56 protein-coding genes (1 of these 56 only partly in view) are annotated in these 57671 nt (G+C 36.0%); 35 read left to right on the top strand and 21 right to left on the bottom strand.

The features are described 5' to 3' along the window. From ftsY to pckA, 6 genes are all read left to right on the top strand, one after another. A protein-coding gene (gene ftsY / locus HMPREF9071_RS06585; protein WP_009745823.1) for a signal recognition particle-docking protein FtsY crosses the window boundary here: on the top strand, positions 1-759 show its 3' portion. 195 nt of this gene lie to the left of the window's left edge; the window shows 759 of its 954 coding nt (coding positions 196-954); the start codon falls outside the window, past its left edge; its stop codon occupies positions 757-759. A gap of 15 nt (positions 760-774) precedes the next feature. Continuing rightward, the gene (locus HMPREF9071_RS06580) at positions 775-1152 is read left to right on the top strand and encodes a hypothetical protein (RefSeq protein ID WP_040358059.1); all 378 of its coding nucleotides are present in this window, start codon (positions 775-777) and stop codon (positions 1150-1152) included. A gap of 120 nt (positions 1153-1272) precedes the next feature. Then, the gene (locus HMPREF9071_RS06575; RefSeq protein ID WP_009745821.1) at positions 1273-2184 is read left to right on the top strand and encodes a FixH family protein; all 912 of its coding nucleotides are present in this window, start codon (positions 1273-1275) and stop codon (positions 2182-2184) included. Between the two features lie 9 nt (positions 2185-2193). After that, complete coding sequence (locus HMPREF9071_RS06570; RefSeq protein WP_009745820.1) at positions 2194-4185, top strand: TonB-dependent receptor; 1992 nt, start codon at positions 2194-2196, stop codon at positions 4183-4185. Between the two features lie 66 nt (positions 4186-4251). Beyond that, positions 4252-4911, top strand: a complete 660-nt coding sequence (locus tag HMPREF9071_RS06565) for an outer membrane beta-barrel protein (RefSeq protein ID WP_040358389.1) — start codon at positions 4252-4254, stop codon at positions 4909-4911. A 192-nt stretch (positions 4912-5103) separates the two neighbouring features. After that, the gene (gene pckA / locus HMPREF9071_RS06560; RefSeq protein ID WP_009745818.1) at positions 5104-6678 is read left to right on the top strand and encodes a phosphoenolpyruvate carboxykinase (ATP); all 1575 of its coding nucleotides are present in this window, start codon (positions 5104-5106) and stop codon (positions 6676-6678) included. A 127-nt stretch (positions 6679-6805) separates the two neighbouring features. Here pckA and HMPREF9071_RS06555 read toward each other — a convergent pair whose 3' ends face one another. The 4 genes from HMPREF9071_RS06555 to HMPREF9071_RS06540 form a co-directional block, all read right to left on the bottom strand. Continuing rightward, on the bottom strand, positions 6806-7153 hold the full coding sequence (locus HMPREF9071_RS06555) for a DUF488 domain-containing protein (protein ID WP_009745817.1): 348 nt from the start codon (positions 7151-7153) through the stop codon (positions 6806-6808). A gap of 11 nt (positions 7154-7164) precedes the next feature. Continuing rightward, on the bottom strand, positions 7165-8550 hold the full coding sequence (gene glmM / locus HMPREF9071_RS06550; RefSeq protein WP_009745816.1) for a phosphoglucosamine mutase: 1386 nt from the start codon (positions 8548-8550) through the stop codon (positions 7165-7167). 13 nt (positions 8551-8563) lie between these two features. Further along, positions 8564-9700 (bottom strand): hypothetical protein, encoded by a 1137-nt coding sequence (locus HMPREF9071_RS06545; protein ID WP_040358058.1) that lies wholly within the window; start codon positions 9698-9700, stop codon positions 8564-8566. A gap of 204 nt (positions 9701-9904) precedes the next feature. After that, positions 9905-10816 (bottom strand): hypothetical protein, encoded by a 912-nt coding sequence (locus HMPREF9071_RS06540; RefSeq protein WP_253908261.1) that lies wholly within the window; start codon positions 10814-10816, stop codon positions 9905-9907. A gap of 157 nt (positions 10817-10973) precedes the next feature. On the opposite strand from HMPREF9071_RS06540, the gene HMPREF9071_RS06535 reads away from it, so the two are divergent. The 13 genes from HMPREF9071_RS06535 (at position 10974) to HMPREF9071_RS06475 (ending at position 20359) form a co-directional block, all read left to right on the top strand. Beyond that, positions 10974-11435, top strand: a complete 462-nt coding sequence (locus HMPREF9071_RS06535) for a hypothetical protein (protein ID WP_009745812.1) — start codon at positions 10974-10976, stop codon at positions 11433-11435. 11 nt (positions 11436-11446) lie between these two features. Next, positions 11447-12337: a tyrosine-type recombinase/integrase gene (locus tag HMPREF9071_RS06530; protein ID WP_009745811.1), complete on the top strand. Its 891-nt coding sequence runs from the start codon at positions 11447-11449 to the stop codon at positions 12335-12337. A gap of 17 nt (positions 12338-12354) precedes the next feature. Beyond that, positions 12355-12645 (top strand): HPF/RaiA family ribosome-associated protein, encoded by a 291-nt coding sequence (locus HMPREF9071_RS06525; protein ID WP_009745810.1) that lies wholly within the window; start codon positions 12355-12357, stop codon positions 12643-12645. A gap of 98 nt (positions 12646-12743) precedes the next feature. Beyond that, complete coding sequence (locus tag HMPREF9071_RS06520) at positions 12744-13421, top strand: SIMPL domain-containing protein (RefSeq protein ID WP_009745809.1); 678 nt, start codon at positions 12744-12746, stop codon at positions 13419-13421. A 12-nt stretch (positions 13422-13433) separates the two neighbouring features. Then, positions 13434-14030, top strand: a complete 597-nt coding sequence (gene pncA, locus HMPREF9071_RS06515) for a bifunctional nicotinamidase/pyrazinamidase (protein ID WP_009745808.1) — start codon at positions 13434-13436, stop codon at positions 14028-14030. A gap of 16 nt (positions 14031-14046) precedes the next feature. Continuing rightward, positions 14047-14895 carry a glycosyltransferase family 2 protein gene (locus HMPREF9071_RS06510; RefSeq protein ID WP_009745807.1) on the top strand — a complete coding sequence of 283 codons (849 nt, stop codon included), beginning with the start codon at positions 14047-14049 and terminating at the stop codon, positions 14893-14895. A 76-nt stretch (positions 14896-14971) separates the two neighbouring features. After that, positions 14972-15670, top strand: coding sequence for a 4-hydroxy-tetrahydrodipicolinate reductase (dapB, locus tag HMPREF9071_RS06505; protein ID WP_009745806.1), 699 nt, complete (start codon positions 14972-14974; stop codon positions 15668-15670). Positions 15671-15701: 31 nt separating this feature from the next. After that, positions 15702-15965 (top strand): hypothetical protein, encoded by a 264-nt coding sequence (locus HMPREF9071_RS06500; RefSeq protein WP_009745805.1) that lies wholly within the window; start codon positions 15702-15704, stop codon positions 15963-15965. 85 nt (positions 15966-16050) lie between these two features. Beyond that, the gene (locus tag HMPREF9071_RS06495; RefSeq protein WP_009745804.1) at positions 16051-16662 is read left to right on the top strand and encodes a hypothetical protein; all 612 of its coding nucleotides are present in this window, start codon (positions 16051-16053) and stop codon (positions 16660-16662) included. A gap of 26 nt (positions 16663-16688) precedes the next feature. Continuing rightward, the gene (locus tag HMPREF9071_RS06490) at positions 16689-17726 is read left to right on the top strand and encodes an RluA family pseudouridine synthase (RefSeq protein ID WP_009745803.1); all 1038 of its coding nucleotides are present in this window, start codon (positions 16689-16691) and stop codon (positions 17724-17726) included. A gap of 31 nt (positions 17727-17757) precedes the next feature. Further along, positions 17758-18255: a GNAT family N-acetyltransferase gene (locus HMPREF9071_RS06485; RefSeq protein WP_009745802.1), complete on the top strand. Its 498-nt coding sequence runs from the start codon at positions 17758-17760 to the stop codon at positions 18253-18255. Positions 18256-18267: 12 nt separating this feature from the next. Beyond that, on the top strand, positions 18268-19353 hold the full coding sequence (gene aroB, locus HMPREF9071_RS06480) for a 3-dehydroquinate synthase (protein ID WP_040358383.1): 1086 nt from the start codon (positions 18268-18270) through the stop codon (positions 19351-19353). A 31-nt stretch (positions 19354-19384) separates the two neighbouring features. Next, the gene (locus HMPREF9071_RS06475; RefSeq protein ID WP_009745800.1) at positions 19385-20359 is read left to right on the top strand and encodes a glycosyltransferase family 2 protein; all 975 of its coding nucleotides are present in this window, start codon (positions 19385-19387) and stop codon (positions 20357-20359) included. Between the two features lie 78 nt (positions 20360-20437). Here HMPREF9071_RS06475 and HMPREF9071_RS06470 read toward each other — a convergent pair whose 3' ends face one another. The 5 genes from HMPREF9071_RS06470 to thiL all read right to left on the bottom strand — a co-directional run bounded on the left by HMPREF9071_RS06470 (position 20438) and on the right by thiL (position 26028). Next, positions 20438-21694 carry an AMP-binding protein gene (locus HMPREF9071_RS06470; RefSeq protein ID WP_117601735.1) on the bottom strand — a complete coding sequence of 419 codons (1257 nt, stop codon included), beginning with the start codon at positions 21692-21694 and terminating at the stop codon, positions 20438-20440. Between the two features lie 57 nt (positions 21695-21751). Continuing rightward, the gene (gene yihA, locus HMPREF9071_RS06465) at positions 21752-22354 is read right to left on the bottom strand and encodes a ribosome biogenesis GTP-binding protein YihA/YsxC (RefSeq protein ID WP_009745798.1); all 603 of its coding nucleotides are present in this window, start codon (positions 22352-22354) and stop codon (positions 21752-21754) included. A 1-nt stretch (position 22355) separates the two neighbouring features. Beyond that, the gene (locus HMPREF9071_RS06460; RefSeq protein ID WP_009745797.1) at positions 22356-23120 is read right to left on the bottom strand and encodes an alpha/beta fold hydrolase; all 765 of its coding nucleotides are present in this window, start codon (positions 23118-23120) and stop codon (positions 22356-22358) included. 115 nt (positions 23121-23235) lie between these two features. After that, complete coding sequence (locus HMPREF9071_RS06455) at positions 23236-24891, bottom strand: adhesin (RefSeq protein WP_009745796.1); 1656 nt, start codon at positions 24889-24891, stop codon at positions 23236-23238. Between the two features lie 93 nt (positions 24892-24984). After that, a complete protein-coding gene (gene thiL / locus HMPREF9071_RS06450) occupies positions 24985-26028 on the bottom strand; it encodes a thiamine-phosphate kinase (protein ID WP_040358057.1) in 1044 nt (347 codons plus the stop codon). 209 nt (positions 26029-26237) lie between these two features. Between thiL and HMPREF9071_RS06445 the strand changes: the two genes are divergently transcribed. Together HMPREF9071_RS06445 and HMPREF9071_RS06440 are read left to right on the top strand one after the other, a co-directional pair. Continuing rightward, on the top strand, positions 26238-27773 hold the full coding sequence (locus HMPREF9071_RS06445; RefSeq protein ID WP_009745793.1) for a helicase HerA-like domain-containing protein: 1536 nt from the start codon (positions 26238-26240) through the stop codon (positions 27771-27773). A 13-nt stretch (positions 27774-27786) separates the two neighbouring features. Further along, positions 27787-28359 (top strand): hypothetical protein, encoded by a 573-nt coding sequence (locus HMPREF9071_RS06440; protein WP_009745792.1) that lies wholly within the window; start codon positions 27787-27789, stop codon positions 28357-28359. 71 nt (positions 28360-28430) lie between these two features. Here HMPREF9071_RS06440 and HMPREF9071_RS06435 read toward each other — a convergent pair whose 3' ends face one another. From HMPREF9071_RS06435 to HMPREF9071_RS06410, 6 genes are all read right to left on the bottom strand, one after another. Next, positions 28431-29240 (bottom strand): DUF6291 domain-containing protein, encoded by an 810-nt coding sequence (locus tag HMPREF9071_RS06435; protein WP_009745791.1) that lies wholly within the window; start codon positions 29238-29240, stop codon positions 28431-28433. Between the two features lie 505 nt (positions 29241-29745). Beyond that, entirely contained in the window at positions 29746-31923 is a 2178-nt protein-coding gene (locus HMPREF9071_RS06430) for a DNA mismatch repair protein MutS (RefSeq protein ID WP_009745790.1), read from the bottom strand. A gap of 71 nt (positions 31924-31994) precedes the next feature. Then, on the bottom strand, positions 31995-32687 hold the full coding sequence (locus tag HMPREF9071_RS06425) for a hypothetical protein (protein ID WP_009745789.1): 693 nt from the start codon (positions 32685-32687) through the stop codon (positions 31995-31997). Continuing rightward, positions 32684-33319: a hypothetical protein gene (locus HMPREF9071_RS06420; RefSeq protein WP_009745788.1), complete on the bottom strand. Its 636-nt coding sequence runs from the start codon at positions 33317-33319 to the stop codon at positions 32684-32686. The genes HMPREF9071_RS06425 and HMPREF9071_RS06420 overlap by 4 nt, the downstream gene beginning before the upstream one ends. Before the next feature lie 75 nt (positions 33320-33394). Continuing rightward, positions 33395-34879, bottom strand: a complete 1485-nt coding sequence (cysS, locus tag HMPREF9071_RS06415) for a cysteine--tRNA ligase (RefSeq protein ID WP_009745787.1) — start codon at positions 34877-34879, stop codon at positions 33395-33397. Between the two features lie 11 nt (positions 34880-34890). Next, positions 34891-36519 (bottom strand): AMP-binding protein, encoded by a 1629-nt coding sequence (locus HMPREF9071_RS06410; protein WP_009745786.1) that lies wholly within the window; start codon positions 36517-36519, stop codon positions 34891-34893. 141 nt (positions 36520-36660) lie between these two features. On the opposite strand from HMPREF9071_RS06410, the gene HMPREF9071_RS06405 reads away from it, so the two are divergent. The 6 genes from HMPREF9071_RS06405 (at position 36661) to HMPREF9071_RS06380 (ending at position 43187) form a co-directional block, all read left to right on the top strand. Continuing rightward, positions 36661-37203, top strand: a complete 543-nt coding sequence (locus HMPREF9071_RS06405; protein WP_009745785.1) for a thioredoxin family protein — start codon at positions 36661-36663, stop codon at positions 37201-37203. Between the two features lie 137 nt (positions 37204-37340). After that, on the top strand, positions 37341-37619 hold the full coding sequence (locus HMPREF9071_RS06400) for a DUF4834 family protein (protein WP_009745784.1): 279 nt from the start codon (positions 37341-37343) through the stop codon (positions 37617-37619). 4 nt (positions 37620-37623) lie between these two features. Beyond that, the gene (locus tag HMPREF9071_RS06395; protein WP_009745783.1) at positions 37624-40029 is read left to right on the top strand and encodes a membrane protein; all 2406 of its coding nucleotides are present in this window, start codon (positions 37624-37626) and stop codon (positions 40027-40029) included. Between the two features lies 1 nt (position 40030). Then, complete coding sequence (locus tag HMPREF9071_RS06390; protein WP_009745782.1) at positions 40031-41491, top strand: peptidase M14; 1461 nt, start codon at positions 40031-40033, stop codon at positions 41489-41491. A 118-nt stretch (positions 41492-41609) separates the two neighbouring features. Then, the gene (locus tag HMPREF9071_RS06385) at positions 41610-42659 is read left to right on the top strand and encodes a sugar-binding protein (protein ID WP_117601734.1); all 1050 of its coding nucleotides are present in this window, start codon (positions 41610-41612) and stop codon (positions 42657-42659) included. Positions 42660-42686: 27 nt separating this feature from the next. After that, positions 42687-43187 (top strand): YqiA/YcfP family alpha/beta fold hydrolase, encoded by a 501-nt coding sequence (locus tag HMPREF9071_RS06380; RefSeq protein WP_009745780.1) that lies wholly within the window; start codon positions 42687-42689, stop codon positions 43185-43187. A gap of 226 nt (positions 43188-43413) precedes the next feature. Here the strand turns inward: HMPREF9071_RS06380 and sucD are convergent, their stop codons facing one another. Continuing rightward, complete coding sequence (gene sucD, locus HMPREF9071_RS06375; protein WP_040358056.1) at positions 43414-44289, bottom strand: succinate--CoA ligase subunit alpha; 876 nt, start codon at positions 44287-44289, stop codon at positions 43414-43416. Between the two features lie 221 nt (positions 44290-44510). Between sucD and menD the strand changes: the two genes are divergently transcribed. Beyond that, positions 44511-46178 carry a 2-succinyl-5-enolpyruvyl-6-hydroxy-3-cyclohexene-1-carboxylic-acid synthase gene (menD, locus tag HMPREF9071_RS06370; RefSeq protein WP_009745778.1) on the top strand — a complete coding sequence of 556 codons (1668 nt, stop codon included), beginning with the start codon at positions 44511-44513 and terminating at the stop codon, positions 46176-46178. Continuing rightward, entirely contained in the window at positions 46175-46636 is a 462-nt protein-coding gene (locus HMPREF9071_RS06365; RefSeq protein WP_009745777.1) for a macro domain-containing protein, read from the top strand. The genes menD and HMPREF9071_RS06365 overlap by 4 nt, the downstream gene beginning before the upstream one ends. A gap of 31 nt (positions 46637-46667) precedes the next feature. Here HMPREF9071_RS06365 and dusB read toward each other — a convergent pair whose 3' ends face one another. Genes dusB through HMPREF9071_RS06345 form a run of 4 tightly spaced genes read right to left on the bottom strand, consistent with a single transcriptional unit; the run spans position 46668 to position 51410 of the window. Continuing rightward, positions 46668-47648, bottom strand: a complete 981-nt coding sequence (gene dusB / locus HMPREF9071_RS06360) for a tRNA dihydrouridine synthase DusB (RefSeq protein WP_009745776.1) — start codon at positions 47646-47648, stop codon at positions 46668-46670. A 6-nt stretch (positions 47649-47654) separates the two neighbouring features. Beyond that, positions 47655-48482, bottom strand: a complete 828-nt coding sequence (locus HMPREF9071_RS06355) for a Cof-type HAD-IIB family hydrolase (protein WP_009745775.1) — start codon at positions 48480-48482, stop codon at positions 47655-47657. A gap of 17 nt (positions 48483-48499) precedes the next feature. After that, complete coding sequence (locus HMPREF9071_RS06350) at positions 48500-49909, bottom strand: alkaline phosphatase (protein WP_009745774.1); 1410 nt, start codon at positions 49907-49909, stop codon at positions 48500-48502. A 43-nt stretch (positions 49910-49952) separates the two neighbouring features. Beyond that, positions 49953-51410, bottom strand: a complete 1458-nt coding sequence (locus tag HMPREF9071_RS06345) for an ATP-binding protein (protein ID WP_009745773.1) — start codon at positions 51408-51410, stop codon at positions 49953-49955. A gap of 187 nt (positions 51411-51597) precedes the next feature. On the opposite strand from HMPREF9071_RS06345, the gene HMPREF9071_RS06340 reads away from it, so the two are divergent. From HMPREF9071_RS06340 to HMPREF9071_RS06315, 6 genes are all read left to right on the top strand, one after another. Then, a complete protein-coding gene (locus HMPREF9071_RS06340; RefSeq protein WP_009745772.1) occupies positions 51598-52731 on the top strand; it encodes an N-acetyltransferase in 1134 nt (377 codons plus the stop codon). 112 nt (positions 52732-52843) lie between these two features. Beyond that, a complete protein-coding gene (locus HMPREF9071_RS06335; protein WP_009745771.1) occupies positions 52844-53473 on the top strand; it encodes a hypothetical protein in 630 nt (209 codons plus the stop codon). A 47-nt stretch (positions 53474-53520) separates the two neighbouring features. After that, the gene (gene cdaA / locus HMPREF9071_RS06330) at positions 53521-54318 is read left to right on the top strand and encodes a diadenylate cyclase CdaA (protein WP_009745770.1); all 798 of its coding nucleotides are present in this window, start codon (positions 53521-53523) and stop codon (positions 54316-54318) included. Further along, positions 54315-55592 carry a DUF2851 family protein gene (locus HMPREF9071_RS06325; protein WP_009745769.1) on the top strand — a complete coding sequence of 426 codons (1278 nt, stop codon included), beginning with the start codon at positions 54315-54317 and terminating at the stop codon, positions 55590-55592. The genes cdaA and HMPREF9071_RS06325 overlap by 4 nt, the downstream gene beginning before the upstream one ends. Before the next feature lie 3 nt (positions 55593-55595). Further along, complete coding sequence (locus HMPREF9071_RS06320; RefSeq protein WP_009745768.1) at positions 55596-55823, top strand: PspC domain-containing protein; 228 nt, start codon at positions 55596-55598, stop codon at positions 55821-55823. A gap of 116 nt (positions 55824-55939) precedes the next feature. Continuing rightward, positions 55940-56719, top strand: a complete 780-nt coding sequence (locus HMPREF9071_RS06315; RefSeq protein ID WP_009745767.1) for a Fic family protein — start codon at positions 55940-55942, stop codon at positions 56717-56719. 79 nt (positions 56720-56798) lie between these two features. Here HMPREF9071_RS06315 and HMPREF9071_RS06310 read toward each other — a convergent pair whose 3' ends face one another. Then, the gene (locus HMPREF9071_RS06310) at positions 56799-57560 is read right to left on the bottom strand and encodes an endonuclease/exonuclease/phosphatase family protein (RefSeq protein ID WP_009745766.1); all 762 of its coding nucleotides are present in this window, start codon (positions 57558-57560) and stop codon (positions 56799-56801) included. Positions 57561-57671: the final 111 nt, after the last annotated feature.

The following is a 57671-nucleotide window of genomic DNA, read 5'->3' as shown; positions in this document are numbered from 1 at the left end:
ATTATTGATCGCATAGAAAAACGTGTGTATCAGGAAAAATATTTGGGAACAAATGAGCTTAATAAAATTTTACGTGAGGAAATAGCTGCTTTGCTTTCTGAAACTCAGCGAGGAGAAGAAGTGGATTTTTCTATTCCAACCGGCAAAAAACCTTATGTAATTATGGTAGTTGGTGTTAATGGAGCCGGAAAAACTACTACTATCGGGAAATTAGCTTATCAACTAAAAAAGAAAGGATTGAATATAGTTTTGGGTGCTGCTGATACCTTCCGAGCGGCTGCTATTGACCAACTACAAGTCTGGGCAGATCGGGTAGGAGTACCTTTAGTAAAACAACAAACAGGAAGCGACCCTGCATCGGTGGCGTATGATACCCTCTCCTCAGCCCTTTCGCAGAATGCTGATGTTGTGATAATAGATACAGCAGGGCGTCTACATAATAAGGTTAACCTGATGAATGAGCTCAGCAAGGTGAAGCGTGTTATGCAGAAACTTTTACCCAATACCCCTGATGAGGTACTCTTAGTATTAGATGGTTCTACTGGACAGAATGCCTTTGAACAAGCAAAACAATTTACTTTAGCCACTGAAGTAAATGCATTGGCTATTACTAAGTTGGATGGTACAGCTAAGGGAGGCGTTGTCATTGGTATCTCTGATCAATTCCAAATCCCTGTAAAATATATTGGAGTAGGGGAGGGAATAGAGGATCTACAGGTATTCAACAAATATGAGTTTGTAGATTCATTTTTCAAATAAATATTAGACTTAATAGTGAACAGATCAGCTCGTTTTTATCTCATACTTCTTTCATGTATAGTATTACTTAGTGCTATACGGAGCGGTCTTTTTTTCTCTTATTATCTATTAAATCCAACCCATTTTATAACTCTTTTTTGCGAAAATAAAACTGATGTAAAGAAACATTGCAATGGTAAATGCTTCTTAGCAAGGATATCCTCTGAAAACACCTCTGAGCAAACGGATGTGAAATTTGATTTCACTAAGCTACAAACAGAAGTTTTCTATATGGAAGTTCCTTCTTTTGTACCTTTTTCTACAGAATTCCTTCTAAAAAATTCCCCTTTCTATTACCGATATCCTTTTTGGGAAAATGTTTCAAGAGAAGTATCACGTCCTCCTATGTTATAGTACTTTTCAAGGAATTTTATATTTTCACCTCAAAGTTGTCTATATAACTTTGAGGAGGGTATATGCTATAATAAACTTTCTTACGAATTCCTGTTAATATTATAACCAAAAAATAAAAAAATGAGATTTATAAAATATACAAGCCTTATGATGGCTGTTTTTCTTTTTTCTTGTACCGTGGAAAAAACACCTTTTGGAAATCGTCTTAATTTTGCCTCTCGTGGTTCTCTACAAGAAGTAACCTATATAAAAGAAAATGGACATAATATCTCCATAGAGGCTTCTGATGGAGAATTCCTTCGAGGATATAATGATTTGGCAATAAAAATAGTAACTGCCAATACATTAGAAAGACTTAATGTAGAGGAAGTGCAACTTTCTATTACTCATACGGATAAACAGGGAAGAGTACTCTCAGCCCCGTATAGCAAACTCCTTAACAATAGTGAGGATAACCGTATTTTTAAAGGTTTTGCTGTTTTTGATACTCCTAAAGATTATTCAGTATTGAATGCTACCCATACTGGTATTAAAACTCCTTGGAATATAGCTCTCACCTATAAAATAGATGGAGTTACTTATCAAGCTCAGAAGGAGATAGAAGTTTTGGATACTCGTAACCCTAACTTGAACATGACTGAATTTCAAGGAAAAGATGGAAAGAAATACTATATAGCTCTTATAGCTCCTGAAATTCCTAAAGTGGCTGTCAATAATCTTATAGTAGGTATATGGGTAGAGAAATCGGATAACACTTATGAAGTAGTGAATAACTATGTACTAGAGCTTGATCCACGTATGCCTGGAGAAGATATGGGGAATCACTCTTCTCCTGATAACCAAGATCTTACTCAGAAAAATGATGGGTTTTATCATGGAAAAGTGAATTATACGATGCAAGGCTATTGGACATTGAACTTTATCCTTAAGGATTCCTTTGGAAATATAGTAAAGGGGACTCAAGTATCTAAAAAGGTACAAATGGGCGTATTTGGAGAACAAAGCGATCTTCATATTGATATTTTATTCTAAAGGTTAGGTATGAAAAAGTATACATTGTATATATTGCTTTTATCCAGTATTTTTTCTTTTGGGCAAACAAAAGAAAAAGATAGCATTATTAAGCTCAAAGAAGTGGTATTTGCTGATAAATTTCGTAAACAACAGATTCAGGCAGGAGTCAAACTTTCCTGTTCTGTTGATGAATATCTGGCTACCTCTGATAATATTAGTTTCATCAAGCGAGGTGCATACGCTTGGGAGCCAATGCTTAATAATATGAATACAGAACGCTCCTCTATTACTATAGAAGGAATGCATATTTTTGGAGCCTGTACAGATAAGATGGATCCCGTAACCTCTTATGTAGAAACAAATAACCTCTCTAAGATAGACATTCATTCTGGACAAGAAGGAGGAAGGCATGGGGCAACTATAGCAGGAGCTATTGACCTGAAGCGAAAACGTGTTTCTTTCTCAGATATGCCAAATCTTGGAGGCTCTGCTCAAGTGGGGTTTCAAAGCAATAATATACACCGCTTTGGATTAGCAGACCTTTATTATTCTTCTGAAAAATTTGTAGCTGATGGGACAGCCGCTTATCGTAAAGCTGATAGTTATAAGGATGGTCATGGGAATGTTGTGAAACATTCACAGTTTGAAAAATATAATACTTCTTTAGGATTAGCTTACAAAACGAGTGGACTTTCTTCTTTAAAAGCGGATGCTATCTTTGATGTGGCTAAAGATGTAGGATATCCTGCTTTGCCTATGGATACTTGGCTTGCTCGTGCTTTGATAACATCACTATCATTCAAGCAATTTTTTGAAAATAGCATATTTAAGGTGTGGGATTCAAAGTTTTACTTCAATGCCATAGAACACTATATGGATGATACTACACGTGCTGAAAACCTTGTACACATGGATATGCCTGGTTGGAGTACTACTTATGGACTTACCTCAAAAATTCTTCTTAAAAAGGATAATTATACAGCTGATATTCAACTGAATGGATACTCTAATTACGCTTTAGCAGAAATGACTATGTATCCACGTGATAGGAGCCGAGTGAGTGGTTTTGCTTTTACCTGGCCTGGAGTAACAACTAATTATGGAGGATTTTCTGTAAATAATCAATGGGAATTAAATGATAAAGAGCAATTAATATTGGGAGGAACATTGGGCGTAAATCACAATCATATAAAATACCTAGATTTTATCCGTGTTTTTAACCAAAATACGGCTGATTCACCTCAAAATAGAACACGCTTCTTACCTAGCTTACATGCTTCTTATCAAATGAAGGTGAATCCCTTTACCTTTTCTTTAGGTACAGGATACGGTCACAGGGCACCCTCCGTATCGGAGGCTTATGGATATTATATTTATAATAGTTTTGACCGATATGATTATATAGGTACTCCTAACCTCAAGAATGAAATATCCTACGAACTGAATGGAAGTATAAGTTTTGAAAATGAATCACTGATTATTGAGGCAAAGGCTAATTACTTCTATATTGAGAATTATATTCTTGGAAAGATTCTTAATATAGCCTTCCCTATGAATGCTGCTTCTGTGGGAGTGAAAAAATATGAGGCTTTAGAATATGCTAAAATATTCAATACCTCTCTTAATCTTAGCTACTATTTCTTAGAAAAATTTCATTGGAAGGGAACTATAAATTACGCAAGAGGAATAGATTTTAAAGAAGAAAACCTGCCATTTATTCGTCCTGTAAGTTATCAAACTAGTATAAAATATAGCAAAGACCGTTTTGCCTGCATTTTTTCCTTTAATGGAGATTTTACACAGACGGCTTATTCTCCACAATATGGTGAAGACCGTACACCAGCGTATATAGTGTATAATCTTTCTGCTAATTATCGTTTCCCTATAGGAGATAACAATCTACAAATAGAGTTAGGAATAGAAAATATAACTAATAATTACTATAGTACTTATGCTGATTGGGGAAATATTCCCCGCATGGGTCGTAATATTTTCACTAGTATAGGTTTTTCTTTTTAAAAAAGAAATTTTATGGTGGTTTAGTAAAGTTTTTGTATATTTGCCTCATATTAAAAAAATATGAAAATGAAGAATTTTTTTCTTTCTTTAATGCTATTACTCTTAGTTCCTGTTGTTTATGGGCAAAGAAAGGCTCATTTTGGTTTGAGAGCAGGACTTACCTTTGCTGATTTAATCATAGATGGACGAGGATTCGATACGGGCAATAGATTTTCTAGTAATACAAGAACGGATTATTCGACAGACGTTCTTGTTACAGGACATATTGATGGTTTTGTAGAAATAGCTTTACCACATAAGTTCTATTTGGAGCCAGGAATAAGTTTTACTGTATTGGGCACTGAGTATAACTATGTGAAGATATACAATAAAAGACATTCAAGTGTTAATAGGGACTATAGCTATGAGGGAGACAAAGTATTAATCTCTCAGCTTAATTTTCCTATTTGGTTAAAATACAACGTAATAGCCGGATTACGTCCTAAAATAGGAACTTATATAGGTTATATAGCTACTATTAAGGAGAAGAGAGATGGATACACTTATACAATGAAAGATAAGTACCGTAACTCTGATATTGATTTTGGAGTAGGGGCAGGAGTAGAGTATCACTTGCCTTTTGGGCTTTTCTTTGATGTGAATTGTAATGTGGGAATTATAAATCTTTCTACACGAGGAGAAGTAAATAACATTTTTCTACAAACAGGAGTTGGATACAAATTCTAATTGAATTTTGGTTATCATACATTTATACTAACTTTGTCAGAGGAATTTCTGACAAAGTTTTTTTATGAATTAAAGAAAAATTTTAGGGAAAAAAATTTGGTGTAACAGAAAAAAATTGTACCTTTGTGCAACACAAAATCCATCAAATGGATTACTTTTTAACTAATTTATTCATAAATAAAATTTTTTTCTATGAGTACAAAAACCCTTTCCGTAGAAAAATACGGAATTAAAAACGCTAATGTGCGTTATCAGCTTTCAGCAGATGAGTTACATGCTGAAACTCTTTCCAAAGGCTTAGGTAGAGAAGCATCCTCTGGTGCTCTTGCTGTTAATACAGGAAAGTTTACAGGACGTTCTCCTCAAGACCGTTTTATTGTAAAAGATGACATCACCCAAGACCGTGTATGGTGGGGAAAAATCAATATTCCTTTCTCTCCTGAAAAGTTTGATGCTCTTTATAATAAAGTAGTGGCTTATCTTGCAGGTAAGGAAATCTATGTGCACGATGGTTATGTATGTGCAGATCCTAAATATCGTACAAATATACGTACTATCACAGAACTTCCTTGGAGTAACCTCTTTGCCAACAATATGTTTCTTCGTATAGAAGACAGCGAACTGGCTAGTTTCAAAGAAGATTGGTTGGTGATTAATGCTCCTAGCTTCCTTGCTGATCCTACTGTAGATGGCACTCGTCAAGGGAACTTCGCTATCCTAAACTTCACCCGTAAGATTGTTCTTATTGGAGGTACAGGATACACAGGGGAAATCAAAAAAGGTATCTTCTCTGCAATGAACTTTGTGCTTCCTGTATTTAGAAATACAATGCCTATGCACTGCTCCGCCAATGTAGGAAAAGATGGAGATACAGCTATTTTCTTTGGACTTTCAGGGACAGGTAAAACTACTCTTTCAGCAGATCCAAATCGTCACTTAATTGGAGATGATGAACATGGTTGGACTCCTGAAAATACAGTATTTAACTTTGAAGGGGGATGTTATGCAAAAGTAATTGACCTTACTGCAGAGAAAGAACCTGAAATCTTCGGTGCTATCAAAAAAGGTGCTATCCTTGAAAACGTAATTATGGATGATAAGGGGGTAGTGGATTTCTCTCGTACCGATATTACTGAAAATACTCGTGTTTCTTACCCTATTTATCATATTGCTAATATTCAACCGGGTTCTATAGGACACAATCCAAAGAACATTTTCTTCTTAACTTTTGATGCTTATGGAGTACTTCCTCCTATTTCTAAGCTAACTCCTAACCAAGCTGCTTATCAGTTTATATCTGGATATACCTCCAAAGTGGCAGGTACAGAGGTAGGTATTACTACTCCACAAAAGACATTCTCTGCTTGTTTTGGTGCTGCTTTTATGCCTTTGCACCCAGCAGAATATGGAAAGATGTTAGCAGGAAAAATTAAAGAATCAGGAGTAAATGTATGGCTTGTTAATACAGGATATAACGGAAAAATGAAACGTTGTAGCTTGAAAGATACACGCGCTCTTATTACTGCTGCTCTTACAGGAGAACTCAATAAAGTAGAATTCAAAGAATTACCTATCTTTGGTTTTCAAGTACCTCAAAGTTGTGCAACTGTATCAGACCAGAGCATTCTTAATCCTGAGAACACATGGGAAGATAAAGTTCAGTTTGCTGCTAAATCTAAAGAATTGGCAGAGGCTTTCGTAGAAAACTTTAAGAAATTTGAAGCAGGTGCCGATGCAGAAGTACTTAAAGGAGCTCCTAAATTGTAAAATTTTGTTGCCTAATTTATAAGTATTTAATTGGCTTTATTGATTTTTAAGAGGTTAGCTTCCACGAGCTAACCTCTTTTGTTTCTTTTTTAATAGAGCAAAGAAGGAGTAAAAGAAAGCTAGAAAGTTATAAATTCTTCTCTATAAACTCCTTTAGGATAGGTAACTGACAGTGATTAACATCCTTGCTTGCTGTAAGAAGAGTGATTTTAGGTTCTTTCCTTATTAGTTGTAGAAACTCTGGTATTTTTTTATTTAAAGCGAGCTCCTTCAAATAGCTTTCTTTAAAAGTTTCAAAATCACCAGTAGTATGAAAACTCTTACGTAGTGTAGAGGAGGGAGCTATTTCTTTGTCCCATAAGTCCACCTGTAGATCTTCTTTTTTAATACCTCGCGGGTAAATCCTATCCACTAAAATACGAAAACCATCTGATTCTTCTTGAGCCTGATAAATACGTTTTAGTTGAATTTCCATAATCTCTTTTTTTAGTTTATAATATTCTTTATTTCCTTAATAAAATGCTGAGCTAATTGGTCAGCTTCTTCTTGAGTCTTAGCCTCAGTATAGATACGGATAATAGGTTCTGTATTGGACTTTCTCAGGTGTACCCAGCTTTCAGGAAAATCAATTTTCAATCCGTCAATAGTGGTTATTTGTTCTCCAATGTATTTCTGTTCCATTTCCTTGAGGATAAGATCAGGATTGATGTGCTCGGTGAGTTGTATTTTATTTTTACTCATAAAGTAAGCAGGATAGCTTTCCCTAAGATCCTTTACGCTGTTATCTCTCTCGGCTAAGAGGGAAAGGAATAAAGCAACCCCTACTAAAGCATCGCGTCCGTAGTGCAATTCAGGATAGATAATGCCTCCATTGCCTTCTCCGCCAATGATAGCACCAATGCGTTTCATTTCAGTAACTACATTTACTTCTCCTACAGCAGCAGCAGAGTAAGTTACCCCATATTTTTGAGCAATATCACGTAAAGCACGTGAGGAGGAGAGGTTAGAGACTACATTACCTTTAGTTTTACTTAGCACATAATCGGCACAGGCTACCAAGGTATATTCTTCACCAAACATTTCTCCTTGCTCAGTGATAAAAGCAAGTCTATCCACATCAGGATCTACCACAATACCAAAATCTGCTTTTTCTTCTACCACTTTTTTGCAGATGTCGCCTAAATGTTCCTTTAAGGGCTCAGGGTTGTGCGGGAAGTGTCCGTTAGGCTCACAATAGAGCTTTATAACCTCTACGTCCAATCGCTCCAAGAGTCTTGGAATGGCAATCCCACCGGTGGAGTTAACTGCATCCACTACCACACGGAATTTCTTTTTCTGTATAGCTTCGGGAGTAACCAATGGTAAGGCAAGCACCTTTTCTATATGAAGGTCAATATACCGATCATCATTGGAGAGTTTACCTAAATGATCTACTGATGCAAAGGAAAAATCATTTTCTTGAGTGATTCTAAGAATTGCTTTACCATCTTTGTCAGAGACAAATTCTCCTTTGTTATTGAGTAATTTTAAGGCATTCCACTCCTTTGGGTTATGGCTGGCAGTGAGGATAATTCCTCCATCAGCTTGTTCTAAAGGGACAGCAATTTCCACAGTAGGGGTGGTACTCAGTCCTATATTGACCACGTCTATTCCCAAGCCTATAAGGGTGTATTGTACTAAGTGCAGGATCATCTCGCCAGAGATACGTGCATCTCGTCCAATGACGACTTTGACCTGTTCCTTGCCTGCTTGTCCCTTGAGCCAAGAGCCATAAGCGGCAGCAAATTTTACAGTATCAATAGGAGTAAGGTTGTCTTCTACCTTGCCACCTATGGTACCACGAATACCTGAAATAGATTTGATTAATGACATATCCCTTTAAAATTTATTTTGTTATTTTAGGTTGATATTTTTTGGCTAAGCTATCTATATATTTTTCTTGTTGTTCGTATACCTTAGCTTCTCTATCTTTGGTTATCAGATAAGTTTTTCCCTTGCTCCACTTTCCATTGGTTAGTAGGAAAGTTTCTTCATAATAAGGGTAAGTAGGATTATAGGAGCTATCTAAGTAGGGAGTATAATCCAAATAGTATGGGTTAGTTAGAAAAACAACAGCACAAAAATGCTTTTTGATTTCTTTAATGGATAAGGTAGCAATTTTTTCCTCTAAGGAATCAATAAATCCTTCTTTTTCCTGATTTTTTTGCCAGGCAAGATGGGTATCAAAGACAGATGTCTGGGGGATTAGGATAACATTTGCAATACCTAATTTCTGGACTTGACTCCAACAGCCATAATCAGGAATTTGATAATATCCTTCTCTCCAAGAGAAATGACTGCATTTTAGGAGTTGGTACAAATCCGCCTCTACCTCTGGAGTAAGTGTTGTTAGAGGAAGGGTATTTTCTGCTTCATCTAAGACATTTATATATCGGTATCGGTAGGTGTCTTCATTCCAGTATATTAGGAAACCTGATTTCTCAGGGAGTATTAGATTGATGATATCTTTTCCATTTCTTTTCCTTGTTTCTATATAGCACTCAATCCCTTCGGGTTGCTCATAGATGACAGAGTGATTATGATCTTTGTAACTATCTAATTGATAGATGATAATAGGTTTTTCTACCTTGGTCTCATAGCTGTGGAAGATTGCTAAAAAGGGGGTGTTGTCAGGGTATGTTCTGTCTCCTACTCCCTTGTAATCAATCATAAGAGCGGCATCTTGCTGACCGTCAGTATTGAAATCTCCATAACAAATAACAGGACACCCTTTACCTTGGTGGGTTCGGTAGTATTCCCAAAATTTTTTAGAAAAGCGTTTTTCTACATCAATAATGGTAAAAACATCTTTATTTGCATCTACATAAGCTATAATGTTTTTGGAAATCTCACACAGAGGATGGAAGGAATCCTGTATTGTAGTATTAGGGAGAGCAGTCTCGTCAGAGGACAAGAGGGGAGCTTGTTTTTTAGGACAAGCAGCCAAAAGGAATAGAAAGGGGAGGAGTAAAAGTTTTTTCATAGCTTTATTTTCATTGGCAAAATTACTAAAAATCCTTTGATTTCCTAAAGTGATAGCAAATAAAAGTGAATATCCCATAGAAAATAAGAAAAATAGGATAGGTAAGCACTATTAAGAAAACATATCCTTGTAAAGATTTTTTTCCTAAGACCCAATCAATAAAAGGATAAGCACCTAAGAAACCTACATAAAAAAGCAGTGGTGTTAGGAATACTCCGAGCCATAAGCCCCATTTTTTTTCTTCTTTATACAATAGAGATGTAGCCCTACAGCTCCTAAAAAGAGAATAATTCCAAATCCTAAAGGACCTATAGCAAGGACTACACTGCCTAACCAAGAAGGTTTAGGGGAAAACCTCCAATAATGCTCAGGGGTAGAGTGAAAATCTTTAATCTTCCCCTGAAAGAGGTGGTCACTCACGGTATATTCTTCCGCTTCCATAGATGATTGCTCGAATTTTAATTCCTTTGGAAAATGAATCTCAATATCTATTTCGGGAAAAGTTTTCCAAAACTTAGAGGGATATATGCTATATTCAAAGGTATAAGGAGGTAGAAAGCCATATCTACGAGTAGAGGGGAAAGCACCATAACTGACCTCTATCATATTTTCACCTGCCTTAAGAGGAGCTGTAAAGTAAATGAGATTGGAGGGTTCTACCTCTTGTTTTTCTTTTCCATCATAAGAAATGTAATACTTGGTATAGGCATGGTATCTGGTAGGTGCATTCGTATATTGCAGGGTGTCGGTGATCTCCTCTTTTATCAGAAAAGGATAGTCTTGTTCCTTATCAATAGGGCTTGAGGGGATAGCTTGTCCGTTAACATAGATTTGCTGGTCATTTAGGTAGTTGGATGCCATAAAGAGCAGCGGCATCTCCTGCTTAGTAGGGGAAGTGATATGGTATGTTACTTTTAGGCGAATGATATATTCATAGTAAAAATCCTTGTCAGAATTCTTAATGATATCAGCCCTGATTTTCTCTTGAGTTACAGTACATTTTTGAGGGAAGATAAGAGAAGAATGGAAAGTCCCATATATATTAGGACTCGCCATATTGGCAGTACTAGTCCAAGAGTAAGCAAGTAACAGCAAGAAAAGTAAGTATCTGTTCATAGTCTGAGATATTTCCTTATCAGAAGGCAAATATACAAAAAAGAATAAATACTTAGTGTATCATTCAAGAGAAATTTTTGAATAAAAGTTTCGCTTATCCTAATTTATTTCGTATTTTTGCTCGTTTATTAAGAGTAAATAGGCAATAATTTATATTATGGACAAACATCATATTCTACTTATTATTCATCTTATCAGTGCAACTGTTTGGGTAGGAGGACATTTGGTTTTGCTTTTAGGTTTTTTGCCAAAAGCATTTAAGCATAAGAATTTTGACTTTATCTCTCGTTTTGAGAAGACTTACGAGCCTATAGGGATGCCCTCCTTACTCCTTTTAGTCATTACAGGTGTTTGGATGGCATACGACCTGAATGTTCCCTTGCCTTCGTGGTTTTCCTTTACCTCAGGGGTGGAGACTGTAGTTTCTTTAAAAATCATAGGGCTACTGACCACCATCTGTTTTGCAATCAGTGCGCAAACAAGAGTTTTGCCTAAGCTTGCCAAAGGGCAAATCCAAAAGCTTCCTGAGATGGCAATACATATCCTTTGTGTAACACTTATTGCAGTGATCCTACTTATTTTAGGAAGCACTATTCGTAATGGAGGTTTTTTATTCTAAAGAGATAAGAAATGATAGATGCTTTTGAGAATTATCTACGTTTGGAGAAGAAATACTCTCCTCATACAGTAACTGCTTACCTTACAGATGTGGAGGAATTTGCTGCTTTTCTCAAGGAAGAAGATCCTACAGTGGAACTTTCTAAAGTAAATTATCCACTCATTCGTTCTTGGATCATTCACTTAGTGGAAAGTAAGATTACTAATAGATCTATCAACCGGAAAATAGCATCCCTAAAGGCTTATTATGCCTTTTTAGTACGCTCCTTAGCAATAAAGAGTACCCCTTTTCAGCAGCATATTCCACTGAAGACGCAGAAAAAGCTTTCTATTCCTTTCTCTGAAAAAGAGATAGAGGATGTCCTTTCTATACCTACAGAAGAAGATTCATATACATCGTTACGTAATAGGATGATTATAGAACTTTTCTATGCTACGGGAATTCGTAGATCAGAACTTATTGAATTGAAAATAAATGATATAGATCTTTCTCAAAAAACAATAAAAGTATTAGGTAAGCGTAATAAAGAACGTATAATTCCCTTAATACATACTGTTGTGGAGAGTCTTGAAAAGTATTTGCTTATACGTAAAGATGTAGAAACCAGTGAAGAATTTCTTTTTCTTACTAATAATGGAAAAAAAATGTATCCAAAACTTGTGTATAATATAATAAATTCGTACTTTAGCAGTGTTACAACAAAGCAGAAGAAAAGCCCTCATGTGCTGCGTCATTCTTTTGCTACTCATTTGTTAGACAACGGAGCAGACCTTAATGCGGTGAAAGAATTATTAGGACATGCAGGTTTAGCAGCTACCCAAGTATATACTCATAGTAGTATAGCTGAACTGAAAAACCAATACAAAAATGCACATCCAAGAGAGACAAATAAAGAATACTAATTTTAAATTTTTAAAATATGAAAGTAAATTACAATGCCGTTAATTTTACTGTAGATCAAAAATTAATTGACTTCATCCAAAAAAAAATGGATAAGCTAGACCTTTTCTATGATAGGGTGATTGATGCTGAAGTCTATTTAAAGTTAGACAATACCACTGTAAAAGAAAATAAGATAGTGGAAGTAAAAGTAAATGTACCAGGAGATAGCTTCGTGGTTAAAAAACAATTCAAAACCTTTGAAGAAGGAATAGATTCCTGTGTAAATCCTATTGAGAGATATTTAAAAAAATACAAAGAAACTCGTTAAATGATTATTTAGGATTGAAAAATAATGAATTTTGTATTCTCTTTATACAAAATTCATTATTTTTTACTTATTATAATAAATAATAATACACATTTTTTATGAAAAAAGCATTCATTTTATTAACTTTTATAGCAATTACTTTCGGGTATGCTCAGGAACAAAATTTTTTAGAGAAACCTTATTATAGAACCCAAGTAGAGACTGATACTTTGGTAATTCCTGACAAAATCTATCTACATATCTCTTTGGAAGATAATAAAGGAAAGAAATCCACAGAGGAACTCTATAACAAGATGATTCAATCTTTACAAGAGGTGAGAATAGATATTCAAAAGCAACTTACTGTATATGGAATGTCCAGTACTTATGATAAGAAATTTCTTAGAACAAATATCAACAAAGTTGAGAACTATGAACTATTAGTTTTTGATGCTGTGACAGCCCTTAAGGTAATTAGTAGTTTAGAGAAAAATGGTATTTCCAATGTACAAATTAGCCGGAAAGAGTATTCTCAAACAGATAAAATTGTACAACTTCTCAAAGAAAAATCCCTTAAAAAAGCTAAGCATAATGCTGAAAATCTCATGAAAATAGTAGGGCAGGGGATAGGTAAAGTACTGAGTATTCAGGAATATAATCATCCTTACTACCTTGAAGGAAAAGCAATGGGGTTATCCGTATCATCTTCTCAGGAAGTCATGGAGAGAAGTTATGTGCCAGATTTTTCACCTATAAAGTTGCATGTGGAGTTTTCAGTGGTATTTGAAATAAAATAAATCTGTCATACTATGAATAGAGTACTTATACTAATAGATATTCAAAATGATTTTATTACAGGGACGCTTCCTGTACCCGATGGAAAGGCTATTATAGCTCCTGTAAATCGTTTGATACTACAGTTTGACCATATAATAGCTACTCAAGATTGGCATCCGGAAAATCATTTTAGCTTTTTCACTCATCATAAAGGGAAAAAGGCTTTTGAATCCATCACTAAGGATAGTTACGAACAAACTCTCTGGCCTCCTCACTGTGTACAAGGCAGTGAAGGAGCTAATTTCCTCCCAGAATTGCAAATGAATACTATTGCTGCTATATTTCGCAAGGGGACAAATCCTGATATAGACAGTTATAGTGCTTTTTTTGATAATCAACAACTAAAAAGCACAGGGTTAGATGGTTATTTGAAGGGATTATCCATAGAAGAACTCCATTTTGTAGGGTTGGCGGCAGATTATTGTGTATATTTTTCCATGATGGACGCATTAAGTCTGGGATATAAAGTATTCTTACATGAACATTGTACAAGAGCTATCAATAAGGAATCCTTTGAACAACAGAAAAGAGAGCTTCATACTTACCCCAACTTTACTTTACTACCTTAAAACATAAAAAGCAGACGTGAAAAAGCGATTTGGTATCATTATTCCTGCACATAATGAGGGTAATTTTTTGTCACAAACCTTGGATTCCCTATTAGGACAGAGCTTTCCTCCACATCAAATTATTGTGATAGATGATAACTCCACAGATAATACCCAAGAGATCTTATCGGCATACTGTGCTCGGTATTCTAATGTGCAAAAACTCTACCGAAGTTCATCAGAGTATCGCTTACCTGGGGCAAAGATAGTGCAAGCCTTTAACTCAGCTTTGCCCTTATTATCGGAAGTAGAGATAATTTGTAAGTTTGATGCTGACCTTATTTTCCCTGCAAACTATTTAGCTACCTTAGAGCAGCATTACACTGAGAATTCAAAGTTAGGCATGTGTGGAGGAGTATGCAGTATAGAAAAGGAAGGAGGGTGGATAGTAGAGAATCTTACTAATAAGAATCACTTACGAGGAGCTCTGAAAAGTTATCGAAAGGAATGTTTTGAAGCTATTGGAGGGCTTAGGGAGGCGATGGGTTGGGATACAGTAGATGAATTACTGGCACAATATCATCAGTGGGAGGTGATGGTAGATAAGAATCTTATCGTGAAGCATTTACGACCTACGGCAAGTGCTTATAATAAGCAAGCACAATACTTACAAGGTGGGATGTTCTATCGCCTACGTTATGGAGAGGTTCTTTCATTTTTGGCAAGTGCTAAGTTAGCTTATAGGAAAAAGAGTTTTTCTCTCTTGAGGGACTATATTAAAGGTTATTTTAAGGCAAAAAAAGAAAAGCAATCATTTTTAGTTAATGAAAATGAAGGTAAGTGGATACGCAAATATCGTTGGAAGGCTATCCGAAGAAAGTTTTAATAATTGTTGATAAGAAAATTTGCTGTATAGTAATTTTTTCCTTACTTTTGCGCTACAATAAAAGTAACTTATAAAAATGAAAATAGCACTATTAGGTTACGGGAAAATGGGGAAAACTATTGAGCGTATAGCCCTTGAACGAGGGCATGAAATTGTCTTAAAAATAGATGCTCCTCAGGACTATGATATTACTCAAGCAGAGGTGGCTATTGAGTTCAGTACACCACAGAGTGCTTTTGCCAATATCAGTAAAGCATTAACAGCGGGAGTGCCTACTGTAGCAGGAACTACAGGTTGGCTTGATAAGTATTCCGAAGCAGAGGCACTGTGTAAGGCACATAATACAGCCTTTTTATACGCTTCTAATTTCAGTATAGGGGTGAATATTTTCTTTGAATTGAACAAAACCTTAGCACAACTAATGCACAATCATCCTGAATATAGTGTTTCTATTGAAGAAATTCATCATACTCAAAAGTTAGATGCTCCTAGTGGAACAGCCATTACTCTGGCAGAGGAAATCATGGCTTGTTCAGATAAAACAGGTTGGGAGCTTGGAGAGGCTACAGAGGGTAAAATTCCTATCACAGCCAAGCGCATTGATAATGTACCAGGAACTCATATAATTACTTATAAAAGCGCTGTAGATACTCTTGAAATCAAACATACAGCCCATAGCCGAGAGGGGTTTGCCTTGGGTGCTGTATTAGCAGCTGAATGGATTATAGGAAAAAAAGGAGTATTCTCTATGAAAGAGGTACTTTTCAGCAAATAAAATAAATAGATAATTTATAAAAATAAATTTTATGGCAAGCGTAAGACGTTTAAAAAAAAATGTTGCTTCTGTTTTAGGGGAATTAGTAGATACTCTTATTATTTGGGAGTTGGTTACCGATAAGAAAAGTGAAACCTCACAAGGAATTGTAGATGATATCTATAACACTTATGACAAATACCTTGAACAAATTAACCACCCTACTGAAAACAAAGGTGTTTTCTATAAGCAACTCCTTAAGAACTTTGAAGAAGAAGTAAATGCTATTATAGCAAAAATTAATGCTTTAAGCTAAAAGAAGTTTTGCTATCACCTAACTTACACCAATTGTATTTATATTCATATAATGCAATTGGTGTTTTTTGATATAAATATAAAAAATGACTAAAATACTTTATATATTTTTTACAGTACTCACCTTTTTCTCTTCTTTGGCACAGGAAAAATATAAGCTATATGTGGAAGGAGAAAAGCAGTGGGCTTATAAGGAGAACTATCTTACCGATTTTGTATATGCTTTTTGCACTAAGGATTTTGAAGCAATGGCAAAGAATCCTCCCATAGAAGATAAGACAAAAGTGCCTCTTTTCAAAGAGCTTTATCATAATCTGTTACAAGCAATTCCACAAAAGAATGAGAATACCCAAATAAGTTTATTTTTTGGAGAACGTATGCAGACGGATGGACGTATTTTCTTTATGACCTTTTTCGAAGGAGACCTCAAAGGAAAGCGTAAAGATGCTTTTTTTCAATTTATTTTATTTACAAAAGATAAAAAAGGTATATTCAAATATGAATTCATAGATATTTCTGATGAAAAGCATAGAATCACTTACAAAGAACCTACAGTACAAGAGAAAGCAGGTTACCAACAAGAAGTAATGCAAGAGTATGCCTCTCATGCAATGGAAAAAAATGCAAAAAAAGAATTAGAGAATTATATTAACACTCGGAAACGCTGGAAGAATCTCAAAATAATGATTAACGAATAATGAATTAATATCTATATTGACTAAAAATGCTCAATGACTATTTAATAGATGAGTCTTTCTCTGGAGATGATGAGTTATATGAACATTATAGCTTTAAGGCAGGGAAAGGACAAGAACCTTTAAGAGTGGATAAGTTTCTGATGAATTTTGTAGAAAATGCCTCTCGCAACAAGGTACAACAAGCAGCTAAGGATGGAAATATATTTGTTAATGGAGTGGCTGTAAAATCCAATCATCGTGTAAAAGCTAATGACGAGGTAAAAGTTATGTTCGCTCATCCTCCTCATGAATATTTGTTAGTACCTGAACTTATTCCCTTGAATATTGTCTATGAAGATGAGGAACTGATTATCATTAACAAACCTGCAGGTTTGGTAGTGCATCCGGGACATGGAAATTATCAAGGAACTCTTATTAATGGGCTTATCTATCACTTTGAACAGCTACCTAAAAATAGTTCTGACCGTCCGGGACTTGTACACCGAATAGATAAAGACACCAGTGGCTTACTTGTAGTTGCCAAAACGGAAGAGGCAATGAATCACTTAGCCAAACAATTCTTTAATAAAACGAGCGAACGAGAGTATATTGCTCTTGTGTGGGGAAATATCCCAGAGGATGAAGGTACCATTACGGGACATATAGGCAGACATCCTAAAAATCGTTTACAGATGACTGTTTTCCCTGATGGAAGTGAGGGAAAAGAAGCCATCACCCACTACAAAGTATTAGAACGCTTTGGGTATGTAACCCTTGTTTCCTGTCGCTTGGAAACAGGACGTACTCACCAGATTCGTGCACACTTTACCTATATAGGACACCCTCTCTTTAATGATGAACGCTATGGAGGAGATAAGATACTTAAGGGAACTACTTCTACTAAGTATAAACAATTTGTGGAGAATTGCTTTAAAGTATTACCTCGTCAAGCGCTCCATGCCAAAACCTTAGGCATAGAAAAGCCCTCTACTGGACAGATGCTTCGATTTGATAGTGAAATTCCCCAAGATATGCAAGAATGTATAGAGAAGTGGCGTAATTATATTAAAAACAGAGGAGTATAGTAAATACGTAAAAGATAAAAAAGTAAAATTCATGTTCAGACAAGCAAAGATAACTGACTTAGAGCCTATATGGCAGATTATTCTTTATGCTAAAAAAATAATGAAGCAAAGGGGAAGCCAGCAGTGGCAAGATGGTTATCCCTTTAGGGAGACTATCACAGAGGATATAACCCAAGGGCATGCGTATGTAGTGGAAGAGGAGAACGAGATTATTGCTTACGTGGCTATCAGTCTCGAAGGAGAGCCTACTTACCAGAATATTGTGGGAGCTTGGTTGAATACTGCCCCCTATACAGTTATTCATAGAATGGCAGTAAGTGAAAAAGGTAAGAATAAAGGCTTAGGATCCTACATTATGCAACAGGCTGAAAAGATTTCTACCAACGCTAAAATCCACTCTATACGGGTAGATACGAATTATGATAATTATGTTATGAAGCATATTCTGGAGAAACAAGGATATACTTACTGTGGCATTATTCAGGTACGCGATGGGAAAAGAGAAGCCTTTCAAAAGATTTTAAGATAATTAGAGAACATGATGAACGTAAAAGAGATTAATACTGGGAGTTATTTCATTTACTTTGGTGAAGACGGCTATAAGTGTCTAACAAATTGGGTAAAGGAGAGGAAATACTCTAAAATATTTCTTCTTTCTGATACCCATACACATGAATGCTGCGTGTATACCTTCTTACAGAAATTCCCTTTTGAGGTGGAGATTATAGAAGTAGAGGCTGGTGAAGAGCATAAGAATTTAGATACTTGTCTTTCCCTCTGGCAAACACTTTCGGACTTAGGTGCCGATAGGAAAAGCCTGTTTATCAATATAGGAGGAGGCGTAATTACCGATATGGGAGGCTTTGTGGCTTCTACCTTTAAGAGAGGGATTGATTTCATTAATATTCCTACCTCTCTCTTGGCTATGGTTGATGCCTCTATTGGAGGAAAAACAGGAATAGATTTGGGAGCACTGAAGAACCAAATAGGGGTCATTAATAACCCTCAACTCCTTTTAATAGATATTAATTACCTTAATACTCTTCCTAAAGAAGAGTTTCGCAGTGGTTTAGCAGAGATGTTCAAGCATGGACTGATACAGTCTCCTCATTATTGGGAGAAAATGCAACACTTAAGTACTCTTACTACTGATGATCTTGAGGAGATTATTTATGAATCGGTACTTATTAAGCATCAAGTAGTCTTACAAGATCCTAAAGAACAAGGGCTCCGTAAAATATTAAATTTTGGGCATACCTTAGGACATGCTATAGAATCTTATTCCTTAGCACACCGATGCAAACATTTACTTCATGGAGAAGCAGTGGCTATTGGGATGATTTTGGCTGCTTTCCTCTCTCATAAAGTTATCAATTTCTCTTGGAAGCAGGTGGAAGAAATTAAAACTACTCTTCTGGAATATTTTCCTCAAGAAGAATTCAGTACCGATGAGATTAAAGCTATATTAGAACTACTCAAGTATGACAAAAAGAATGTATATGGGCATATTTATTTTGTTCTACTTAAAGAAATAGGAGTACCTCAGTGGAATATGGAAGTAGAAGAGTCCTTCATTCAAGAAGCCTTTGTTTATTACATGACTCCTCTTTCAGAGAATAAACATTAAAAAATCCTTAAAACTGACCTTTACTTAACTTATGAATATTGCTGTTGTTATACTTAACTGGAACGGAATGCACTTGTTAGAACAGTTTTTACCTTCGGTAGTCACTTATTCTAAGGAGGCTGATCTGTATGTGATAGATAATGCCTCTACCGATGAGAGTATTGCTTTTCTGCAAAAGTACTATCCTCAAGTGAGAATTATACAGAATACACATAACTATGGCTATGCCAAAGGATATAATGAAGGCTTAAAGCACATATCAGCAGATATCTATTGCTTACTTAATTCCGATGTACAGGTAACTCCTCATTGGCTTGAGGCTCCTATAACCATTTTTGGACAACAATCTCAAATTAGTATATTGCAACCTAAGATAAAATCCTACAGGCAGAAGAATCTTTTTGAATATGCAGGTGCTGCAGGTGGTTATATAGATAAATATGGCTATCCTTATTGCAGAGGACGTATTTTTGACTCCATAGAAGAGGATAAGGGGCAATATGAAGATAATAAAGAGATATTTTGGGCATCAGGAGCTTGCTTTTTTATCAGGAAATCAGTCTTTGATATTTTGCAAGGTTTTGATGAGGATTTTTTTGCTCACCAAGAGGAAATAGACCTATGTTGGCGAGCACAGAATAAGGGTTATAAAGTATATTATACCTCTCAATCACAGGTGTATCACTTAGGAGGGGCTACCTTAAATGAAGGGAGTCCTAAGAAAATATATTTGAACTTCCGTAATAGTTTGTTTATGCTTTTAAAGAATCTTCCTAAAGGTAAGTGGTTCTCTGTTATTTTTTTACGAATGATTTTAGATGGAATTGCAGGGATACGCTTTTTCCTTCAAGGAAAAATAAGTAACACTTGGGCTATTATCAGAGCTCACTTTTCTTTCTATAGGTATTTTTGCCATTTCTACTATAAGAGAGAGAATCCTTCTTTAGAGAATTATTACTCAATATCTTCCGTTGTATACCAACATTTTATAAAACATAATATTTAATAAAACTTAAAGCAAATACGCAGTGCTTGAATATGTGAATACTTGGTATGGAAGCTTATAAAGAATATAAACTCAAAATTACTTTCGTTTGTCAATGAATTTTACGGGCTTACGGCTTCCCTTAGGATAAAGTTGTTTTTCTATAGCTTCCACCTGATAGAATTCTATCTTGGGTACCACCCGCATTTTAGCACGGAAGTGATTGGCTATTTCTTCTTTAAGAGCCTCTGAAGGAGTATGAGTGCCTATTTTAATAAGGATTTCATCGGTGAGGATTTCATTATTACTAATTTCTATGATGTAGTTCTCCACTTGAGTGAACTCAGTCAATAAATCCATCAATACAGGGGGGTATAAGGTAGTTCCTTTATATTTTATCATTTGTTGCTTTCTGCCTACCACAGGACTTACTCTTATAGTATTCCTTCCACAAGGGCATTTATCTTGATAAAGAGTTACCATGTCCCCTGTGCGAAAACGTAGCAAAGGCATACCTTCTACTCCAAGAGTGGTAATGGTAAGCTCTCCCAGTTCTCCTAAGGGAAGGGCATTCCCCTGTTCATCCAATACTTCAGTAATAATTAGTTCAGGATGATGGTGACCACCATGTTTATATTCACATTCCGTAAAAGTAGTACTCATCTCAGTAGAAGCATAGGTGGAATATAGCGCAATGGATGGCCATTTTTCCATAATCTTTTGAGTGAGTAAGTTAGGGGAGAAATCCTGTTCACGAAGTGTTTCTCCTATACAAATAACCCCTTTTATAGACGATCTTAAGTAGTCAATATTATTTTTTTCGGCATATTCTATCATTTTCAATAGGAAAGAAGGCACCGCTATCAAATACTTAGGATGGTAAGAGTTTATAGAATCCCATTGGAGTTCTGGAATTCCAGCACCTATACGAACAATGCTTGCCCCAAGCCTACGAATTCCCAGAAAATAAGCCAATCCTGCCATGAATCTTCGGTCAATAGTAGTCATTAGCTGTACGACATCTCCCTTTTGAATTCCTCCGCAGGAGAGAGAAATAGCCTCATTATACGCCAAACGGTCTAAATCCTTATCCGTGAGTCCAAAAGTAACAGGGGTTCCCAGAGTCCCCGAGGTAGAGGCATAGTCCACAATGGCTGTTTTAGGGACACAAAGGAAATCATCATTATAGTACTGGAGGTCATCCTTGGAAGTGGTAGGAAGTCTCTGAAGGTCATCTAAAGTTTTTATTTTCTCTATATCAATATCATTCTCCTTAAATATACGCTGATAATAAGGAGATTTTTCTTTGAGATATTGTAAGAGTTCTTGAAGTTTTTTCTCTTGAAATTGTTGGATTTCAGCTTTACTTTTTTTTCTATTTCAGGTATCATGGGGATAAACATAAAGAAAATATCAGTGCGTTAATGAATTATTGATATCTTCTATATAATTGAGTATTTCAGTTCTTCCTAACTTATTTACAGAAGAAGAGATAAAGTAAGGAGGCATCTCCTCCCATTGCTCTAAGAGGATTCCCTGATAGGCAGTTATATGTTCCTCTATAAGTTTGTCAGTGAGTTTGTCCGCTTTGGTAAAGATGATAGCAAAAGGGATTGTATTTTCTCCCAGCCATTGCATGAACTCTAAGTCAATCTTCTGAGGCTTATGACGTATATCCACTAAGACAAAAGCACAAACAAGTTCCTTGCGTTTCTTAAAATAATCTGTAATAAATTGCTGGAAGACTCTCTTAGACTGCTTGGACACTTGTGCATACCCATACCCCGGCAAATCCACTAAATACCAATTTTTATTAATAAGAAAATGATTGATAAGCTGTGTTTTCCCTGGTTTAGAGGAAGTTTTAGCAAGTCCCTTATGATTGGTAAGCATATTAATAAGGGAGGATTTTCCTACATTAGACCTACCTATAAAAGCATATTCGGCTAATCCATGAGCAGGGCACTTAGCAATCTGAGTATTACTCATTACAAAGGAGGCTTGTCTGATTTCCATCTTACAAGTTATTAGCTGTAAGCCATTTGTTCAATACTTCATTAAACTGGTCTGGATGTTCCATCATAGGAGCATGTCCACATTTGTCTATCCAATAAAGAGAAGCATTAGGTAATAGTTCGTAAAACTCCTCAGCTACTTTCGGCGGTGTCACAGGGTCATTTTTTCCCCAGATAAGACAAGTGGGGGTTTTCATATTTGGTAAATCCTTAGCCATATTATGACGAATAGCACTCTTTGCAATAGAAAGAGTTTTGATCACCTTAGTACGGTCATTTACGATAGCAAATATTTCATCTACCAACTCCTTAGTAGCTGTTTCAGGATCATAGAACACATCTTGACATTTCTTTTGAATAAACTCATAACTACCTCGCTTAGGGTAACTGTCTCCCATAGCACTTTCGTATAATCCGGAACTCCCTGTAAGGATAAGGGCTTTTACCTTTTTGGGATGTAACTTAGTATAAAGTAACCCTATATGCCCACCTAAAGAATTTCCCAGAAGAATAACCTGCTCAAAACCTTTGTGATTAATGAAGCGAGTAAGCCAATTGGTAAGGTTTTTTACTGTACTTGAGAGCAAAGGAAGGTCATATATGGGCAATTCTGGAGCTATTACTTTGTAATTTCTTGAAAAGAACTCAATAGTGCTATCAAAGTTACTAAGCCCCCCCATAAGCCCATGTAATAGGATTATTGGAACTCCCTCACCTTTCTCTATATAGGAGAATTTGTCTTCTTTTTTACGAAAAAGATTTATCATTTCTTTTTGGTTCTATTGACTACAAAAATATAAAATATTTATCAAATAACCTTCTGCATGAAAAAAAATATTTTCAGTTAGCTATATGACATCTGAATAATTAATATACAGCTAATTATTCAACAATAAGTATCCAAACATCTTTCACTTTCTCAAGAGCAGGATTTGCTTTTTTAAGTGTATTTACTTCCCTTTGCTTCTTGAGAGCTTCCTCATAAGTAGGAAGATAATAAGAATAAGCATAATGCAAATTCTTAACAGGATAGAAGAAAGAACCTTCTGCATGCATTCCTTTTTGTCGGAGGTTGAATATGTATTTATCTACATTTTCTTTAGAAGAATAAGCCCCTAAGATAAGATAACAACCTTTCTTTACATTATCTACTTTTATCTTATACACATTAGAAGGGATTTCTGCCTTTTCAGAAACTGACTGTGAGGAAGGCTGTTGTTGTACAGGTTTTGAGATAGGATTTTGAGTATTGGTCACTTTAGCAATACCCGCTTGAGCCACTTCTGTTTTGGGCTGCAGGGTTGTTTTAGGTTGTACTGCAGTTGAGACAGGTTGCTTTTCCTGAGTACTTACAGGTGTTTGGGCTTGATGGGTTACAGGCTTAGGAGTTGGCTTCTTTCCTAGGATTCTATCCACTTCCTCATCCCGTAAGGAAGTGCCCTCTTCCGTATGTATAGCCAACCCCAAGAGGTAAGTATAGAATTCATCATGGGTGGAAGAGAAGTTCACCCTTAGAAAATCACCCCCTACTGGAAATACTTCAAAATCATAATTAGGTACTTCTACAGAGAAAATATCTATCCCTAAAGTATTTTTACTATTAGGCTTTCTTTCCTTAATAATATCTTCTCCATAAGTAATAGAACTATTAAGGAAATTTTTTACTTTTCTTGTTCGTGTTTCCATATAGATACCTACTTTTTGAGAGAAGATTCCCATTTTATTCTCCCCTTGGTCAATATCGGCATCCAATGCAGCTCCTATAAGGCGGGGGAATACTTCTTTTACAGAAGGAATTTTGAAATTAGTAAAGATAACATCCTTACTTTCCTTCACTGCCAAGAAACCATCCTTAATATCTATTTTTCTAAAAGGCTCTTGTGGATTCTCATAAGCGATAACAAGTGCCCACCCAGCACAAGCTCCACCGGTAATCATTCCTTTAGCAGATCGTATGTTGGCAACAGTGTACTCTCCGTCCAAACGTTTGGCTTCCTGAAGCAGTTTAGTAACATCGGCAAACATCACATAAGGAGCATTTTTGTCAATAAAGCGAGAATCAGTACTACCATCAAAAACAAACTGCCCCTTTACGGAGGTATATTTCCCTTTGGGAAGCTTTAGGAGCACTTCCTCTACAGGTTCTCGTTTGGCATCTGAAATAACTACCTTACCTGCCTTTAACTCTCCTCGTTCAAAGGGATAAGTGGCACTCCAATAGAGTCCCGCAAAAAGGATTTTGCTATTCTTAGGGAGAAGAACATTAGCAGCACTTGAGGAGAAAGTATTCTTATCTTTATCTATATCAATGTATTCCATAGTCTGGTTATCATTGACTTTCATACCTGTTGTAGTATCATCATTAGCCTTATTGGCTGAGAGTTTTTTTCCCTCTTGCCGATTAAGAATATTATTTCCTGTAATATAAAGGTTTCCTTTGGCAAGTACCTTATAGCGAGTGGTCAGCGTATCACTCTCTTGAGCGAGCAGTGTAGCTCCTACAGAAAGGGTAAGGATAAAGCTAAGAACCGTTCTCATAAGCTTAGTTTTTATTTACAAATTTCACAAATTAGGAGGCAAATATACGTAAAAAAAATGAATTTCCTAAGAAATTTTGAATAATTTCACTTTTTATCTAAAAGCATTCCAACCACGAGCTTCCAAAGGAATAGCCTCATTAGCACGAGTAATAAGGTTACAACCTTGTGAAGCATCTGTAATATAGCCAATTACACTTAAGTTAGGATTGCCTTTTATCTTATCATAATCTGCTTGGGAAATAGTAAAGAGTAGTTCATAATCTTCTCCACCACTAAGGGCTACCATAGTACTACTGAGGTTAAATTCCTCACAAGCATTTATTAGCACAGGATCAAGAGGAATTTTTTCTTCCATTAAGCGACACCCTACTTGAGATTGTTTACAGATATGCAAAAGCTCAGAGGAAAGCCCATCACTGATGTCCATCATGGAAGTAGGCTTCACTCCCAATTTTTCCAATAAGAGTACTATATCTTTACGTGCTTCAGGCTTAAGTTGCCTTTCAATAAGGTATTGATAGGGTTCCAAATCTGGTTGCAAATTAGGATTTACCTTGAACACCTCATTTTCTCTTTCCAATACCTGTAATCCCATATAAGCACTTCCTAAATCACCACTCACTACAATAAGATCATTTTCCTTAGCTCCATTGCGATAAACAATTTTCTCTAAAGGTGCCTTCCCTATGGAGGTAACCGAGATAATCAGTCCTCGCAAGGAAGAGGTAGTATCTCCGCCTACCAAATCAACCTTATAAATATCACAAGCCAAGCGAATTCCTTCATAAAGCTCTTCTAAAGCTTCCAAAGGAAAACGATTGGAGACAGCTATGGACACAGTAATTTGAGTAGCTATTGCATTCATAGCATAAATATCGGAAAGATTCACCATTACCGCTTTGTATCCCAGATGTTTTAAGGGCATATAGGAAAGGTTAAAGTGAACACCTTCTATAAGCAAATCCGTAGAAATAACTGCTTTTTCATGGGCAAAATCTATCACGGCTCCATCATCACCAATGCCTTTGAGAGAGGAAGGGTTACGTAAGGGAAAACCTTGTGTGAGGATATCTATCAGTCCAGACTCTCCTATTTGCTCAAGCGAAGTTTTGTGAATGTTCTTATCTTCTAACATGGAATAGAATACTAATTTTGAGGGCAAAGGTACAAATAATAATGATTCATTAGCTAATGATTTGTGATTAATTTTACAAGGAATAAAATTCATATTCCTTTCTATTTTTATTCTTTTTGAAATAAAATTTCGTTAAAACACTATTTTTTTCAAGGAAAATAAGTACTTTTGCACCCAAATAACTTCTTTTACTTTCTACTTTAAATAAAATGAGCTTAGAAGAATTCAAAAAAACCATTCAAGCAGGTTACACTGTGGATGGAAAATATATCACACTGGGAGGAGCTATGTATCAGGGAAAAGCAATAGCAGATTTGTTTGTAAATATTCCCTTAAAGAATCTCAATAGGCATGGACTTATTGCAGGGGCAACAGGAACTGGTAAAACAAAAACCCTTCAGGCTCTTACCGAAAATCTCTCCAAGGAAGGAGTACCTATCTTGCTTATGGACCTTAAGGGAGACCTCAGTGGAATTGCAGCTATTGGAGAAGAAAAACCTTTTATCAAAGAGCGTCATGCTCAGATGAACTTGCCCTATCTTCCAGAGGCTTTCCCTGTAGAGTTGCTAACCATTTCCAAGCAGGACGGCGTGCGTATGCGTGCCACAGTCTCCGAATTTGGTTCTGTCCTCCTCTCTCGTATCTTAGATCTTTCCGATGTGCAGGAAGGAGTCCTTGCCGTAGTGTTCAAATACTGTGATGACCACCAGTACCCTCTCTTAGACCTAAAAGACCTTAAGAAGGTACTCCAATATGCCACTGAGGAAGGAAAAAGTGAATTTGAATCTGAATACGGGCGAGTATCCTCTTCTTCTACCAGTGCCATTTTACGTAAGATAGTAGAACTTGAAAATCAAGGTGCAGAACTCTTTTTTGGTGAAAGAAGTTTTGAACCTGAAGACCTCCTACATACAGATGAAAAGGGTAGGGGAGTGGTTAATATTATTCGCCTAACCGATATACAAGACCGCCCCAAGATGTTCTCTACCTTCATGCTTTGTTTATTAGCTGAAATCTATAACACTTTCCCAGAAATAGGAGACCAGGATAAGCCTAAACTCGTTATCTTTATTGATGAAGCACACCTGATATTCAATCAGGCTTCTAAGGCATTACTTAACCAACTGGAGAATATTGTCAAACTTATTCGTTCCAAAGGAGTAGGCATTATTTTCTGTACACAAACTCCTACAGATGTACCCGATGCAGTACTCTCTCAGTTAGGATTGAAAATTCAACATGCCTTACGTGCTTTCACAGCCAAAGATCGCCAAGCCATTAAGCTTACAGCTCAGAACTATCCTGAAACTTCCTTCTATAATGTACCTGAATCCCTTACTTCACTGGGAACAGGAGAGGCTTTTGTAACAGCTCTTGATGCTAAAGGACGTCCTACACCTTTGGTGGCAACTATGATGAGAGCCCCTATGAGCCGCATGGATATTCTCTCTGATAATGAAATTAAGGAAGTCCTACAACACTCTTCCTTGAAAAAGAAATACAATGAGGTGATAGACCGAGAAAGTGCTTATGAGATACTCAATGCTAAGATTGCTAATACTAATGCTGCTTCAGCTAAAGAGGAAACCTCTAAAAAGACGGAAACAAGAACCCCTAATACAGCCACAGCCCCTAAAGCTACTCCCAAAAAGAGTACTGCTCAAAACCCAATAGTGAAACTACTAACCAGCGCTACTTTTGTCCGTGGTGTCTTTGGTGTACTGAGTAAACTGATGAAAAAATAATAAACCTGTCCCAATGAGTAAAAAAGACATTTTTAAAAGATTCCTTCCTATAGTTATAGTAACTATATTAATGAGTGCTTGTTCAAAGACAGATAAAAAATTCTTAATTACTAATAACAGTGTAGGAGAACTAACTAAAAGTACTAAAATAATCCAGTTGGATTCTCTTTATAGAAATGATTCATTAGTTAAAACATCTCTTGAAGGAGAATTTAGGTATATAAGTGATGAACGATTTCTTGTCTTTGAGAAAGGAAAAGGAAAAAAACAGTTACTGGAACTTACTCCTAGTATTCCTCAGGAAGGTAAGCCTCAGTATATACAAGGAGTTCAGGTATTAGATGGTCGCTATGCGACTGACAAAAATATCTCATTGAGAAGTACTTTCGGTGAAATTAAAAAAGTATATAAAGAGTTTGACTTTGAGCAATTGATTTCCACAGTAGTAGTTATGCCTAAAGGAAGTAACCTTTTCTTTACTTTTGATCAGAATGACTTACTTCCTCCCTTGGATGATACCTATACTATAGAGAGTATTCCAGAGGATGCTAAAGTAAAAAGCCTAATGATCAATTGGGTACACTAAGCCTATCATATAAAAAAGCTATATTTTTCACTCACATACTCACTCACACGACTATATTTTTCACTTTTCACTTAATCTAGGTATACCGCCTGCCCGTGTTCATTCATTCCAAAGGTTCTGTATCTGGGATATTGTGCTTGTTCTTCGGCTTTTTTCTGCTTCTCTACCGCCTCCTCCTGTTTCCTTTTCCGGATCCAATTCTTAAAATGGCTACAGTAGTCCCGAATATCTTTCTCATATTCTCCCTGTGATTCCAAGTGTTCGTGGAACTGACACAAGAGCTTAGAGAGCTGTTGCTTATCGTTGATATTTAGTATCTTGAACATTACTTGTGTAAGCCTTTCATTGCTAAGGTATTCCTCCTTAAGTGCTTCTATGGGTTTAATCTCCCAGTATGTATTCCTTTTTTTAGGAATATAAGGGACAATCTGGTCTATAGAGATACTTTCCATAGAATTATGGGCAGGCTCCGCTATGTTTTCCTCTTTTTTAGTTTCTTTTCCCTTGGAAGGACGGTTTTTTTTACTACGAGCCTCCTCTTCAGCTTCTTCTAAGGAGAGTTCTTGGGCTACTACTTTGTTGTAAATATCAGGATGCCACCGCTTAAGGTTTCCCATACGTCCCTTTTTTCTGTTATTCACGGCGCTTTGGTTCCACTGTTTGGCTTCTCGGTTGAACTGAGCCTTGAAGGAGGCAAAGGCAATTCGAGTTACAAAGTCATCCACAGGGAAGGGAGGAATCTCTTGCGGTTGAGGGTCAAGATGATTGTTTAGGTGTTGCTGATAGGCTTTGATGGTTTTGAAGAGTTTACCGGCTTGTTCGTCGGTGAGCTCGTCAAGTACTTCGAGCATGTCATTGTAGAGGATGAAGAATTTTCTCATAATAATGAAGAGATTTGTTTACTGAAATCATGAAGATGAAGGGCGATGTGCTTCCTTCAATAACGCCGCAAAGATACAACATTTTTGTAGCTATGTCAAGAAAAAACTGACAGAGAAGTGTCCACCCCTTAATAAGTGAAAAACGAAAAGTGAAAAACGAAAAATTCTTCACTTTTAACTTTTAATTCTTCACTTTTAACTGTTCACTATTCATTATTCACCCACATACCCAGCTGTGGGCACTCGCTGGCTATACTTTTCACCCACATACTCGTTCACGCGACTTTACTATTCACTTTCAAAGGAAGGTAAAGAATCCTTTTTCTTGAAAAATGGAGAAGTCGCTGGTGATGATGAATGATTTCGTTATTTGTTTTTTGTTCCTTATTTTATTTCTTCTTCTTCTTTATTTTTTTGTATTTGTATTTTTCTTCTTTTTTGTCTTTGTTTTAAGCGATAACAGGGATAGTAAGTATCGCACACGGCGAGTGTGGGGATATACTTGTTACTTATTTTTGTTTTTCTCTACCAATTCTAATTGGGAAAGAGCAGTGAGGGTGGTAAAAATGCCATAGTTAATAAGCGCCTTATCTTTCTCTATTTTATCAATAACTCCTACCGATTTGCTATCCTTTATCCGTACTCTGTCACCTACTTTTAAGGATTGTATCTGTGCTATTTTTTCCTGTTTCTGGGAGTGTTCACGAGCTTTCTTCTCTATTTTCTTCTGCTGACGAACAGCTTCTATTTCCTTATGCAATTGTTCCTGAGCCAATTTTTTTTGAGCTTCTTCAGCTTCTTTTTCCTTTTTGCTTTTGGTTTTTCGCTTGCTGTTTTCCGTCTCCACTATCTTGAGAAATTCGGAGATAAGCGGGCGGCGCTTCTTATCCTCAAAGTAGCGTTCGGCGATCTCATTGATTTTACTACCCAGATAGATAAACTTCTGATTTTGGTCGTAGAGTTCCTGATAGGAAGAGAGTTTGCTTTGTATCTTGTTATTAAGCGTCTCCAAGCGCTTGGCCTCCTCCCGTGTTTTCTCTTCTTCTTCTTTAAGAGAAGAGGTCGTTTTCTCCATTTCTGAACGCTCCTTTTGTAGTTTAGCAATGGTGGCATCAAAACGGACTTTGCCTTTTTCTATACGCTTTTTAGCACGATTGATGAGGCTATAGGGAATACCATTTTTCTGGGCTACCTCAAAGGTAAAAGAACTTCCAGCCTCGCCTATGATGAGTTTGTAAATAGGCTCCAGTGTCTTATTATTAAAAAGCATATTGGCATTGGTAGCAAAAGGAAGTTCATTAGCCAATATCTTAAGGTTAGCATAGTGAGTGGTGATTACCCCAAAGGCTTTCCGATGGTAGAACTCCTCCAAAAAGATTTCTGCCAGAGCTCCCCCCAGTTCAGGATCACTTCCCGTTCCAAACTCATCAATGAGGAAAAGGGTTGTCTCATTACACTTCCTAAGAAAGTAGTTCATATTCTTGAGGCGATAACTATAGGTGCTCAGGTGATTCTCAATAGACTGATTATCTCCAATATCGGTAAGGATATGAGTGAAAATAGGTAATTTACTTTTTCTATGAACGGGTAGTAACAAGCCCGTTTGTAGCATCAGTTGTAGTAGCCCAATAGTCTTTAGGGTAATGCTCTTTCCTCCAGCATTAGGTCCTGAAATGACAATAATGCGTTGCTGGTCATCCAACCGAATGGTTTGTGGGAAGGTTTGTTTTCCTTTTTTTGCATTGCTTAGCATGAGTAAAGGATGATAAGCCTCTCTAAGTTCTAACACACGTTCATTTGTCAATTCAGGCAAAAGGGAATGTGTTTCTTTAGCGAAGTAGGCTTTGGCAGCAATTACATCTATCGTAATTAAGTAGTCTTGTTTTTGGGTAAGAAGGTCAGCAAAAGGGCGTAGGATATTGGTAAGTTGCAATAGGATACGCCTTATTTCTTCTCTTTCCTCATGAAACAGGTGAGAAAGTTCTCGGGAATATTGCTCAGTAATGTGTGGTTCTATGTAAATAATGCTACCCGTTTTTGAACTTCCGAGCACTGTACCCCGCACTTTGCGTTTGTAAGTGGCTTTTACAGCGAGTACACGCCTGTTCTCCACCACGGTTTCCCGAATATCGTCCAAATAATCTAAGGTATTATACTCAGACAGAGCATGGGAGAAACTCTGGTTGATTTTCCCTTTGAGGGTAGCTATCTCAGTGCGCACTTGGTAAAGCTTTTCGGAAGCATCGGACTTGATTTCACCAAACTTGTCCAGAATGTTATCGATTGCCTTGATTATTTCTTCAGTATAAGGAATTGATTCAGATAAGGAAGCAATTGTAGGATAGTAGTCATAAAATTTCTTAAAGAAAATTAAATGAGCATTAACTGTTTGGCTCAAAGCACGTATCTTAACAAATGAATGCGGTTCCAATAGGCTATTTTCTATGGTAAGAAAGCGTATCTCATAATCTATTTCTTCAAAGTTATGAGAAGGGATATAGTTCTGTGTTTCCAAGGAGGTCAAGTACTCGTTGGTCTGGAGTAGGAGTGTAGTGATCGCCTCCCTATTAATCAATGGCTTTAGTGCAAGCACCTTTTCTTTCCCTTTAGGAGTATGGGTGTGCGCAGCCACTAAAGATAAAAGGGTAATAAATTCCAAATCCTCCAAGGTCTTTGTATTCATAAGAGTATGTTTCTTTTTAAAGTTTCAATGATTTGTACCTTAATTATAATTTTTAGTCATAATTTCCATGACTAAAAAGGAATCCCTACTTTTCTCCCTTTGTAGACACCTTTTTCTATCTGCCAACAGACCATATAAGCACCTGCTCCATCACCATTATTTGCCACTATATAGAGTGTATCGCTGTCTTTGTCATAATGGGCAGAATGAAAGTCTGTATAAGAATTAGGTGCATACAAATCACTATAAGCACTTTTAGGAATAGAAATTTGTTTTCCATGGATATTTACCTCAATACTCTTATATTCTTCCTTGGGCATATTACCATCTGTTCCCCAAAAAGGTTTTCCATCTATTTTTTCTATTACATCATGGTATTCTTTATGATACTTGAATGAATGTTTTCTCTTGTCAAACTTTCCAGAGGTAAGGGTTACCTGAATTCCTTTTCCTTCAAAGACAAGAGCATTTCCTTTGTCAATACCTTTGGCTATTTTTGGTATTTTTTCTACCCATTTGACTCTATCATTATAGATGTATCCGTCGTTATCAGCATAGATCCAATTGCCCTCCTGAGCCTTATCATATTCAAAAACAAAAATAAGGGTATTGTTGTCAAGTTTTTTAACCACTTTGCTGTGGACACTTTTTTCTTTTCGTACATTTACATAACCATCTTTGTCATTTATTATAGCAAATCCACCTTCTATTTGAGCAAAAACAGTATCATTTATGAGTAAAAGTAAAACAACAAAGAATTTCATTTCTCTTTAAATTTGATAGTTATTAAAAAATAATGTGGAATTTTAAAATGTAATCCAAATTCTTCAGGGATTATTTTTGATTGAACTACTTCACAGTAAGATTTTGTCCCGTCTGCATTCATTCTTGGTGTAATAATAGCCAAAATAGGTATTTCTCTATCTAAATTACCGGAAATAAACCATTCTTTTTTTGATCCAAAAAAATCTTTTAACACATACCAATCAGCGTTGTCTTTCAATTCATTATATACCTTAGCACTGCTAAAGTGCATTCCCTTTACAACAGATTTTAGTTTTCCTTCAGTGATTTTAAAAAAGAACTTTAGGGATAATTTTTTTGAATTATTCCTGAGAAATTCCATCTCAGAGGAATCAAAAAGGAGCTTTGTATTGGTTTTTTCCCCATGGGTAAACTCTTGTATGCTAATTTCATAATGTTTTCCTTCAAGAGAGGCTCCTTTAAAAATTAACTGTTCTGAATAGATATTTTCAAAATCCATTAATTCTTGAGTTTCTTTATCCTTACTTCCATAAGCATAAGTTACTCTTATATTTTGTGATAATGCAATATTTGATATAAAAGCAATCAAACAAAAAACTAATATCTGTACTTGTTTATAATATAAATTCATTATACGTCCCTAATTAATAATAAGTTTGTATATATTTTCAAGCCTAATCCTTCAATTAGTTTCTTATATTTTTATCTAAATTACATTGTAAGATGTTCCTTCCTTGCCGTCCTTGAGCTGGATACCAATCGTTAAGAGTTCATTACGAATTTTATCGGAAAGTGTCCAATCTTTGTTAGCGCGAGCTTCTTCTCGCATATTGATAAGCAACTGGAGTACCCCATCAAGCTTGTCATTATAATTATTGGTTTGTTCTTCACTTTGTAAACCCAATACATCAAAAACAAAAGCATTCATAAGGGTTTGCAGCTCTTTAAGTTCAGCAGCAGAGATCTTTTCCTCATCATTTTTCACTTGAAAAATCCATTTGACCGCTTCAAAAAGGTGCGCTATAAGCATAGGCGAATTGAAATCATCTAAAAGAGCATCATAACATTTATCTTTCCAATTCTCTATCATAGTAGTAAGTGCTGTAGGAGTATTACTGGTAGGGGTAAGTTCATTAATGGTTTTCATAGCCTCCATCAGGCGAGCAAATCCCCTCTCAGCGGCAAGCATTGCCTCATTGGAGATGTCCAATACGCTGCGGTAGTGCGCTTGCATAAAGCAAAAGCGAACCACTGCAGGTGCAAAGGGTTTCTCAAAGAAAGTATTATTGCCAGAGACCAGCTGCATAGGCAGAATGTAATTGCCTGTGGATTTGCTCATACGCTGTCCGTTCATCGTGAGCATATTAGCATGCATCCAGTAGCGTACAGGACTTTCTCCATGTCCTGCCTTTCCTTGCGCAATCTCACATTCGTGGTGAGGGAACTTAAGATCCATCCCTCCTCCATGTATATCAAATTGATTACCCAAATATTTGGTACTCATTACCGTACATTCCAAGTGCCAACCAGGAAAACCATCTCCCCAAGGAGAAGCCCAACGCATAATATGAGCAGGAGAGGCTTTCTTCCATAGGGCAAAATCCTGAGGATTACGCTTTTCACCCTGTCCGTCTAAGTCACGGGTATTGGCGAAGAGTTCTTCAATATTTCTGCGAGAAAGTTCGCCGTAATTGAGCCCACGTCTGTTGTACTCAAGTACATCAAAATATACTGAGCCGTTGCTTTCGTAGGCGAAACCATCCTTAAGGAGCTTTTCAGTGAGTTGTATCTGTTCCAAAATATGTCCTGTCGCCGTAGGTTCAATAGTAGGTGGAAGAAGATTGAAGATCTCTAATACTTTGTGAAAATCAACCGTATATTTTTGAACAATCTCCATAGGTTCGAGTTTCTCGAGGCGAGATTGTTTTACAAAACGATCGTTATTTACATCACCATCATCCGTAAGATGTCCTGCATCGGTAATATTACGAACATAGCGCACCTTATACCCTAAGAACTTGAGAGCACGATACACAAAATCAAATGACATAAAAGTACGTACATTGCCCAAGTGGACATTGCTATACACGGTGGGACCACAAACGTACATTCCTACATGATTAGCGTGCAAAGGCACAAAAACTTCTTTTTCTCCTGTGAGGGAATTAAATATTTTTAGTTGATGATTCATAATTACATTTTTTATTCTTCCGTTGTGAGTCCTAATTCGCGTGCTGCTATTTCACGCATTTCTACCTTACGTATTTTTCCTGAGATAGTCATAGGGAACTCGCTGACAAATTTCCAATATTTAGGTATCTTATAATGGGCAATTCTATCCTTACAGAAGGCACGTATCTCCTCTTCGGTGATGGTAACACCTTCTTTAGGCTTAATCCATGCCATAATTTCTTCGCCATACTTTTCACTGGGGACTCCTATTACTTGGGCATCCATTACCCCTTTGTAGGTATAAAGAAAATCTTCTATTTCCTTAGGGGAAATATTTTCTCCTCCGCGAATGATAAGGTCTTTGATACGTCCTGAGATGTGTAAGTAGCCTTCTTCATCCATCATAGCAAGGTCTCCTGTATGCATCCATCGCTGTTCATCTAATACTTGCTTGGTAGCATCAGGACTATTCCAATACTTAAGCATTACTGAATAACCTCGTGTACAGAGTTCTCCACTTTCACCACGCTTTAGAATAGCTTTTGTTTGAGGGTCTATAATCTTTATCTCCAAATGGTCCTGTATGGTACCTACTGAATAGATTTGTTTTTCAAAGGGTACCCCTATCTTTGTTTGGGTGGAAACAGGGGAGGTCTCTGTCATTCCATAGCAGATGGTAATCTCATGCATGTTCATCTGTTCCTTCACCTTTTTCATAATTTCAGGCGGACATAAAGAACCTGCCATAACCCCTGTGCGAAGTGAAGAGAGGTCGTAAACCTTTTGTTCCATCTCATGCAATTCCGCAATAAACATCGTAGGCACCCCATAGAGGGAAGTACAGCGCTCTCGCTCCACTACTTCTAAAGTTTTAATAGGGTTGAAGCTATCATTAGGAATGACCATAGTAGCTCCATGTACGGTACAAGCTAAGTTCCCAATAACCATACCAAAACAATGGTAGAAAGGCACAGGAATGCACACCCTATCAAGGTGGGTATAGTTCATTCTTATTCCTATAAAATAAGCATTGTTCAGAATGTTATGATGAGAAAGGGTAACTCCTCTAGGGTTTCCTGTAGTCCCCGAAGTGTATTGGATATTCACCGGATCATCAAATTGTACCTTTTCCTCTCGCCTCAATAGCGTATCATTAGAGATACGCTCACCTTCCTTTAGGAAGCGATCCCAACTCTCATCCCAAAAAATCACTTTTCGGATAGTATCGGTGAATTCACGAGCATCATCCATCATTTTCTTATAGTTGCTGCTCTTAAATTGAAGTGCAGAAAACATAACAGATAATCCTGATTGATTAATCACATATATTAATTCACTGGTACGATAAGCAGGGTTAATATTCACTAAGATAACTCCTATCTTTGCAGTAGCATATTGCAACAGAGTCCATTGGTAACAATTGGGAGACCATACTCCCACACGGTCGCCTCGCTTTACTCCTAATGCAATGAGCCCTTTAGCTACCTGTGACACCTGTTCATAAAACTCCTCGTATGTGGCACGGTAATTCTGATGAGCACATATAAGAGCCTCTTGTGTAGGATATTTTTCAACAGTTTTTCTTAAGTTCTCATCTATGGTTTCTCCAAGCAAAGGAATGGCTGAAGCTCCATGAGTATAAGCATAAGCAGTGTTCATATTTCTCTTTTTTAACCAGTGGCAAAAATATAAAAAATAAATGAGAAAAATAGATAAGATGGGTATTTTTTCTTATAAAAACACCTTATACAAAGTTTGGCATTATTTTTGATAGTCAAAAGAAAATTAAAAGAAAGTTCAATGAAACAAATTTTTTCAGTACTTTTAGTACTTATGATTAGTGTAGTCTCCGCACAGGAGATTAAGTGGATGAGTATGAATGAAGCACTATCTGCTCAAAAGAAAAACCCCAAAAAAATATTTGTTGATGTATACACTGCGTGGTGTGGTCCTTGTAAAATGTTATCAGAAAAAACATTCAAAAACAAAGACCTTGTAAAATATATTAATGATAAGTTCTATGCTGTAAAATTCAATGCAGAGGGAAATGAGGATATTTCTTACAAAGGAGTTACCTATAAGAATAATAACTATGATCCAGCAAAAGCCAATACCCGTAATGGAATGCATGATTTTGCAGGAGCATTAGGGGTGAGTGCATATCCTACTATGCTTGTTTTTGATGAAAAAAGTGCCCCTATATTCCCTATTACTGGTTATTTGACTGCTACACAGTTAGAACCCATAATTAAGTTCTTGGGAGAAAATACATATCTTACAGTAACTACTCAAGAGGCTTATGATAAATATATGAAAAATTTTAAAGGGACTTTTAAAAATTAATTTCATATTTATTACATTTTTAATTTTCATCATCTCAAAATATCTTTGAGATGATTTTTTTATGTTTTGTAAAAAATTTTTCCACTAAAATTTGGTAGGTTATAGGAAAAAATGTACTTTTGGCGAAAATTTGAATTATGATACAACAAGCCTCTTTTATGGATTTTTTTGAAGGCCTATTTATTATTCTATTTATATTTGCCATTGGATTTTGGATCACAATACTTTTAGCTCCTCTTGTTTTACGCTTCTTTATAAAAAGACGGATGGATGCCATGGAAAAACAACTTTTCCAAGAACAGTCCAAGCAAGAGAATAATGCACAGCAGTATTATAATTCTTCTACTAAAGGAGGAAAACAACCTAAAGAAAAGAAAATAGTAGGAGAATATATTGATTTTGAAGAAATTGAATAGATTTATGAAAGAAAAACTTCAACATATACTCCCTCATTTAGTATGTATACTCCTCTTTGTAGGAATTGCTTTGGCTTTCTTTTATCCTATTCTGCAGGGAAAAGAAATACAGCAGAGTGATATCGTGCAGTATATAGGAATGTCTAAAGAACGAAATGATTTCAGGCAGGTACGTGAAAGCTATTGGACAAATAGTGCTTTCGGAGGAATGCCTACTTACCAATTAGGGGCAGAATATCCTTATAATTACATAAAAAAACTGGATAGAGTTATACGATTTTTGCCTCGCCCAGCGGATTATTTATTTCTATATTTTATTAGTTTTTATATATTTTTATTAGCTCTAAAAGTTAATTATAGATATGCCTTTTTAGGAGCACTTGCTTTTGGTTTCTCTACTTACCTTATCATCATTCTTACCGTAGGACACAATGCCAAAGCGCATGCTATTGGGTATTTTGGTTTTGTATTGGCAGGAATTCTTCTATCTTTTCAGCGGAAATACCTATGGGGATTTCTGCTCACCACCTTAGCTCTGGCATTGGAAATCAATGCTAATCACTTTCAGATGACTTATTATTTACTCTTATTGGTTATAATCTTAGGAGGGGTTAGGCTTTACCAAGCTATTAAAAATAAGGAGCTAAAACCCTATATCAAATCAGTAGCTGTATTATGTGGTGCTGCCTTATTGGCAATACTCATGAATGCAACCTTATTATTAACTACTAAGGAATATGAAGCTTTTAGTACTCGAGGCAAATCAGACTTAACCCTTACTGCACAAGGACAGCCTAAAACTAATACTACTGGACTTTCCAAGGATTATATTACTGAATATAGCTATGGTATCTATGAGAGTCTGGATCTTATTGTTCCCAGACTGTTAGGAGGCTCCAATCATGAAAATTTAGGAGAAAAATCAGCTGTATATAATTACTTAATAGCCAATAATTATCCTCCTAATCAAGTATTGCAGTTCACTCAGCATCTACCAACTTATTGGGGAGAGCAACCCATTGTGGCTGCTCCTGCTTATATAGGAATTGTTGTCTTTTTTCTTTTCATATTAGCCTTATTTGTTGTAAAGCGTAAGGCTAAATGGTGGCTCTTGGCTGGAATTGTTATCTCTTTATTACTATCTTGGGGCAAAAATTTCGGACTGTTAACAAATTTCATGATTGATTATTTCCCTTTATATAACAAGTTCCGTGCAGTATCTTCAGTGCAAACTATCTTGGAATTCTGTATGCCTGCATTGGCTATTTTAGGGCTTTATCAGTACCTAACTTATGACAAAAGAGAAGAGGCAAAGAAGTATCTGTATTATACCACAGCTATTGTAGGAGGATTGTTACTGCTCTTATGGCTGGCAAAGGGAAGTCTTTCTTTTCAAGGAGCTGGAGATACTTATTATTCACAAGCTTACGGAGATGATCTCATGCGGCTTATCCGTCAAGATAGAGAATCTATGTATACAACTGATATTCTTAGAAGTTTTATCTATATGATAATCATTTTCGGAATACTGTATGCCTTTTCCATAGAAAAACTCAATGAAAAAGTAGCTTTTGTTTTTATTACTATTTTGTTAGTTAGCGATATAGCAGGTGTTACTAAGCGTTATCTATCTGAGGACTCTTATTCTTTTCCTTCTGAAACAGAAAATTACTTCATTCTTTCCAAAGAAGAGAAAAAAATATTAGAAGATAAAGAGTATTTTCGTGTATTTTCTCTTGATGAAGCATTGAATGGGGCGAGAATCTCTTATTCTTTCCATTCAGTGGGAGGATATCATGCTGCAAAACCTCGTAGAATACAAGAATTATTTGATTACCAGTTTTATAATAACAAAAATCCTCAGGTTCTTAATCTTTTAAATGTAAAATATATATTACAAACAGATAAGGAAGGAAGAACTATAGTAATAAAAAATCCTGATGCACTGGGAAATGCTTGGTTCGTACAGCGCCTCTCTGTAGTTGAGAATGCAGACAAACTTATGCAATCCTTGGACACACTCTCTCCTAAAAAGAATGCCATAACTTCAGATAAGTCCTTAAAAGACAAGTTCTACCAAGTAGATAGTTTGGCTTCTGTTAAGTTAAAGGAATACGAACCTGATAGAATGGTTTACACTTCTCATAATTCCCAAAATGGTTTAGCTGTTTTCTCAGAAATTTACTATCCTCATGGTTGGAAAGCTGTGATAGATGGTCAAAAAGAAACTCTTATTTACCAAGTGGATTATACCCTTAGAGCTATTGAGATTCCAGCAGGAGAACATACTATTGAATTTGTTTTTTCTCCCAAATTGGTTAAAATAGGCGGATGGATTACGCTCTTTGCTTCTATTCTCTTTGTTTTAATCACTATAGGTGCCATTTTTGTTTCTAAAAAGATAAAATAACATGAGGAACATAAAAATAATATTTATATTACTTTTATTTTATTCTTGTAATACTCCTCTTTTCACCCCAGAAGAGGACTTTCTGACTCCTTTTGAACTAACAAATGGTAATGGAACAACTTCTTATGAAGAAACCATTGCTTTTTACAAGAAATTAGCTACTAATTATGGATCTATTTCTATGAAAACAATGGGAGAAACAGATAGTGGTATCCCTTTATATTTGGTTATTTTCAACAGTGATGGTACCTTTGACCTCAATCGGATAAGGAAGAATAAAATGATTGTGCTCATCGCCAATGGTGTAAATGCAGATGAAAGTGAAGGTATAGATGCCACCATGCAACTTATGAGAAATTTGGCACAAAAACAGGTGGAAATCCCTGAAAATACCGTAGTAGTTACTATTCCTATTATGAATTATCTGGGATTAATGGAAAAAGAATCTCTCTTTAAGAACCATATCAATACTTTTATAAATAATGATTTATCTAATGATTTTATAGAAAATAAGAGCCTTAATACACGCTCTTTTGTAGATATTTTTCATCAATTGAATCCTCACATTTTCATAGATACACGTTCCCTGCAGGGAAAGGATCTCCCTAATGCGATTTTCTATCAGACCATTTTCCCTGAAAAATTAAGAAAAATAAAGTATTATTTGAAAGATAATTTCCTTTCTCAATTATCAGATTCTCTGAGAATAGCAAACAAAAATCCTATAGATAGCCTTTCTCAATCAAGAGAACTATTACCTTATCCTACAGAAAGACAATCCGGTATAAGTTCTTCCATAGGATATGTATCTCTCTGGAATACCATAGGATTATATATAGCTACTAAAAAAGAGAGTCCCTACAAAAATAGAGTAGAGGAAATGTACAACGCTTTGAAATGTATTGTTCTACTTACTAACTCTCATAAAGAACTTATACAGAACTTACAACAGTTAGATAATAAAGAAATATTGCAACAAAGAGAATATATACTCTCCTACGTTTCACAACCTATACAAGATTCCTTGAATATTCATCCTCTTGATAAGAGAAACTATATTCCTCAAGAAACTATATCTATACCTAAAACCTATATAATCCCTCAACTTTTCACTAAAGTTATAGATAATTTCAAACGCAATAGCATAGAAATGGATAGATTCGAGAAGGATTCCTTGATAAGTGTAAATTCTTACATCTTAAAAATCTCTAAAGATAGTCTCTCCTTGCTCAATTATAAAGATATCCAACACAAATTAACACTAAAGAAACAAAAAATAGCCGTAAGAAAAGGAGATATTATTATTAACACAGAACAAAAAGGAAGGAAATATCTTATAGAAACCTTAGAACCTCACGCTGATAATAACTTTATGAAAGAAAATATGCTTTTTCTTCTATCTTCTCCAAAGGATAGTATTTGGGTATACCCTGTGTTCAGTATAGAAGATAACATTGATTAGAAATGTTATATATTTAATAATATTTTTAGGATATAAATCTGTTTTTCACTGCAGATTTTCCCTATTTTTTCCTTTTAAAATTAAGTATTATTCTACTAAATAGACAAATTCGTATTTGATGAGACTTTTATTTTATATTATTATATCTTTATTTTTGTTCTCTTGTACCTCCACACCACAGAAACCAGTGGCTAAAAAACCTAACCCTCATTTGAAAAATGAAAATTTGCAAGGGAGTATAAAAACACAATCCTTTATCAATTACATTTTTATAGAGGATTCTCTTACAAGAGAAACAAAACAGATACTGGATTATCAGATCTCATTGACCTATGATGAACAAGGATATGAAATAGAAAATCTCTACCAAAATGATAGCTTACAAGAATATATTACTGCCTATTATGACAAAAACCACAGAAAAATTTCTGAGAACTATATACATAAATTTTTGAAAAACAATATAGTTAAGAGAACTCTCACTAACTATGTTTATGATACTTTAGGGTATGAAACTACACGAATGAAGTATGACTTCTCAGATTCATTAAATGTAATCCATAAGTTTGATACAGAATATGATAAAAACGGAAATATAGCAAATATTACAGAATATGTATATAACGAAGGATCATGGCAGCTTTCCGATAGAATAGTGTACAAATACAATTCAAAAGGATATGAAATAGAAAAGGAATCTTACTATTATTACATGGCATTATGGCTTTTGAAGAATAAGGAAGTCTCCAAATATAAACAAGATTCCTTACTAATAGAAAAGCTCTTCTATAATTATAAAAAGAGTAATATCCCTGATCGTATTCTTTATTCATATAATGATTTACAAAAGGATATTACTTACATCAATACTAAAGATAGTATTACCTCAATGGAGTCTTATTTGTATAACAAACAAGGAGACATTACTAACTATACCGAGTATACTCCTCAAGGATTGGAAAAACAGCGTATATTCTACTTATATACTCCTTATGGTGAAGATTTAGAGGACATTGTCTACAAAGATAATTCAGAGCAAGAAAGAACTATTTATCGATATGATGCAAAAGGAAATTTAACTAAGAAAATTACCTACCAAGGAAATAAAGTAAAATATCTTACAGAAGTAAAATATACTTATTACCAAGCTACGCCTAATTCAAAATAGCAAATTTTAAAACATAATACAATATAAATGACAGAAAAAATCCTATATTTGCATGGATTGGATAGTTGCCTACATGAAGATAGGAGGGAGGTGTTACAGAAATATGGTCAAGTTATTGCTCCCGTTTTTGACTATAAAAATGAACCTCAACTATTTTCACAATTATGTAATGATTACAAGGATGTTATGGCTATTATAGGATCAAGTGCAGGCGGACTTATTGGATACTATTTAGCTCAAAAATTACATAAACCCTGCGCACTCTTTAACCCCGCTCTATCATTTCGCTCGCAATTACCCTTTAGTCCCTTTTGGGATAAAGCCTACAAACAATATATGCTACTGATTATAGGAATACAAGATGATGTTATTCCCTATGAGAAAAGTCTTTCTATTGCTGCAGAGGAAAAAACACCCGAACAAACAATAGATATACACTTAATTCAGAACATGGGACATCTATATCCTATTGAATTTTTTTCAAGAGAATTAAATTTTTTCTTCCATAGAATAAAAACTAATATTTGATTAAAACTTGTAGAGTTTCATGAGATTTCTCTGAAAATCGTCGAAGGTACATGTGGAACAAGGTGGAAGGATCTGTATGATGGAAAGACAGATAAGAGCCCCTTTCTTCTTATGTTCTATTTTACATAATATAAATTATAGGGAAATTTTATATCTACAGAGAAATAGGCTAACTCATAAGAATTAACCTATTCTTCCTCATTCAGTTCTTTTATAAAAAGACTGTCTATTTTCTAAAGACTTCTTTTACTTTTTCACCAATCTTAGCTGGTGAATCTACCACATGAATACCACATTCACGCATGATACGTTTTTTAGCTTCAGCAGTATCTTCACTACCACCTACAATAGCCCCTGCATGCCCCATAGTACGTCCTTTGGGAGCTGTTTCCCCTGCAATAAAGCCAACTACGGGTTTCCTATTACCAGTTTCCTTAATCCAACGAGCGGCTTCTACCTCTAACTGTCCACCAATTTCACCTATCATCACTATAATCTCAGTCTCTGGATCATTCATGAAGAGTTCTATAGCTTCTTTTGTAGTCGTTCCTATAATAGGATCTCCTCCAATTCCTATAGCGGTAGAGATTCCTAATCCTTGTCTGACTACCTGATCTGCGGCTTCATAAGTCAAAGTCCCTGATTTGGAAACAATTCCTACTTCCCCTTTCTTAAATACAAATCCAGGCATAATACCTACTTTTGCTTCTTCAGGAGTAATGACTCCAGGACAGTTAGGTCCTATAAGGCGACAATCTTTATCCTTAATATAAGCGGCTACTTTAACCATATCAGCTACAGGAATTCCTTCAGTAATGGTAATAATCACCTTAATTCCTGCTTCAGCGGCTTCCATAATAGCGTCAGCAGCAAATGCAGGTGGGACAAATATGATAGAGGTGTCTGCTCCTACTTTTGTTACCGCATCCTTTACTGAATTGAAAACAGGCTTTCCTAAGTGTGTTTGTCCTCCTTTGTTCGGAGTTACTCCCCCCACTACATTGGTTCCATATTGAATCATTTGTTCCGCATGGAAAGTTCCTTCACTCCCTGTAAAGCCTTGCACAAGGATTTTTGAATTTTTATTTACTAATACACTCATTGGTTTGAATTTTTTAGAGGACAAAATTACTGATTTATTTTTAATTTTCAAAAGAAAAAGTAAAAATTCTATTCTATGAGAATTAAGATTTTTTTGCTTCTTTCTTAAGAAATATGTATCTTTGCCGTGTATTATAAAATACTTCAAAATTATTGAAATCATCGTCATATAAATAACATTCTATTAATTATTTATCTTTAAAATACTAATTATTAACAAACGTGTTTCCAGAAATTCCCTTAGCTCAACAGATACTCCTTGCTTGTGAAGAGAAAAACATTCACCATATTGTGCTCTCACCAGGTTCACGTAATGCTCCACTAACTATTGGCTTTGCGAGTGACTCCTTTTTCACCACTTATAGTATTGTAGATGAAAGAAGTGCGGGCTTCTTTGCTCTCGGTTTGGCTCAGCAACTGAAAGAACCTGTAATAGTTGTGTGTACCTCTGGTTCCGCCTTATTAAACTATTACCCAGCAGTGAGTGAAGCCTACTATAGTAATATACCTTTAGTGGTTATTAGTGCCGACCGACCTGCTTCAAAAATAGATATAGGTGATGGGCAAACCATACATCAGCAACACGTACTTGCCTTGCACACTGCCTATAATGCAAATCTCTCAGAGGGAAAAGATGATCTTTCTTATAATGAATACTTACTTAATGAAGCTCTTAATACTGCCTTTATTAAGTCCTTACCTATACATATCAATGCTCCTTTTGAGGAACCTTTATACAAAACAATTCCTTCCCCTTCGGTAACTTTTCATAACGAAGCCATAAGAGAACAGAAAATCCCTTTGAGTTCAGAGTATATTGCTCAATTTATAAAAGATTGGATTTTTCCGAAAAAAATGGTACTCATAGGAGTACTCTCTCCCAATGCTATAGCACAATCATGGATAGATTTTCTTAAAAATGATCCCTCTTTATTAGTACTTACTGAGCATACTGCTAATCTTGTAGAATCATCCTTTATAGGTATGATAGATACTTTTCTTACAACTATAGAGAAAAGAAATCTCCAAGAACTCCTGCAGCCTGATATTCTTATTTCCATTGGAGGAATGGTAGTTTCTAAGAAAATAAAAGAATTCCTGCGAAAATACCCTCCTAAAGCTCATTATTACATAGATGAGCATATCGGGTACGATACTTTTTTTGTTCTCACTCATCATTTCAGGACAAATATCAATACTTTTCTTGAGATAGTAGCTCATAATCTCCCCTCTATCACTTCTTCATATAAGAAAATTTGGCTTTCTTTCTATAAGGGAACTCTTGAAAAGAGAACTCAATACTTAGAGAATATTCCTTTTTCGGATATGGATGCTTACCGAACTATATTTGAACGTATTCCTACCCCTTATCATATTCAGATTAGTAACAGTGCTCCTATTCGTTATGCACAACTTTTCAATGCTAAAGCTGGTTGGCAGGTGTATTGTAACCGAGGTACGAGCGGGATAGATGGAAGTACTTCTACAGCTATAGGAGCTAGTGTGGTGAACAACTTACCCACCCTACTTATTACAGGAGATTTAAGTTTCTTCTATAATAGTAATGCTTTATGGTGTAACTATATCCCTAAGAATTTTAAAATCATTATAATAAATAATGCTGGTGGAGGTATTTTTAGGATTTTACCCACTGATAAAAATACCCCTTTCTTTGAGACTTTTCAGGAAACTACTCACTCACTTACTGCAAAGCATCTCTGCACCATGTACGGATTCACTTATTTTCGTGCAAAGAACAAAGAGGAAGTAGTCTCTGCTTTAGAGAAACTCTTTTCTGAAGAAACTAAAACCCCTACCCTATTGGAAATATTAACCCCAAGAGAGCTTAATGACTCTATATTAAAAGATTATTTTAACGCCTTATCATGATACATTATTTAAAAGCCGATGCTACACTCGCACAAACAGAGGGAAAGATCATCATCACTCATATATGCAATGACATAGGAGCTTGGGGAAAAGGATTTGTCTTAGCCCTTTCCAGACGGTGGAAAACTCCTGAAAAACAGTACAAAGATTGGTATAAGCAGAGAGAAGGATTTCATCTTGGGGCTGTTCAATTTGTACAAGTTACTGAAAATATATGGGTTGCCAATATCATTGGGCAGCATAAAATATATGAAGAAAAGGGATTACCTCCTATCCGTTACAATGCTGTTAAGGAGGCTCTACAAAAAGTTGCCGCCTTTGCTATAGAAAAGCAAGCCAGTATACAGATGCCTCGTATGGGGTGTGGTTTAGCGGGTGGATCTTGGGAAAATATTGAGCCCATTATTGAACAAACACTCCTACAGAATGACATAGAAGTGTTTGTATGCGATATTTGAAAAATTTTTAAGTTTTGAATCTTGTTAAGGTTCAAGATAAATCATTATTTTTTACTTCCAAAAGCAAATTCTTGAGAGCAGAGAGATCATCAAGCGTAACAAGTTGTTGCTTGTATTCCTTAAAGTGGGGGATGCCTTTGAAATAATTGGCATAATGCCTACGTGTCTCCAAGATACCTAAGCGTTCTCCTTTCCATTCTACTGCCCAAAGCAAATGTTGAAGAGCTACATCAGCACGCTGTGAAAGTGTTGGAGGGGCTACTTTTTCCCCTGTAGCAAGGTATTGCTTTATCTCATGGAATATCCAAGGATAACCAATAGCAGCCCTACCTATCATAATGCCATCTACTCCATATTTATTTTTATATACTAAGGCTTTTTCTGGAGAATCAATATCACCATTTCCAAAGATAGGAATATGTATACGAGGATTATTCTTTACCTTAGCAATATATGACCAGTCAGAATGTCCTTTGTACATCTGTACACGGGTACGAGCATGGATAGAGAGCGCTTGTATACCTACGTCCTGCAACCGTTCAGCTACTTCTTCTATATTGATGGAATCAGTATCCCAACCCAGTCGTGTTTTGACCGTTACAGGTAGGTTTGTACTTCTCACTACCGCTTTAGCAAGGCGTACCATAAGGTCAATATCCTTCAACACAGCAGCTCCCGCTCCCTTGGCAACCACTTTCTTTACGGGACAACCAAAATTAATATCTACCACATCAGGAGAAACAGTCTCCACAATCCGAGCGGAAAGGGACATAGCCTCCTCATCCCCCCCGAATATCTGTATCCCTACAGGACGTTCATCCTCAAAAATATCTAATTTTTTTCGGCTCTTTATAGCATCACGAATAAGCCCTTCAGAGGAAATGAACTCACTATAGAGCATATCGGCGCCATGGAGCTTACATAATCGGCGAAAAGGAGGATCGCTAACATCCTCCATCGGAGCCAGAAGTAAAGGAAAATCTCCTAAAGGAACTGAGCCTATTTTTACCATTCTTCTTTATAATTCTATATCAAACATTTGAGCCAAATATTGTGCTACTCCATCTTCCTCATGATGTTCTGTAACAGCTTTGGCAACAGCCTTAACTTGGTCACGAGCATTGCCTACAGCGACTCCTAAACCTACTGCTTCGAGCATTTCCTTATCATTATAGTTATCACCAAAAGCAATAGCATCGGAAAGTGAAATATTTTTTTGATGGGATAAAAAAGCCTTAATTCCGGTAAGTTTGGAAACATTTTTTAAGGTAACCTCTATACAAGTGCTTTTTGCTTTATAGAGTTGAAGTTGTTCGCCCATCTGGCTCTGCAAAGCCTGCCACATTACCTCTACCAAGGGGGCTTCTCCCATAAGCATAAGCTTATGAGCTCCTTTATTTTGAGGTCTCCAAAGAGAAAGTACCCTTTCATTGGTCTCTACCGAAGGAGTCGTACAAGTGTTACGCTCTTCGTATACTGCCCAAATATCTCTTTGAGGGACGTACCATTTGTCAAAATTATAGAAGCTAATATGTAACTTACCTAAGGTACACTCTCTATTTAGAGCTACAATTTGCTCACAGAGGGGCAGAGAAATCTCCACAGAGTGAAGCACTTCCCTTTCCCTACCTAGTACTAAAGCACCATTGTATGCGATTAGTGGCATTCCGAGAAGCCCTGCTTTCTCCTGCAGATAGTACATTTGTATAGGCATGCGCGAGGATACAAATATAATGAGCAGACGTTCCTTAAGCTGGGAAATTACTTTAATCGTCCTTGCCGAGAGAGAACGTTGTGCATCAAGGAGTGTACCATCTATATCGGAGAACAAAATTTTATAAGGCATCAAATGATATTAAGTATTTAATATTTTTCTAACAAATCAACTTCAGCAGCACTTAATAGAAAGTTATGCATCTTATAATTTTCTATAAAAGGAGGTAAGTTTTGGCTACCAGGTCCATACATAGCCAGTTCTGTATAATCAGAAGAGTGATCCATACTAATCCATCCTACTGAGGTATATTTCTTTTGCATTTCTGCCAAAAGACGATAAGGAAGTTTTTTATAATTATATAAACCATCCTCCTGCTTACCCTCGGTGTAGTAAGAAAGGATTTCTTTGGCTTGATCTTGAGTGAAAGGGATATTCCCAAGATTATAGGAAAGAAGTTCTCTTACTTGAGAAAGAGAATCTGTAGGATTGATGCTTTGCAAAGTAAAGTCATTAGAATGACGGAAATGTGCTAAGTTATCAAAGTTCTTATTACATTCTTTTCCATAGATGAGTCCAGGATTAGCATTTCCATGATCAGAAGTAATTACCACTAAAGTATTACCGTCTTTTTTAGCAAAGTCAATAGCCACACGAATAGCATCATCAAAAGCTAATTGGTCAAAGAGCAAAGCGCCAATATCATTACCATGTGCAGCCCAATCCACTTTTCCTCCTTCCACTTGTAAAACAAAACCTTTCTTATGATCTGACATCATTTCAATAGCCTTTTGAGTCATCTGTGCTAAGGATGGAATGGTAGCATTTTTGGTAGTACTATTCTCATCAACAGTATAAGGTAAACCATCATTATCAAAAACCCCTAACAGAGGTATATCTTTAGGAGCTGTATTCATTTGAGAAGTATTTTTGACTACAGTATAGCCCTTTGCTACAAACTCAGCATACATGTCACGCTTATCAGAACGTTTCTCTCTGTTGAAGTACTTATCTCCACCTCCTAACATAACATCAAAACGCAAGTCAAGATAATTTTCTGCTATTTTGGGTTGTGCTTTTCGTTGTTTGCTATTGGTACAGAAACCTGCAGGAGTTGCATGAGTAATAGGCACCGTAGTTACGCAGCCTACTTTCTTACCTGCTTTTTTGAATTTTTGTAAAATAGGTGTATATTCTTCACCATTAACCCCTATATTAATCATACCATTGATAATACGGTGTCCGCTTCCCCAAGAAGAACTAGCCGCAGAGGAATCAGTAACAACAGAGCTTGCTGACTGCATATCCATAGAGGCTTTTACGGCGAGTTTCTGTTCATAGAGAGAGAACCAAGCACTGCTATGCCCTAATATCCGCTTGGAATAAAGGTCTGCCATAACTAAAGTACCTACACTCATTCCATCACTAACCATATAGATGATATTCTTTGCTTTTTTACGAGCAAAGGCTTCTGATGCTTGTCCTTGAGCTACAGAAGGGAGGAAAAGGGAACCAAATCCCGCAAATACGGAACTTTTTAAGAATTTTCTTCTTTGCATTATTTCTAATTTTTATAAGTATAAATTATATGTAAATTACTTTTTATTCATTTTTTATTGTTAATTTTACGACAAAACTAGCTCCCTTTCCCTCTTCAGAGGAAAGGGTTATTTCTCCTCCATGAGCACTTACTATATGCCTTACCATTGCTAAACCTAAGCCTGATCCTGCAGTATTTTTAGTGGTAAATTTGGGTTCAAATATACGCTCCTGCAATTCTATGGGAACTCCAGAGCCATTATCCTTTACAATGATATAAACGGCTTTTCCCTCTACAAAAGAAGAAACCTCTATAAGAGGGTCAGCAGTACTTTCTGTAGCATAGAGAGCATTCTTTAAAAGATTGGTTAACATGCGATTCATCTGATTCTTATCAATGGAGAGAAGAATTTCCTCTTGACTACTGGTAAAATGAATATAAGGCAAGTCAAATACGGCAATGGTACGGCGTATAACAGCATTAAGGTCAGCTACCTCTTTCTTCTGGGAAGGCATAGAAACAAAGGCTGAAAAGGCATCTGAAATATCAGAAAGAGTGTCAATGTGCTGAAGGAGCATTTGAGTAAAATCTGCTACTTTCTTCTTCGCACAAGGGTCATTAGGGTCAAATCTACGCTCAAAGTTTTGTACACTCAGGCGCATAGGAGTAAGTGGATTTTTTATCTCATGTGCAATCTGCTTAGCCATATCCTTCCAGGTTTTCTCACGCTCTATCTTAGCAAGAGCTTTCTTACTTTTCTCTATCTCATCTACCATTTCATTGTAGGAAAAGATAAGTTCTCCTATCTCAGTAGTAGTATTCTTAACAATGATTTTTTCATTTTTTCCCAGAAAATGAGTCGTTCGTAATCTTTTTTGTATTTCTTTTAAAGAATGAGTAATATAACGAGAAATAACAAAGGCAACTCCTATTGTTACCAGTAATATCACCGTATATACCCCTCCTAAATTATAAAGGGAATTAAGCAAGAAACCTTCATTAAAAGTATCATTTTCAAAGTGAGGAATATGTAAGATTAGTAAAGGCTTATATTGTAGGTCATTGATATAGGAATAGGAATACTGATAATTGTCCCCCTCAAGAGCTGTTTGAAATACTAACCGCTTATCCATTGAATTGGAAAGAGTGGTAAGAATTGTATCTGAGATGCAATGTAGCTCTTTATTGTCCCTGAGTCCTGCCTGAGAACTTATTAAAAAGGTTCCATTAATGCTATAAAGATTGAAGTTAATATTTTCAATATCAGCAATTCGGTATATTTCTTCCCGAAAGATAAGGGGAATATACCTATCCTCCACAGGAAAAGTAGTTTGTGAGAGCACATAACGTATCTGCATGGCAAGCTGTTCTTCTTTGCGAAGAAGACGTTCATTATGATAAGTACGCGACTGCTTACGATATTGGTAGATGGTTACTATCGCAATGGTGATAAAGGAAAGTATCGTAATACCAATAAGACTCACAAAAATACGAAACCGTAAAGAACGGAAGGACTTCATTCAAGTGATTAATTAAAGTAAAAAATAAATAATCCTAACTTAACATGTGGCAAAGATACGAAAAAAAATGTGCAGATGTATCATCTTTCAATTTTTAACAATTAACATATATGTTAATTAATTACTAATCATTATTTAATTACTCTTTATTTTGTATTTTTGCACCTGATTTCTTGAAGAAGCCTTAATGATTACCGTAAAGAAGATAAATAGCAAAAAAGGGATGCTTGATTTTGTGAAGTTCCCTTTCTCCTTATATAAAAATAGTAAGACATGGGTACCTCCTTTGATTTCAGAGGAATTGACTACCTTTGACCCAGAAAAGAATCCTGCCTTTGAGAACTGTGAAGCTACTTTCTATTTAGCCTATAATGATGAGCATATTGTTGTAGGACGTATAGCCGTGATTATTAATCACTATGAAATTAATCGGGGAGTGCGTAAGGTACGCTTTGGTTGGTTGGATATGATTGATAATATTGAGGTTACTGATGCACTTCTAAAAAAAGCCTTAGATAAAGCATACGAATTAGGACTGGACTATGTGGAGGGACCTATGGGCTTCTCCAATATGGATAAGGTAGGAATACAGACCTTTGGCTTTGAGCATATTGGAAGTATGATTACTTGGACAAACTATCCTTATTATGCCAAACACTTAGAAAAACTTGGTTGGAAAAAAGAAAAGAGCTATGTAGAATCTTTCTTTTATCTCAAGGATGTGGATTTTGAACCTTATAAGAAGGCAGGAGATGTGGTTGAACGCCGTTATGGACTCTCTTACGCTCCTATTAAGACCAATAAGGATATCATTCCTTATGTAGATGAGATGTTTGACCTATTCAATACCTCTTATGCTAATCTCTCTACCTTTATTCCTGTCTCTGAAAAGCAAAAAGAATATTTTAAGGAAAAATATATCCCTTTTGTTCTACCTGAATTTATCAAGTTTATTCTCAATAAGGAGGGTAAAATCATTTGCTTTGCTATTATGATTCCCTCTTTTTCTAAAGCATTACAAAAAGCGCGAGGAAAGTTTTTCCCTTTTGGTTTCTATCACCTATGGAAAGCCCGCCGGAATCCTAAAATATTAGAGTTTTATCTTATCGGTATCAGTCCTGAGTATCAATCCAAAGGAGTCCCTGCTATGCTCTTTCGTGATTGCTATTTACTCTTCAAAGAAAAAGGAGTAGAACAATTTATCATCACCCCTGAACTAGAGGATAATATCGTAGTTCAGAGACTTTGGAAAAACTTCAATCCCACTACTTTTAGCCGTAGATCTACCTACAAAAAAGCCATAGTAAAAGGTAAAAAATAGAAAATTTGCAATAATGAGGGATAATTATCACTATCACTACTTGCGATATGAGTACAAAACAATGGATAAAGGAAGGTTTTTATAACTTTCTATACCTTTAAAAGATATTATTATGAGCCGCTATATATTCCTTTTGGGAGTTTTTTTGCTTATGAGTTGTCAGAAAAAACAGATACAACTTCCACAAGTACAAGAAGCTAAAATCACTCAAATAGAGGATTATTCTGAGGTATATATCTTTTATGAAGAGAGAACCGGATCAGCAAAGCTCAACCCTAATGGACTGATAAGTTCCACACATTGGGTATTCCATATTGATAAAAGAAATACACTTGGAAAGGTAGCCAAGTATCTTATCTTTTTACAGGAGAAAAAAAGAAACCCGAGAAACCCACATCACAATCCAAATTCACATAACTATTGGTCAGTGGCGGATATACCTCATCAGCGCTTAGGGTTTATTGATTTTACAGAAAATACTTTCTTACCTTATGCTCCACAAACAGCTTTCAAGGAATCTGAGCCTCTTATCTTTGCTTACCCTGATGGTTTTCGGCTTAAGAAGGACAGTGTAGAAAAAAGATCTTGGGAAGAGTCTGATGTATTGAAAAATACTTCTTACACTTGGATATTCAGTGGAGATATGTCCTTTCAACAGTTCATAGATATTTACGATAACAGGCTCTATCAATCCATTGGTAATTCCATCTCTCCTATTTATATTACAGATATTGCTAAATAGAATTTATTTTCAGCCTCATATTATTAATACTTAATTGACTATTAAAAATGTTGCAATCCTTTGATTTCTTGAATTTTACTTTTGTTGACCTCTTGGATATTGTTTTAGTGGGCTTGATGTTATATTACATTTATCGCTTGCTCAGGGGGACAGTTGCCATTAGTATCTTCTTAGGTATTGTTATTATCTTTATCATTTGGAAACTCACCCAAATCATTGGAATGGATTTGCTCAGTGGTATTTTGGGACAGTTCATTGGTATGGGATTCTTTGCTTTGATTGTCGTTTTCCAACAGGAAATACGTAAGTTTCTATTGGTATTAGGGTCTACTAATGTCATCAATAGTAAGAATTTCTTGAAAAAGTTTTCTTTTCTAAAAAAGACTACCGAAAATACTGCCATTGCACACATGTGTGAAACTTTAGTTTCTGCCTGTAGAAAAATGGGAGAAGATCGTACAGGAGCACTAATTATCTTAGAGCGCAATCAATCCTTAGAGTTTGTCCGTGCCACAGGCGATAAGATGAATATTGAACTAAACCAACCTATCCTAGAGAGTATTTTCTACAAAAATAGTCCACTCCATGATGGAGCAATTATCGTACAAGATGGCTTTATCATAGCCACTCGCGTGATCCTGCCTGTAGTAAGTCAAAGTGTAATCCCAAAGGAATACGGTCTTAGACACCGTGCTGCTGTTTCCATCACCGAGAAAACAGATGCACTAGCTTTAGTGGTTTCAGAGGAAACAGGGAAAATATCCTATATCAACAATGGTGAATTTGTCCCTTATGGCACCGATAGTGAACTGGTAACCCTCCTAACTGAAGAACTTTCCAAATGATACGTGAGGATTTTTTACAATATCTCTGGGCTGAGCACCTGCTCCCAGATTCTCCTCTTCAACTTTCCAATGGAGAGAATTTGAATATTCTTTCCTATGGAGAGACTAACCCTTACGGTGGACCTGATTTTTTCAATGCACACCTACGTATGGGTACGCTCCAGTGGGCAGGCAATGTGGAACTACATACAGCTTCTTCCCAATGGTATGCACATCATCATGAGCAAGATCCATCTTATGGGAATGTAATTCTTCATGTGGTATGGGAACATGATGTAGAAGTATTTGATTTTCAGCAGAACATCATCCCCACTTTAGAACTCAAGCCCATCATTTCTGATGATTTAGTAGAAAAATATACTCATTTGCAACAAGCACAAGCTTCCTTTATCCCTTGTGAGGAAAAGATTCCTTCTCTCCATAACAATATTATTACCAATTGGTTAAACAAGCTCTATACAGAACGACTCCAAGAGAAGGCACAGCCTATACTTACCCTTTTACAAGAGACCCAACAGGACTGGGAAGCTGTTTTTTTTCTAAAATTACTTAAAAGTTTTGGAGGCAATATCAACGGAGAAGCCTTTTGGGAAGCAGGTAAGCAACTCCCCTTCTCAGTGATCCGCAAGCAAATGCATGAACTTCCTCAGCTTGAAGCTCTTCTAATGGGACAGTTACGCTTATTGGAGGCTACCAATATCAACTGTCCGTACTACCAATCCCTCCAGCAAGAATATCAATACTTAGTCCATAAGCATACACTCCCTCCTGTCTTCTTCAAAGTACAATTTGCCAAACTGCGTCCGCCTAACTTCCCTACTATTCGCTTGGCACAGATAGCGGCGCTGTATCATCAAGAGCTGTCATTATTTGATAAGTGTATGTCCTTGGACTCTTACCACAAAGCTCTTGACTTGTTTGGAAAAATTACTCCTTCCTCCTATTGGAAAAACCATTTTTCCTTTGGGAAAGAGAGCAAAGAAAGCAGCAAGCGTATTACCCCTGCACAGATAGCTAATCTGTGGATTAATACCATCGTTCCCATGCAGTACGCCTTTGCCCGCTCCCGAGGTAAAGACATCTTAGCCGACTGCAAAGCAAAGATGCGCACCACCCCCGCTGAACACAATAGCATATTAGAACGCTGGGAAAAGCTCCTTTTACCCAATACCAATGCCTTGGAAAGCCAAGCCATCCTCCAGCTATATAAGAAATATTGTAACAAACATGCTTGTATGACTTGCCAAGTAGGCAAAGCACTTCTAAAAAAGTAACCTATGAATACGACCTTTACCTCCATACGCGTCTTCTTTGAACGCAATGGCTTCAATGTCTCCACACGTATTGCCGAACGTCTTGGCTTACGCGTGAAGTATGTCCGCCTATTCTTTATTTATATCAGTTTTATCTTTGGTGCAGGCTTTGGACTTTACTTCGCCTTCGCCTTCGCCCTGAAAATCAAAGATCTGATCCGACGAAAACGCAGCTCTGTGTTTGACCTTTAAAAGTGAAAAGCGAAGAGTGAAATTTGTCATTGGTCACTTGTCATTAATTTTGTATCTTTGTCCTCCATTTACGTGTTATGAAAGTGAGTACTGCATAACAAATAAAATAATGAAAAATGAAATCTATATTTACTCCCGAACAAGAAAAATTGGCAGACATTATATTAGAAAACAATCATCTATCTCCTTTGAACGAGCTATACTCCAAAGAAATAAAAGAATTAGCTGTAATATGGTCTTATTATTCAGGAAAAATAGAAGGAAATACCTATAGCTTTGTTGAAACAGAAACTTTACTTAAAGATGATATCACTTCTCCTAAGAGATATGAAGATGCAAAAATGTTAAAAAATTTATACAACACTTTTATAGCTGAAGTACAATATATAAAAAACGGGAATAAAGAAATCATAGACAAAAGATTCCTTTTAGAGGTACATTCAACCCTTATTTCAGACTTGGTAGATAATAGAGAAAGAGGTATCATAAGAAGAAGACCCGTTCGTATTATGGGAACAGACTATACACCCCCTCAGTCAGAATTTGAAATAGAAGATAAGTTAAATGAAATAATAGATACTCAAAAGGACATCTCTAACCCTTTAGAAAAAGCTATCTATTTACATTGTAACTTAGCCAAATTACAACCTTTTATAGATGGAAATAAAAGAACAGCAAGATTAGTAGAAAGTGTTGCCTTAATGAATGAAGATATCATACCTATTTTTTCTACAAATAATGTAGATATTAATAACTATCGTACAGGGGTGTTACATTTCTATGAAACAGGAGATTATACTGTCTATGCAAATTACTTTTTAGAAAACAAAATCAATTATCTACAAAAATTCACAGAGAAAAATTTGCTTGAGAATATAAAGGAAAGAAAACAATAATTCTTAAAAAACAGGAAGTAATTCTTCCTGTTTTTTATCTTAAAGGAACTTAGCTATCAGAATATTTATGACTCTTATCTCACATTTCAAAACTAACAAATACTCCATTATGATCGGACATATACTTACCTTCTTCAGAGAAGTGATCCCAAGCGCCTACCTGATATCCTTTTACCTTCCTTATAAGAGAGTTGGAGATACAAATATGATCAATATTGTTTCTCACCTTATGTTTGATAGGGTCAATATGTAAGAAAGAAGAAAGATCACACTCTGTTATACAAGTCAAATCCAATTGGCTAAGATAGTCAGAAAGTATCTGCCTTACTTTTTCAGTACCATATCCTTGATTATTATATCTACTTTGATTGAAATCTCCCTTTATAAGTATAGGCAAGCCCTCTTGCTCAAGAATACGACCCCATTCTTTAGCTTGTTGGTGCAAATCTTTTTCATGATATTCCCATTGTTTATAGCCCAAGCACCCATACCTCACCCCCGATACTCCTGCTTGATGATAGGGAATAATAGTTCCAAATACAATCACCTTTCCAAAAGGAGTTTCTACAACAGCACAAGTTGTCCGAAAATTATCAAAAGTCTCTATCTGTTTAGTGATTTTCCATTTAGAAAAAATAGAGACCCAGTGTTCTTCTGGAGTCCTTTCATAAGCTAATGAATGTATAGAAAAAGGATATAGTTCAGCCAATGATATACTGACAGCACTTTCAGTAAGGACTAAGATATCTGCATTAACCTCTTTGATTTCCTCCATAACAAGAGCTGTTTTCTCTGTTCCTTTTTTAGGGCGTTCTACATTCCAAGTGGCTATTTTATACATAACAAAAAGAATTATTTTTATTAGCCACAAATATACAAAATTAATTGTTATTTTTCCGCACTGATTTAGCAGTAAATGTAAGTTTGATTACTAAGTTAAATTCTGAGTTTG

Origin of the sequence: Capnocytophaga sp. oral taxon 338 str. F0234 (genome assembly GCF_000192225.1) — a bacterium.
GTDB lineage: Bacteria > Bacteroidota > Bacteroidia > Flavobacteriales > Flavobacteriaceae > Capnocytophaga.
Note: the sequence above shows the minus strand (reverse complement) of the source record. Positions and strands in the feature narration are given on the sequence as shown.

Coding starts and splice junctions, on each gene's coding strand:
- cysS (WP_009745787.1), bottom strand. CDS start 34,879: ATGAATCATCAACTAAAAATATTTAATTCCCTCACAGGAGAAAAAGAA.
- HMPREF9071_RS06355 (WP_009745775.1), bottom strand. CDS start 48,482: ATGCCTTATAAAATTTTGTTCTCCGATATAGATGGTACACTCCTTGAT.
- pncA (WP_009745808.1), top strand. CDS start 13,434: ATGAATAGAGTACTTATACTAATAGATATTCAAAATGATTTTATTACA.
- HMPREF9071_RS06440 (WP_009745792.1), top strand. CDS start 27,787: ATGAGTAAAAAAGACATTTTTAAAAGATTCCTTCCTATAGTTATAGTA.
- HMPREF9071_RS06350 (WP_009745774.1), bottom strand. CDS start 49,909: ATGCAAAGAAGAAAATTCTTAAAAAGTTCCGTATTTGCGGGATTTGGT.
- HMPREF9071_RS06425 (WP_009745789.1), bottom strand. CDS start 32,687: ATGAAATTCTTTGTTGTTTTACTTTTACTCATAAATGATACTGTTTTT.
- aroB (WP_040358383.1), top strand. CDS start 18,268: ATGAACGTAAAAGAGATTAATACTGGGAGTTATTTCATTTACTTTGGT.
- thiL (WP_040358057.1), bottom strand. CDS start 26,028: ATGTTAGAAGATAAGAACATTCACAAAACTTCGCTTGAGCAAATAGGA.
- cdaA (WP_009745770.1), top strand. CDS start 53,521: ATGTTGCAATCCTTTGATTTCTTGAATTTTACTTTTGTTGACCTCTTG.
- glmM (WP_009745816.1), bottom strand. CDS start 8,550: ATGTCATTAATCAAATCTATTTCAGGTATTCGTGGTACCATAGGTGGC.
- HMPREF9071_RS06420 (WP_009745788.1), bottom strand. CDS start 33,319: ATGAATTTATATTATAAACAAGTACAGATATTAGTTTTTTGTTTGATT.
- HMPREF9071_RS06395 (WP_009745783.1), top strand. CDS start 37,624: ATGAAAGAAAAACTTCAACATATACTCCCTCATTTAGTATGTATACTC.
- sucD (WP_040358056.1), bottom strand. CDS start 44,289: ATGAGTGTATTAGTAAATAAAAATTCAAAAATCCTTGTGCAAGGCTTT.
- HMPREF9071_RS06405 (WP_009745785.1), top strand. CDS start 36,661: ATGAAACAAATTTTTTCAGTACTTTTAGTACTTATGATTAGTGTAGTC.
- HMPREF9071_RS06570 (WP_009745820.1), top strand. CDS start 2,194: ATGAAAAAGTATACATTGTATATATTGCTTTTATCCAGTATTTTTTCT.
- HMPREF9071_RS06430 (WP_009745790.1), bottom strand. CDS start 31,923: ATGAATACAAAGACCTTGGAGGATTTGGAATTTATTACCCTTTTATCT.
- HMPREF9071_RS06530 (WP_009745811.1), top strand. CDS start 11,447: ATGATAGATGCTTTTGAGAATTATCTACGTTTGGAGAAGAAATACTCT.
- HMPREF9071_RS06310 (WP_009745766.1), bottom strand. CDS start 57,560: ATGTATAAAATAGCCACTTGGAATGTAGAACGCCCTAAAAAAGGAACA.
- HMPREF9071_RS06445 (WP_009745793.1), top strand. CDS start 26,238: ATGAGCTTAGAAGAATTCAAAAAAACCATTCAAGCAGGTTACACTGTG.
- pckA (WP_009745818.1), top strand. CDS start 5,104: ATGAGTACAAAAACCCTTTCCGTAGAAAAATACGGAATTAAAAACGCT.
- HMPREF9071_RS06435 (WP_009745791.1), bottom strand. CDS start 29,240: ATGAGAAAATTCTTCATCCTCTACAATGACATGCTCGAAGTACTTGAC.
- yihA (WP_009745798.1), bottom strand. CDS start 22,354: ATGGAAATCAGACAAGCCTCCTTTGTAATGAGTAATACTCAGATTGCT.
- dusB (WP_009745776.1), bottom strand. CDS start 47,648: ATGGTAAAAATAGGCTCAGTTCCTTTAGGAGATTTTCCTTTACTTCTG.
- HMPREF9071_RS06540 (WP_253908261.1), bottom strand. CDS start 10,816: ATGAACAGATACTTACTTTTCTTGCTGTTACTTGCTTACTCTTGGACT.
- HMPREF9071_RS06475 (WP_009745800.1), top strand. CDS start 19,385: ATGAATATTGCTGTTGTTATACTTAACTGGAACGGAATGCACTTGTTA.
- HMPREF9071_RS06495 (WP_009745804.1), top strand. CDS start 16,051: ATGACTAAAATACTTTATATATTTTTTACAGTACTCACCTTTTTCTCT.
- HMPREF9071_RS06565 (WP_040358389.1), top strand. CDS start 4,252: ATGAAGAATTTTTTTCTTTCTTTAATGCTATTACTCTTAGTTCCTGTT.
- HMPREF9071_RS06335 (WP_009745771.1), top strand. CDS start 52,844: ATGAGCCGCTATATATTCCTTTTGGGAGTTTTTTTGCTTATGAGTTGT.
- HMPREF9071_RS06390 (WP_009745782.1), top strand. CDS start 40,031: ATGAGGAACATAAAAATAATATTTATATTACTTTTATTTTATTCTTGT.
- HMPREF9071_RS06320 (WP_009745768.1), top strand. CDS start 55,596: ATGAATACGACCTTTACCTCCATACGCGTCTTCTTTGAACGCAATGGC.
- HMPREF9071_RS06490 (WP_009745803.1), top strand. CDS start 16,689: ATGCTCAATGACTATTTAATAGATGAGTCTTTCTCTGGAGATGATGAG.
- HMPREF9071_RS06520 (WP_009745809.1), top strand. CDS start 12,744: ATGAAAAAAGCATTCATTTTATTAACTTTTATAGCAATTACTTTCGGG.
- HMPREF9071_RS06575 (WP_009745821.1), top strand. CDS start 1,273: ATGAGATTTATAAAATATACAAGCCTTATGATGGCTGTTTTTCTTTTT.
- dapB (WP_009745806.1), top strand. CDS start 14,972: ATGAAAATAGCACTATTAGGTTACGGGAAAATGGGGAAAACTATTGAG.
- HMPREF9071_RS06500 (WP_009745805.1), top strand. CDS start 15,702: ATGGCAAGCGTAAGACGTTTAAAAAAAAATGTTGCTTCTGTTTTAGGG.
- HMPREF9071_RS06545 (WP_040358058.1), bottom strand. CDS start 9,700: ATGAAAAAACTTTTACTCCTCCCCTTTCTATTCCTTTTGGCTGCTTGT.
- HMPREF9071_RS06410 (WP_009745786.1), bottom strand. CDS start 36,519: ATGAACACTGCTTATGCTTATACTCATGGAGCTTCAGCCATTCCTTTG.
- HMPREF9071_RS06380 (WP_009745780.1), top strand. CDS start 42,687: ATGACAGAAAAAATCCTATATTTGCATGGATTGGATAGTTGCCTACAT.
- HMPREF9071_RS06325 (WP_009745769.1), top strand. CDS start 54,315: ATGATACGTGAGGATTTTTTACAATATCTCTGGGCTGAGCACCTGCTC.
- HMPREF9071_RS06485 (WP_009745802.1), top strand. CDS start 17,758: ATGTTCAGACAAGCAAAGATAACTGACTTAGAGCCTATATGGCAGATT.
- HMPREF9071_RS06340 (WP_009745772.1), top strand. CDS start 51,598: ATGATTACCGTAAAGAAGATAAATAGCAAAAAAGGGATGCTTGATTTT.
- HMPREF9071_RS06345 (WP_009745773.1), bottom strand. CDS start 51,410: ATGAAGTCCTTCCGTTCTTTACGGTTTCGTATTTTTGTGAGTCTTATT.
- HMPREF9071_RS06400 (WP_009745784.1), top strand. CDS start 37,341: ATGATACAACAAGCCTCTTTTATGGATTTTTTTGAAGGCCTATTTATT.
- HMPREF9071_RS06535 (WP_009745812.1), top strand. CDS start 10,974: ATGGACAAACATCATATTCTACTTATTATTCATCTTATCAGTGCAACT.
- HMPREF9071_RS06455 (WP_009745796.1), bottom strand. CDS start 24,891: ATGAGAACGGTTCTTAGCTTTATCCTTACCCTTTCTGTAGGAGCTACA.
- HMPREF9071_RS06555 (WP_009745817.1), bottom strand. CDS start 7,153: ATGGAAATTCAACTAAAACGTATTTATCAGGCTCAAGAAGAATCAGAT.
- HMPREF9071_RS06525 (WP_009745810.1), top strand. CDS start 12,355: ATGAAAGTAAATTACAATGCCGTTAATTTTACTGTAGATCAAAAATTA.
- HMPREF9071_RS06365 (WP_009745777.1), top strand. CDS start 46,175: ATGATACATTATTTAAAAGCCGATGCTACACTCGCACAAACAGAGGGA.
- HMPREF9071_RS06460 (WP_009745797.1), bottom strand. CDS start 23,120: ATGATAAATCTTTTTCGTAAAAAAGAAGACAAATTCTCCTATATAGAG.
- HMPREF9071_RS06385 (WP_117601734.1), top strand. CDS start 41,610: ATGAGACTTTTATTTTATATTATTATATCTTTATTTTTGTTCTCTTGT.
- HMPREF9071_RS06315 (WP_009745767.1), top strand. CDS start 55,940: ATGAAATCTATATTTACTCCCGAACAAGAAAAATTGGCAGACATTATA.